The sequence below is a fragment of the Streptomyces pinistramenti genome (assembly GCF_020564935.1).
Lineage (GTDB): Bacteria > Actinomycetota > Actinomycetes > Streptomycetales > Streptomycetaceae > Streptomyces > Streptomyces pinistramenti.
This window is the reverse complement of sequence record NZ_JAJCXB010000012.1, coordinates 1-57,671: the sequence shown is the minus strand read 5'-3', so window position 1 is coordinate 57,671 and position 57,671 is coordinate 1. Positions and strand designations below refer to the sequence as shown.

The 57,671-nt window shown below is 72.0% G+C and carries 45 protein-coding genes and 1 pseudogene (1 of these 46 running past the window's edge); 19 read left to right on the top strand and 27 right to left on the bottom strand.

Annotated features, from left to right (window positions below; genetic code table 11):
* The 4 genes from LIU39_RS11600 to LIU39_RS11585 form a co-directional block, all read right to left on the bottom strand.
* Positions 1-157, bottom strand: partial view of a response regulator transcription factor gene (locus LIU39_RS11600; protein ID WP_227046563.1) — the 5' end (the start) only. 218 nt of this gene lie to the left of the window's left edge; only the first 157 of its 375 coding nucleotides appear in the window; its start codon is at positions 155-157; its stop codon lies beyond the left edge, outside the window.
* Between the two features lie 530 nt (positions 158-687).
* Positions 688-1,365 (bottom strand): acyltransferase, encoded by a 678-nt coding sequence (locus LIU39_RS11595; protein WP_227046562.1) that lies wholly within the window; start codon positions 1,363-1,365, stop codon positions 688-690.
* 31 nt (positions 1,366-1,396) lie between these two features.
* A complete protein-coding gene (locus LIU39_RS11590; protein ID WP_227046561.1) occupies positions 1,397-1,699 on the bottom strand; it encodes a chorismate mutase in 303 nt (100 codons plus the stop codon).
* Complete coding sequence (locus LIU39_RS11585) at positions 1,692-2,450, bottom strand: AfsA-related hotdog domain-containing protein (protein WP_227046560.1); 759 nt, start codon at positions 2,448-2,450, stop codon at positions 1,692-1,694. The genes LIU39_RS11590 and LIU39_RS11585 overlap by 8 nt, the downstream gene beginning before the upstream one ends.
* A 416-nt stretch (positions 2,451-2,866) precedes the next feature.
* Here LIU39_RS11585 and LIU39_RS11580 point away from each other — a divergent pair, with 416 nt between their 5' ends.
* From LIU39_RS11580 to LIU39_RS11550, 7 genes and pseudogenes are all read left to right on the top strand, one after another.
* Complete coding sequence (locus LIU39_RS11580; protein WP_227046559.1) at positions 2,867-3,847, top strand: prephenate dehydratase domain-containing protein; 981 nt, start codon at positions 2,867-2,869, stop codon at positions 3,845-3,847.
* Between the two features lie 113 nt (positions 3,848-3,960).
* Positions 3,961-5,298 (top strand): annotated as a pseudogene (locus LIU39_RS11575) (class II 3-deoxy-7-phosphoheptulonate synthase); the annotation flags it as partial.
* A gap of 750 nt (positions 5,299-6,048) precedes the next feature.
* Complete coding sequence (locus LIU39_RS35245) at positions 6,049-7,488, top strand: cytochrome P450 (protein ID WP_227046557.1); 1,440 nt, start codon at positions 6,049-6,051, stop codon at positions 7,486-7,488.
* A 198-nt stretch (positions 7,489-7,686) separates the two neighbouring features.
* Positions 7,687-8,805 (top strand): selina-4(15),7(11)-diene synthase, encoded by a 1,119-nt coding sequence (locus tag LIU39_RS11565; RefSeq protein WP_227046556.1) that lies wholly within the window; start codon positions 7,687-7,689, stop codon positions 8,803-8,805.
* A 14-nt stretch (positions 8,806-8,819) separates the two neighbouring features.
* A complete protein-coding gene (locus tag LIU39_RS11560) occupies positions 8,820-10,166 on the top strand; it encodes a cytochrome P450 (protein WP_227046555.1) in 1,347 nt (448 codons plus the stop codon).
* A gap of 145 nt (positions 10,167-10,311) precedes the next feature.
* Complete coding sequence (locus LIU39_RS11555) at positions 10,312-12,003, top strand: SPFH domain-containing protein (RefSeq protein WP_372463844.1); 1,692 nt, start codon at positions 10,312-10,314, stop codon at positions 12,001-12,003.
* Positions 12,000-13,298, top strand: coding sequence for an SPFH domain-containing protein (locus tag LIU39_RS11550; protein WP_227046554.1), 1,299 nt, complete (start codon positions 12,000-12,002; stop codon positions 13,296-13,298). The genes LIU39_RS11555 and LIU39_RS11550 overlap by 4 nt, the downstream gene beginning before the upstream one ends.
* 88 nt (positions 13,299-13,386) lie before the next feature.
* Here LIU39_RS11550 and LIU39_RS11545 read toward each other — a convergent pair whose 3' ends face one another.
* Entirely contained in the window at positions 13,387-13,833 is a 447-nt protein-coding gene (locus LIU39_RS11545) for a hypothetical protein (RefSeq protein WP_227046553.1), read from the bottom strand.
* Between the two features lie 304 nt (positions 13,834-14,137).
* Between LIU39_RS11545 and LIU39_RS11540 the strand changes: the two genes are divergently transcribed.
* Positions 14,138-16,084 (top strand): hypothetical protein, encoded by a 1,947-nt coding sequence (locus tag LIU39_RS11540; protein WP_227046552.1) that lies wholly within the window; start codon positions 14,138-14,140, stop codon positions 16,082-16,084.
* A gap of 108 nt (positions 16,085-16,192) precedes the next feature.
* On the opposite strand, the gene LIU39_RS11535 is transcribed toward LIU39_RS11540, so the two are convergent.
* From LIU39_RS11535 to LIU39_RS11510, 6 genes are all read right to left on the bottom strand, one after another.
* Entirely contained in the window at positions 16,193-18,436 is a 2,244-nt protein-coding gene (locus tag LIU39_RS11535) for a tetratricopeptide repeat protein (RefSeq protein ID WP_227046551.1), read from the bottom strand.
* A gap of 262 nt (positions 18,437-18,698) precedes the next feature.
* Entirely contained in the window at positions 18,699-19,322 is a 624-nt protein-coding gene (locus tag LIU39_RS11530) for a GTP-binding protein (RefSeq protein WP_227046550.1), read from the bottom strand.
* Entirely contained in the window at positions 19,303-19,665 is a 363-nt protein-coding gene (locus LIU39_RS11525; RefSeq protein ID WP_227046549.1) for a DUF742 domain-containing protein, read from the bottom strand. Before LIU39_RS11525 ends, LIU39_RS11530 begins: the two co-directional genes overlap by 20 nt.
* Before the next feature lie 58 nt (positions 19,666-19,723).
* A complete protein-coding gene (locus LIU39_RS11520) occupies positions 19,724-20,131 on the bottom strand; it encodes a roadblock/LC7 domain-containing protein (protein WP_227046548.1) in 408 nt (135 codons plus the stop codon).
* A gap of 2 nt (positions 20,132-20,133) precedes the next feature.
* Positions 20,134-21,783, bottom strand: coding sequence for a sensor histidine kinase (locus LIU39_RS11515; RefSeq protein WP_227046604.1), 1,650 nt, complete (start codon positions 21,781-21,783; stop codon positions 20,134-20,136).
* A 155-nt stretch (positions 21,784-21,938) separates the two neighbouring features.
* Positions 21,939-23,339 (bottom strand): Rossmann-fold NAD(P)-binding domain-containing protein, encoded by a 1,401-nt coding sequence (locus LIU39_RS11510; protein ID WP_227046547.1) that lies wholly within the window; start codon positions 23,337-23,339, stop codon positions 21,939-21,941.
* A gap of 82 nt (positions 23,340-23,421) precedes the next feature.
* Here LIU39_RS11510 and LIU39_RS11505 point away from each other — a divergent pair, with 82 nt between their 5' ends.
* Positions 23,422-24,249 (top strand): TetR/AcrR family transcriptional regulator, encoded by an 828-nt coding sequence (locus LIU39_RS11505; RefSeq protein ID WP_372463843.1) that lies wholly within the window; start codon positions 23,422-23,424, stop codon positions 24,247-24,249.
* Positions 24,250-24,299: 50 nt separating this feature from the next.
* Here the strand turns inward: LIU39_RS11505 and LIU39_RS11500 are convergent, their stop codons facing one another.
* Both LIU39_RS11500 and LIU39_RS11495 read right to left on the bottom strand, forming a co-directional pair.
* Positions 24,300-25,379, bottom strand: a complete 1,080-nt coding sequence (locus tag LIU39_RS11500) for a rod shape-determining protein (protein ID WP_227046546.1) — start codon at positions 25,377-25,379, stop codon at positions 24,300-24,302.
* Positions 25,380-25,606: 227 nt separating this feature from the next.
* Complete coding sequence (locus tag LIU39_RS11495; RefSeq protein ID WP_227046545.1) at positions 25,607-27,721, bottom strand: FUSC family protein; 2,115 nt, start codon at positions 27,719-27,721, stop codon at positions 25,607-25,609.
* A gap of 367 nt (positions 27,722-28,088) precedes the next feature.
* Between LIU39_RS11495 and LIU39_RS11490 the strand changes: the two genes are divergently transcribed.
* Complete coding sequence (locus tag LIU39_RS11490) at positions 28,089-29,120, top strand: alpha/beta hydrolase (protein ID WP_227046544.1); 1,032 nt, start codon at positions 28,089-28,091, stop codon at positions 29,118-29,120.
* Positions 29,121-29,190: 70 nt separating this feature from the next.
* Here LIU39_RS11490 and LIU39_RS11485 read toward each other — a convergent pair whose 3' ends face one another.
* The 8 genes from LIU39_RS11485 to iolC form a co-directional block, all read right to left on the bottom strand.
* Positions 29,191-30,105, bottom strand: a complete 915-nt coding sequence (locus LIU39_RS11485; protein WP_227046543.1) for an ABC transporter permease — start codon at positions 30,103-30,105, stop codon at positions 29,191-29,193.
* The gene (locus LIU39_RS11480) at positions 30,102-32,807 is read right to left on the bottom strand and encodes an alpha/beta fold hydrolase (protein WP_227046542.1); all 2,706 of its coding nucleotides are present in this window, start codon (positions 32,805-32,807) and stop codon (positions 30,102-30,104) included. The genes LIU39_RS11485 and LIU39_RS11480 overlap by 4 nt, the downstream gene beginning before the upstream one ends.
* 164 nt (positions 32,808-32,971) lie before the next feature.
* Positions 32,972-34,111 (bottom strand): hypothetical protein, encoded by a 1,140-nt coding sequence (locus LIU39_RS11475; RefSeq protein ID WP_227046541.1) that lies wholly within the window; start codon positions 34,109-34,111, stop codon positions 32,972-32,974.
* Positions 34,112-34,283: 172 nt separating this feature from the next.
* Positions 34,284-35,777, bottom strand: a complete 1,494-nt coding sequence (locus LIU39_RS11470; protein ID WP_227046540.1) for a CoA-acylating methylmalonate-semialdehyde dehydrogenase — start codon at positions 35,775-35,777, stop codon at positions 34,284-34,286.
* A gap of 40 nt (positions 35,778-35,817) precedes the next feature.
* Complete coding sequence (iolD, locus tag LIU39_RS11465; RefSeq protein WP_227046539.1) at positions 35,818-37,692, bottom strand: 3D-(3,5/4)-trihydroxycyclohexane-1,2-dione acylhydrolase (decyclizing); 1,875 nt, start codon at positions 37,690-37,692, stop codon at positions 35,818-35,820.
* Positions 37,689-38,627, bottom strand: coding sequence for a 5-deoxy-glucuronate isomerase (gene iolB, locus LIU39_RS11460; RefSeq protein ID WP_227046538.1), 939 nt, complete (start codon positions 38,625-38,627; stop codon positions 37,689-37,691). Before iolB ends, iolD begins: the two co-directional genes overlap by 4 nt.
* A 30-nt stretch (positions 38,628-38,657) precedes the next feature.
* The gene (locus LIU39_RS11455) at positions 38,658-39,545 is read right to left on the bottom strand and encodes a Cgl0159 family (beta/alpha)8-fold protein (RefSeq protein ID WP_227046537.1); all 888 of its coding nucleotides are present in this window, start codon (positions 39,543-39,545) and stop codon (positions 38,658-38,660) included.
* A gap of 70 nt (positions 39,546-39,615) precedes the next feature.
* The gene (gene iolC / locus LIU39_RS11450; RefSeq protein WP_227046536.1) at positions 39,616-40,608 is read right to left on the bottom strand and encodes a 5-dehydro-2-deoxygluconokinase; all 993 of its coding nucleotides are present in this window, start codon (positions 40,606-40,608) and stop codon (positions 39,616-39,618) included.
* Between the two features lie 285 nt (positions 40,609-40,893).
* On the opposite strand from iolC, the gene LIU39_RS11445 reads away from it, so the two are divergent.
* The 6 genes from LIU39_RS11445 (at position 40,894) to LIU39_RS11420 (ending at position 46,620) form a co-directional block, all read left to right on the top strand.
* Positions 40,894-41,814 carry a sugar phosphate isomerase/epimerase family protein gene (locus tag LIU39_RS11445; RefSeq protein ID WP_227046535.1) on the top strand — a complete coding sequence of 307 codons (921 nt, stop codon included), beginning with the start codon at positions 40,894-40,896 and terminating at the stop codon, positions 41,812-41,814.
* Between the two features lie 66 nt (positions 41,815-41,880).
* On the top strand, positions 41,881-42,900 hold the full coding sequence (locus LIU39_RS11440; RefSeq protein WP_227046534.1) for a Gfo/Idh/MocA family protein: 1,020 nt from the start codon (positions 41,881-41,883) through the stop codon (positions 42,898-42,900).
* 93 nt (positions 42,901-42,993) lie between these two features.
* Complete coding sequence (locus LIU39_RS11435; protein ID WP_227046533.1) at positions 42,994-43,671, top strand: sugar phosphate isomerase/epimerase family protein; 678 nt, start codon at positions 42,994-42,996, stop codon at positions 43,669-43,671.
* 2 nt (positions 43,672-43,673) lie between these two features.
* Positions 43,674-45,077 carry a sugar porter family MFS transporter gene (locus LIU39_RS11430; RefSeq protein WP_227046532.1) on the top strand — a complete coding sequence of 468 codons (1,404 nt, stop codon included), beginning with the start codon at positions 43,674-43,676 and terminating at the stop codon, positions 45,075-45,077.
* Positions 45,078-45,382: 305 nt separating this feature from the next.
* On the top strand, positions 45,383-45,577 hold the full coding sequence (locus tag LIU39_RS11425; protein WP_227046531.1) for a helix-turn-helix transcriptional regulator: 195 nt from the start codon (positions 45,383-45,385) through the stop codon (positions 45,575-45,577).
* A 119-nt stretch (positions 45,578-45,696) separates the two neighbouring features.
* The gene (locus tag LIU39_RS11420) at positions 45,697-46,620 is read left to right on the top strand and encodes a 2-dehydropantoate 2-reductase (RefSeq protein WP_227046530.1); all 924 of its coding nucleotides are present in this window, start codon (positions 45,697-45,699) and stop codon (positions 46,618-46,620) included.
* A 65-nt stretch (positions 46,621-46,685) separates the two neighbouring features.
* On the opposite strand, the gene LIU39_RS11415 is transcribed toward LIU39_RS11420, so the two are convergent.
* The gene (locus tag LIU39_RS11415; RefSeq protein ID WP_227046529.1) at positions 46,686-47,723 is read right to left on the bottom strand and encodes a LacI family DNA-binding transcriptional regulator; all 1,038 of its coding nucleotides are present in this window, start codon (positions 47,721-47,723) and stop codon (positions 46,686-46,688) included.
* A gap of 159 nt (positions 47,724-47,882) precedes the next feature.
* Here LIU39_RS11415 and LIU39_RS11410 point away from each other — a divergent pair, with 159 nt between their 5' ends.
* Entirely contained in the window at positions 47,883-48,899 is a 1,017-nt protein-coding gene (locus LIU39_RS11410) for a Gfo/Idh/MocA family protein (RefSeq protein WP_227046528.1), read from the top strand.
* A gap of 75 nt (positions 48,900-48,974) precedes the next feature.
* Here LIU39_RS11410 and LIU39_RS11405 read toward each other — a convergent pair whose 3' ends face one another.
* Entirely contained in the window at positions 48,975-49,574 is a 600-nt protein-coding gene (locus tag LIU39_RS11405; RefSeq protein WP_227046527.1) for a GNAT family N-acetyltransferase, read from the bottom strand.
* Positions 49,564-50,439, bottom strand: a complete 876-nt coding sequence (locus LIU39_RS11400; protein ID WP_227046526.1) for a DedA family protein — start codon at positions 50,437-50,439, stop codon at positions 49,564-49,566. The genes LIU39_RS11405 and LIU39_RS11400 overlap by 11 nt, the downstream gene beginning before the upstream one ends.
* Positions 50,440-50,657: 218 nt before the next feature.
* Between LIU39_RS11400 and LIU39_RS11395 the strand changes: the two genes are divergently transcribed.
* Complete coding sequence (locus LIU39_RS11395) at positions 50,658-50,951, top strand: heavy-metal-associated domain-containing protein (RefSeq protein ID WP_227046525.1); 294 nt, start codon at positions 50,658-50,660, stop codon at positions 50,949-50,951.
* Between the two features lie 631 nt (positions 50,952-51,582).
* Here the strand turns inward: LIU39_RS11395 and LIU39_RS11390 are convergent.
* From LIU39_RS11390 to LIU39_RS11380, 3 genes are all read right to left on the bottom strand, one after another.
* Positions 51,583-52,872 (bottom strand): citrate synthase, encoded by a 1,290-nt coding sequence (locus LIU39_RS11390; protein ID WP_227046524.1) that lies wholly within the window; start codon positions 52,870-52,872, stop codon positions 51,583-51,585.
* Positions 52,873-53,050: 178 nt separating this feature from the next.
* Positions 53,051-55,270 (bottom strand): SF1B family DNA helicase RecD2, encoded by a 2,220-nt coding sequence (gene recD2, locus LIU39_RS11385; RefSeq protein WP_227046523.1) that lies wholly within the window; start codon positions 55,268-55,270, stop codon positions 53,051-53,053.
* Between the two features lie 78 nt (positions 55,271-55,348).
* Positions 55,349-56,500 (bottom strand): Gfo/Idh/MocA family protein, encoded by a 1,152-nt coding sequence (locus tag LIU39_RS11380; protein ID WP_227046522.1) that lies wholly within the window; start codon positions 56,498-56,500, stop codon positions 55,349-55,351.
* Positions 56,501-56,715: 215 nt separating this feature from the next.
* Here LIU39_RS11380 and LIU39_RS11375 point away from each other — a divergent pair, with 215 nt between their 5' ends.
* Positions 56,716-57,591: a sugar phosphate isomerase/epimerase family protein gene (locus LIU39_RS11375; protein ID WP_227046521.1), complete on the top strand. Its 876-nt coding sequence runs from the start codon at positions 56,716-56,718 to the stop codon at positions 57,589-57,591.
* The last annotated feature ends 80 nt before the right edge of the window (positions 57,592-57,671 follow it).

Here is a 57,671-nt window from a genome sequence, read left to right as displayed (position 1 = left end):
TCTTGGGTATCGGTAAGCTACGCACGACGTTCAATGGTCCCCCTGCCCCGTTGCGGCCCGGGCGACCTCCATCGCCTCCTGCGGTCAATTCGTTTACCGTGGTCTTGACGAAACATTGAAGTTGCACTGTCGGGACAGATGTCTCGTGGGTAGGCATGACGTCCGTCATCTCCTGAGAACTGTTACCGCAAGCCATGCTTGAGACGTAAGACCGACCACGCCATCGGGGCCGGCTCCAACCATGCGCCCGCGAAGGGAACAACGGGATTCGCGGACGGGATCGATCCATCGCGTGAGCACACCTGGACGCTCACTGCACCCACGCGTACTCGGGCTTGGACTCGGATGTGGAATTGAATTCCAGTGCCTCGCAACGAACTGCAATCCTTCCGAGGATTGCTTGCGCAAGGCTCAAATGTACCCCAGCTCAACCGGCCATGGCGGTTCACGCGATAAAAGTTACGCATCCTTGGCGACCGTGAAAAGTGGAGGACGCACGCCGGAATCATCGGCGTAACTTTCCGTTCGCCGGCGCCGAGTGTGCGGAGCTGGCGCCGGCGTGTCATGGGCGCTTCGGAAAACGGCGTCGCAACGCACTCTTGGACCACCCGTCGTCATTCTGACAGGCGGCCCAAGAGGGCGGGTGCCGGGAGGGATTCGGAATGTCCGGAAGTCAGGGGCTTCCGGTCATTTCTTCTCTCCGCTCGTGGCGGGCGGTGTGGTGGACGTCGCCGCGCGGTGCTGCTGGAGGGGCACATGGGCCGGCGTGCCACCGGAGACCACCGCGTCGAATACCCGAAGGTCACCTGGCCCGGAATCCGTCTCGTCCCAGCTCCGTGGCTCCGTCTCGCGGAGGCTCTCGCGTGAGCGGCGGCTGAGTTCCTGGTAGAGGCGCGTCCCATTGGCTTTCCAGGACAGCTCTTCCTCGGTGAGTTCACGCTGGATCCGCGCCGGGCTGCCGACCGCCAGGTGCCGTGCGGTCACCTCGTATCCGGATTTCACGAAGCTGTTCGCGCCGACAAACGCCAGTTCACCGATCGTGGCGCCGTCCATAATCACAGATTTCATGCCGATCAGCGCTCCGCGGCCGATCCGGCAGCCGTGGAGCACCGAGCCGTGCCCGACGTGCCCGTCCTCTTCCACCACGGTGGTGGTGCCCGGGAAGCAGTGCACCACGCAAGCATCCTGGATGTTGGCGCCCGCCTCGATTCTGATCTCCCCGAAATCACCGCGCAGGCTCGCCAGAGGTGCGATGTAGCAGTCGGGGCCCACGGCGACATTGCCGATGAGCACCGCGTCGGGGTGAACGAAAGCGGTCGGGTGCACCCGTGGTGCGATGCCATCGATTTCGTAAATGCGGGCCAACGCACTGTTCCTCTCGTCCCGTTGTCCGATATCAGGCGGCCGAAGGACCGGGCTGCGGCAGCTGGCCCCTGCACAGCGACAGGACCGCCGACGCCACGTGCCGGCCCTCGTCCGCCAGGGCGTCGCCGTAGCGAGCGAGGACGATCTCCTCCCGCGAACGGTCCAGTCCCGCCCCGCCGCTGCCCTTGCGTATCTGCTGGATTTCACTTGAAGTGCGGCGCCGCTCCTCCAGCAAGCCGATGATCCGGCCGTCGAGGTCGTCGATGGCTTCCCGGCGGCGGCGAATCTCCGCCGCCGCGCTCGGCGCGATCACGTCCGCGTCGGCTTCAGGCATCGGTGGTCGCCGTGACGAAGTCGGCCGCCTGCTTGGCACGCCGGATCTCCTTGCCGTCGACCACGCCGGGGGCGAAGGCCGCCAGGTCGACCGTGGTCGTGGCGGCGGGCCGGCCGGCCTGCTCGATCGTCACGGTCACCTGCAGGGGAATCCGGGCGGAATCGGATGCATCGACGCTGTCCACCCGCAGACGGACCTTGGCCGCGACCGGGAACAGGAAGTTCCCGAATTTGGTGTTCATCTCGTTGATCACGATGTAGTAGCGCTGCTGCGGCCACGCGGACAGGAAATGGTCCTCGATGACGGCGAGAAACATCTGCCGGCTCGCCTCGACCGCCACCATTCCCTGGACGTGCACCCGGTCCTGGACGTCAACGAGCAGTTCGTTGTGGTCGTGGAGGCGCAGATCCGCTTCGAACTCATCGGCGCCGAGCCGCACCAGGGTGGATATGAGCACGTTGTCCTGGCGTGCCTTGTGGACGTGCTGGCGTCCGACCAACTCGGCGTCACGGCCGGCCGGTTCCACGTCGATCTTGAGGCCACGGCGCTCGGCGGCGTCGCGCAGATAGGCCACGGCGTAGTCGTCAATCCCCTGACCGGCGTGGACGGTCAGCGTCGCGCTGGGGCTGTCGTGATCCCCGTTGTCCAGAGTATGAACGAGTTCGGAGAATGTCGTGGCGCCCACGGCACGCGCGAAGTCCACGAATCGGTCTCCGACAACAAGCAGTGAGCTGGCTGTCTCGACTGTCATGTTTCCTCCAGGTTGTACCTGATTGCTATCGGACGGCCGTGATACGTCCGGGACCGTGCAGCCATGAGCGGCAGGCACCGGAATGAGTAGCTCCAGCATCTAGGTCAGGCCCAGCGCACGGTAGTTGGCCTTAAGGCGTACAACGGTCCGTCTAATACTTCCGGGCTATGGCTCACCGGGTCCGCACCTGCTCGCCCGCTGCCCGCGGATCGGCGAACCGGCCTAGTTCCCGGGAAGTAGGCGATTGCCTACAGGTCCATCGGTCGACTGTTGGGACCTCTTGTACGTCCGCACTCTGGAAAAGGCCGCCGATTCACCGTAACCGCCGCCGAGGCAGAGCGTCGTCGTGGCGGAACAACCAGGCCACGCACCTTTTTCTCCCTCCCATTTCCGTGTCGAGAGGCGGGGTTTCCCTGATGGCTCCAACGACCGTGGGTACGCACGCTTCGGCGGCCGCCGCCGGAATCCCGTCCCTCGGGGATATGCCGCACGAGGGCCGCGTCCACCGCGATTCCGCCCGCCTGTCCGGCATTTCCTATCTCGGGCCCGAGGGAACGTTCACCGAGATCGCGGCGCGCAGCATCTCGGAATCGGCCGGCGCTCGTCTGCTGCCGAAACCATCGGCGGCCCAGGCCCTGGACGCGGTACGCCGCCAGGAGGCGGACGCGGCCGTGGTGCCGCTGGACAACACCGTCAGCGGTCCGGTCCCCGGCACGGTCGATGCGCTGGCCGCCGGAGAACCACTGACGATCCGTCAGGAAGTTCGGCTGTCCGTGGTCTTCTCGCTCCTGGTACGTGCGGGCACCTCCGCGGAGGACATTCGCACCGTCGCGGGCCATCCCCATGCGCGTCCGCAGGTACGCCGATGGCTGGCGGACCGGCTGCCGTGGGCGCGCTGGGTGCCGGCGGCGTCCAACGCGGCGGGCGCCCAGCAGGTGAGCGAGGGGCGGTACGACGCGGCCGTCGCACCGCACACCGCGGCCCTCACCTACGCGCTGACCGGCCTCGCCCACGGCATCCAGGACCACGAAGGCGCCTCCACCCGCTTCGTCCTCGTCTCCGGCTCGCCCGGCCGGCCGCAGTCCGCCGCTGTCCACCGCACCACCTTGCTGGGCCGCGTCGCGGGCGATCCGGACGCTGTCCGTGCCCGCATCGAGGAGGTCTTCGGCGGCGCGGGCCGCCGTCCGCTCCTCCCCCACCGCACCCACGTCACGGCCGCCGGGCCCGAAGGCTCCGTCACGGTGCTCATCGACTGCGCCGGGCACGCGGCGCAACCCCTGGTGCGTACCGTCACCGAGGAACTGCTCGCGCGGCTGCCCGAGTTGCGTTCTCTGGGCTCCCATCCCGCATCCGACACCGCTCGGACAGCGGGGTCGGCAGCCGCCCTGATCGTCTAGGGCCTCTCGTTCGGATCACGCCTGCTCACGGGGCCGACGTGACCGGAAGCAGAGGCCCTCGCACCCTCACCGCCCGTCCGCGCACCACGTCTGAACGCGGGGTCGAACATTCCATGGACACCTTCACGAACAGCCCTGACGCACACGCGTCTTGGCGGAATCTGCCGGCCGACCAGCAGCCGGAATGGCCCGACCCGGATGCCCTGCGTGACGTTCTCGCGCACCTGTCCGCCCTGCCGCCGCTGGTCAGACCGCGTGAGAGCGACGCCCTCCGATCCCGGCTCGCGGAGGTGGCGAAGGGTGACGCCTTCCTGCTCCAGGGAGGCGACTGCGCCGAAACCTTCGCCGGCGTGGGGGCGCAGGCCGTCAATGACAAGCTGGAGACGCTGGCGCAGATGGCGCTGGTGATCGCGTACGGCTCCTCGTCGCCGGTCGTCACCGTGGGGCGGATCGCCGGTCAGTACGGAAAGCCGCGCAGCAGCCCGACGGAGACCAGGAACGGGATCACGCTCCCCTCCTACCGGGGGGACTGCGTCAACGGCAACGAGTTCACCACCGAGGCCCGCACGCCGGACCCGCGCCGGCTGGGCCTGATGTACCAGTGCTCGGCCGCGACCCTCAATCTGGTGCGCAGCCTCACCGCCGCCGGACACCCCGAGCTGGGCCAGGTCCAGGCCAGGAACCGGGAGTTCGTGCTGCGTTCACCGGTCGGGGAACGGTACGAGCGGCTGGTCGGCGAGGTGGAGACCGCGCTCGCCCTGGCGCGTGCCTACGGACTGGAGCGGCCCGCGCGGCCCGCGCCGCCGTTCTTCGTCAGCCACGAGGCACTGCTCCTCGACTACGAGTCGGCGCTCACCCGGGTGGACCCGGCCACCGGGCACCGGTACGCGGGGTCCGGGCACATGGTGTGGATCGGCGAGCGCACCCGCCGGGCGGACGGCGCCCACATCGAGTACGCCGCCCGGATCCGCAACCCCATCGGCGTCAAGCTGGGTCCTGCCACCCGCCCCGAGGACGCCCTGGCGCTGATCGACCGCCTCGATCCGCACCGCGAGCCGGGCCGGCTCACGTTCATCATCCGCATGGGCAGCGACCGCGTCCGCGACGCCCTGCCCCCGCTCATCGAGGCGGTACGCCGCAGCGGAGCCCTGGTGGCATGGGTGTGCGACCCGATGCACGGCAACACCTACACCGCCCCCGACGGCCACAAGACCCGCCACTTCGACACCATCGCGGACGAGGTGACCGGCTTCTTCGAGGTGCACCGCGGCCTGGGCACGCATCCCGGTGGCGTCCATCTGGAACTCACCGGCGAGCCGGTCACCGAATGCGTGGGCGGCGGCGACGGCATCGGGCACGACGATCTCCGGTCACGGTACGAGACCGCCTGCGACCCGAGGCTGAGCCGTGGCCAGTCCATGGATCTCGCCTTCCTCATCGCCGAGAGGTACGGGCAGGAGGAGAGGGCGGTCGCGGCCGCTGCGAGTGCTTCGGCGTCGAGGGGTTTCACGGGCTCGGTCGAGAGCGTATGAGCGCGGCCTTGCCACAGTCTTCCTGGTCTGGCTGTGCAAGACGTCGCCTGGGCTGCCGGTGAACTGACATGGCGTGAGATGGCGGGTTGAGCTGTCGCGCCGGGGAGGCAGGACGCATCAGCGAGGGGGCGTCGTTTGCCGCCCTCCGCTGACCGGTCGGAGCCGGTCATCTTGACTGCCGTACACAGGGGTTGGCGAGTCGTTGGGAGCGGCGCGCCGGGGCCGTGACCTGATGAAGGTAAGTCGTCGAGGGTGGGCTGAGTGGCTGATAATCTGGGGATCGGATCACAGCCCTGGGGTGTTCCCACAGCTGTGGTGGGATCGATGTGACTGTGACGGAGAAAGGCCGCGTTCGGTGGATCTGACGCCTGAGGCCACGGCCCGCGTACAGCTCCCGGTCCTGCGCGCGGCGGCGGGCCACGCGGTCTCCTTCGCCCCGTTCGGCCCTGCGGTCCCTGATGCCTCTGCCGCCTCCTGTTACTCGGACGTCCGGCGTCCGCCTCCTTACGACGCCTGAGGCGGCCGGGCGGGTGACGCGGGTGAGGGTGTCCCGGTGCACCGCCCGGCCGCCGGTGGCCCGTGCAGGTCGGGGCGGAACCGCGAACGCGGCCCGGCTGGGATCCTGTTGGTTCACACCGCGTCAACCTTCCACGACACAACGGAGAAACCGTGACCACCCCACAGCACGCCGGCAATGCTCCAGGGCTCGTACCGCCTCCGGCCTGCCCCGCCCACGCGGACGGCGGAGCACACCACCTCTTCGGCCCGGACCTGGACGAGGAGCCCTCGGAGCTGTACGCGCGGCTTCGTGCCGAACACGGCCAGGTCGCGCCCGTGCTGCTGCCGGGGAACCTGCCGGCCTGGCTCGTCCTGGGGTACGCGGAGAACCGCGAGGTGATGCACAGCCCGCACCGTTTCTCCCGCGACTCCGGTATCTGGACGATGTTCAAGGACGGGCACGTCGCCAAGGATTCACCGATCCGGCCGCTGATCGAGCCGCAGCCGGTGTGCGTCTTCGTGGACGGTGAACCGCACCAGCGGTTGCGCACCGCCGTCGTCGACAGCCTGGGCAGCCTGGACCGCCGCGGGGTCCGGCGGTACATCACCCGGTACACCCAGCAGTTGGTTGGCGGCTTCGCCGCCGCCGGCCGGGCCGACCTGATCGACGGGTTCGCCGAGCGCCTGCCGATGCTCGTCCTGTCCAAACTGTTCGGCCTGCCGGAAGAAGTCGGCCCCAAGCTCGCCGACGCAGTGCTCGACCTGATGAAGGGCACCGCGAACGCACAGGCGAGCAACCTCTTCATCATGGAGTGCCTCCAGCAGTTGGTGGCCACCAAGCAGGAGACCGGCTACGCCAACGACTTCACCGCCGCGCTCATCGGCCACACATCGGCGCTGACCACCGATGAGGTCGTGGAACACTTGCGGCTGGTGCTGGTCGCCGCGAACGAGGGAACCAGCAACCTCATCGGGAACGTGCTGTCGGTGGTGCTGACCGACCGGCGGTTCCGCGGGCACCTCTCAGGTGGTCAGATGACGCTGCCCGACGCGCTGGAGCAGGTGATGTGGGACATGCCGCCGCTCCCCATCGTCCCCGGCCGGTGGGCGACGACGGACACCGAGCTGGGTGGCCGGCGGATCAAGGCGGGCGACATGCTGCTGCTCGGCCTGGCGGCCGCCAACACCGACCCGGAGATCAGGCCCGACCTGTTCGACCCGGTGCACGGCAACCGCGCACATCTGGCCTTCAGCGGCGGCCCGCACGAGTGTCCGGGCGCTGACCTCGGCCGTGCCATCGCAGACACCGGCGTCGACGTGCTGCTCGGCATGCTGAAAGACCTGCAGCTTCAGGACGGGGCGCAGCCGGTGTGGCGGAACGAGGGCTTCTCGCGCCGGGTGGTGAGTCTGCCGGTGCAGTTCGCGCCGGGGCGCCCCGCTGCTACGAAGGAGCCCGCGCGGTTCACCGCTGCGCGGGCCCGTACGGCAGCCGCGGACACGGCCTCGCAGGCCCCGGCCGGCGCTCCGGCGGCATCCGTCGCGGCCCCGGCCGCGGGCGTCACCGGCCCTTCGGGCAGCGGCGGTTGGTGGCGTTCACTGCTCGGCAAGTAGCGCCGGACTCGTGCCGTGGGCGCCGCCACCGCTCCTTCGGTGGCGGCGCTTTCGCGGGCAGCCGCAGGTGAAGGGCCTATTGGTTCGGCCGTGGGCAGTGCGTACTATGCGCGTTAGTTGATCACTCACGGAGTGCCGTCGGCATTCCTGGTGGCCGACACCGGCGTCGGGCCGGGACTGCCGCACGAGGACTGAGAGGTGATCGCAGTGGAGGCACTGCGCGTTCCGCCGACGTATGCGCCGATCCCGGCCGCCATCCATCCGCGGCACGAGGCCATCGAGGAGCGGACCACGGCCTGGGCGCACCGGCTGGACATCGGCTCCCCCGAACTCCGCAGCCGTCTGGTGACCCACAGCATCGGCACCTTCGCCTCCCGGATACTTCCCGAGGGCCGGGAGGAAGTCGTCGGCCTCCTCGCCGACTTCGTGCTCTGGCTGTTCGCCGTCGACGACGGCTACTGCGAGGAGGGCGATCTCGGCCGGCGGCCCGGCGACCTGATAGCCGCCACGCACCGTCTGCTGCGGGTGGCCCAGCTGCCCGATGCCCCCATGCTCCTCGACGACCCGCTGGCCCACGGGCTGCGCGACCTCCAGTCGCGGATGACGCTCTACGGGACACCGGCGCAGGTGGCGCGCTGGATAGACGCGCTGCGCGAATACGTCTTCAGCGTGTCCTGGGAGGCCCATTACCGCGTCGAGGGCCGCGTCCCCGAGGTGAACGACTACACCCTGATGCGCCTGTACAACGGGGCGACCACCGTCGTGCTGCCCCTCCTGGAGATGGGGTACGGCTACGAACTCCAGCCGCACGAGCGCGATGACGCACTGGTCCGCGCGGCGGCCGACATGGCGTCCTTCATCATCGTGTGGGACAACGACATCTTCTCCCACCACAAGGAAAGCCGCTCCGACGACGACTACTACCTCAACATCCTCCGGGTCCTGCAGGACGAGGACGGGCTGAGCCCGCAGCAGGCGCTGACCTGCGCGATCGGCCAGCGGGACCGCGTCATGACGCTGTTCCTGCGGCTGCGCACCCACCTCGAACAGCACGCGAGCCCACAACTGCGCCAGTACCTGCGCAGCCTCAGCGCCTACATCCGCGGCGCCCAGGACTGGGGAATCACCTCCCTGCGCTACACCACCCCGGACGACCCCGCGGGCCTGCCGACCACCCTCAGCGAATTCCCCAGCGACGACAGCCCCGAGCCCCTGGACATCCCCGTCATCGCGCCCTGGTGGGACCTGCTGCCGGACCCGGCGGCGGCACCACACCGGACCGCCCTCGCCCCCGCGCGCACCGCGCTGCCGGTCTGACGAAAGGACCCGCCGTGACCACCGACCTCCACGCGGTACCGCGTGCGCCCGGCGCTCTGCCCCTGCTCGGGCACACGCTGGCGCTTGCTCGCAACCCCTTCGGTTTCCTGCGGTCCCTGCGCAAGAGTGGCGATCTCGTCCGCGTCGACCTGGGCACCAAGCTCCCTGTCTACTTCGCCACCAGCGCCGAGATGGTGCACGAGGTCACCGTGACCCGGGCCCGCAGCATGGCCAAGGGCCGGCTCTATGAGCGGGTGCGGCCGCTGGTCGGGGACGGTCTGGCGACCGCAAGCGGTCCGGTCCACCGCAAGCACCGCCGCCTGATGCAGCCGATGTTCCATCACGCCCGGATCGAGGACTACACCCGGACAATGAGCAGGCGTGCCAGGGAACTCACCGGCTCCTGGACACACGGGCAGCGGATCGCCGTGGAGCAGGTGATGGCCGACTACGCGATCGAAACGCTGGCCGAGACCATGTTCTCGTCGGACATCGGCCGGCCGGCCGTCGAGGCGGTACGGCACAACCTCCCCGTGATCCTCAAGAACATGCTGCTGCGCGCCGCCTCCCCCAAGGCATTCGACAAGCTGCCGATCCGGCGCAACCGTGACTTCGACGCGGCGGCCCTGAGCCTGCGCCAGGTCATCGACGAGGTGATCGCCACCACCCGCAGCTCCGGCCAGGCCGACCAGGGCGACCTGCTCTCCTTGCTGATGAGCGCGCGCGACGCCGACACCGGCGAGGCGCTGAGCGACGAAGAGGTCCGCGACGAACTCGTCACCATCCTCTTCGCCGGCACGGAGACCACCGCCTCTACGGTGTCCTGGGCGCTCCACGCGATCGGCAATCACCCCGAGGTCGAGCGCCAACTGCTCGCCGAGGTCGACGAGATCGTCGGTGACGGACCCGTGACCATGGAGCAGGTACCCCGGCTCGAAGGCATCAAGCGCGTCCTGGACGAGACAATCCGCCTGCACGGTGTGACGCTGCTGATGCGCCGGACGACCGAGCCGGTGGAACTGGGCGGCTTCACCGTCCCCGCCGACACGGAAGTGGCCTTCTCCCTCTACGCTCTGCACCGCGACCCCGCGCTCTACACCGACCCGGACCGCTTCGACCCGGACCGTTGGCTGCCGGAGCGCAAGGCCGAGGTCCCGCGCGAGGGCTTCGTCCCCTTCGGCTCGGGCAACCGCAAGTGCATCGGCGACGCGTTCTCCTGGGCCGAGGCCACCATCCTCCTCGCGACGATCCTGCGCCGCTACACCCTGCGCCCCATACCGGGCCGCGTGCCCAAGGAAGCCCTCAGCGCGATGGCCCACCCGGACCGGGTCGAGATGGAGATCATCTCCCGGGCCGCCTGAACGAGCGGCTTCGTCCCTGCCCGCCCCTCGCGGGCCGGATGGTGCCTCGCGCCCCACCCGCCCCACGCCTCCCCCGGGCGATGCGATGGGATGGAGGGGGCTGTATGCGCAGCCCGTATGCACAGTGCGAGAACAAGGGGGATTTGTGGCAGGGAGTCAGAGCGCGCGGAGAATCACGCGGGCGGTATCCGGTGGCGCGGACCTGCGCGGGGCCGCGGAGGATGAGCTGCGGCGCCGGAGCGGGCTCGATGCGGGCCGTGCGACGGAGGAGGCGGCCGCGGCCGGTGCGTCCGGAGCGGCGAAGCGTGCCGGGGAGGCCGGGGAGGCGCACAGCGAGGGCATGGACCCCGCCGACTTTCCCGCCGCCCGGGAGCAGGGCGGCAGCATCGACACGGTGATGACGCAGCAGACCGTGCCGCTGGACGAGGCGCGGGAGGTGCTCAACCGCAGCGAGCAGCGGCGCGAGGACGGGCGGCAGGTCCACGCGATCTGCCCGATGGTCATTCCGCGCGGCCGTTCGTTCCTGAGCATGCTGCCGGTGTTGCTGCTGCTGGTGATCGGCGTGGTCGCGAGCGCGATCGTCGCGGCGGCCGGCGGCGACGTGATCACCGATCCGCTCTTCGGCATCCACTACTGGGTGCTGTCGCTCGCGGCCGTCGCCTTCGTGTGGTGGCGGCAGGGCATGGTGATGGTGCCGGACGGCTGCCAGGCGCTGATCACCCGCTTCGGGAAGCTGGAGCAGGTGGTCGGTCCCGGCCGGGTCATCCTGCTGAACCCGTGGAAGCGGGTGTCGTACATCATCAACACGACGCGCGAGTACCCGTTCAACGCCCCGGTGCGCGAGGCGCCGACCAAGGGCGGGGTGAAGGCGTCCATCGACCTGTTCATCCAGTTCCGGATCAGCGACCCGGTGGAGTTCGTCTACACGCTGGGTGCGGTGCGCGGCTTCGAGGAGAAGCTGAGCAACGCGGTCAGCGAGACCATCCGCAGCCTCATCTACGAGCAGGAGGCCGCGGGGATCTACGACATGGTGGGCGAGGACACCGGCCGTCTCCTTGAGCAGCTGAACCAGCAGTTCCGGCCTGCGGTGGAGCTGACCAACGCCAACATCACCCACGCCGAGCCGTCCGACCGCGGTTACCGCATGGACCTGGCGGCGCCGGAGATGGTGCGGGTCGCCAAGGACGCCTACACCCATGAGTACGCACTGCACCTGCGCAAGGAGCAGGACGAGGGCGACCTGACCAAGGAGTTGGCGTCCCGCCAGGAGACGCTCTCCGCGATCATGGCGGACATCGCGCAGTACCAGGCGCAGATGGACACCGCCGAGGAGCGGGAGACCAACCGCGCCGAGGCACTGGCCCGGCAGCGGTATGTGCAGGCCGAGTCGGAGGCGAAGGCCAACGCGGCGCTGCTGGAGGCGCAGGCGCTGGACATCCGCGCGGTGACGGCGGCCGAGGCGCCGGAAATCCTGGAGTACCGCTACCAGCAGCAGGTCCTGGACACGCTGGAGGAGGTCGCGGACCATCTGCCGCGGCTGGTGCGGATCGGCGGCTCGTCCGGAGCCGACGGCGCCGCCGGTGTCGACTTCCTGGCGCTCGCCCGGGAGTTGGTCGGCGAGCGGGGCACCGAGCTGTTCTCGGCCGAGGACATGGCCGCCGTGCGCGCACGGCTCGCCGACGTCTCCGGCCGGATCGCGGGGCGTGAGCAGGAGATCGCCGCGCTCCTGGAGGCGGAACGGCCGACCGTACCCGCCGCCGCGGACGCGGGCACAGAGACCACGTCCGGGCACACCGCGGCCGAGGACACCGACGCAGCCGAGGGGGACGCGCAGTGAGCACGACACGTCAGCACAGGTCGGTCATCTCCGAGGAGGTGGCGCCCTGGAGCGAGATCCGCCAGCTGCTCCGCGGTGGCGAGGCCGGCAAGCTGATCCCGGTGATCATTCCCCGCCATCGGCGCAGGCTGTGGTGGATGCTGCTGCTGTGGCTCGGGGTGTTCGCGCTGCTGACCGGCGTGATGCTGACGCTCCGGGACACCGGCGGCATCAGCGGCATCGCCTACGGCGCCCTCGCCGCGGTCGGCTACGTCTGCGGTGCCCTCCTGATCCTGGCCGGCCTGCTGTGGTGGTGGCGCTCCTCCATCGCCGAGATCGAACAGGGCACCAACGGCGTCCTCACCCGCTACGGCGCGGTGACCCGCACCCTGGACCCCGGCCGGCACTACCTGTGGCACCCGTGGTCGCGGGTGGACTTCGTGGTGGACACCGCCACCGAAATCCCGTACTCGGCACCGGTGGTGGCCTGCCCCACCCGGGAGAACGTGCCGCTCCGCTCGATCGAGTTCTTCCTGAAGTTCCGGATCACCGACGCGGTGCTGTTCGTCCGCGCCATCGGGGCGGGCAACTTCGACCTGGTGCTCTCCAGCGCGGTGCAGGACGCCATCCGCCAGCGCGGCCGGCAGGTGCGGACCGAGAGCGCCTACGACCTGCGCGGCTCGGACGTCGCCGACATGCAGGACCTCCTCAACCGTCAGCTCTCCCGCTACGGCGTGCGCATCACCGGCTCCAACATCCCCGATGTCCAGCTGCCCACCCAGTACCAGCAGCACCTGGCGACCCGTGAGCGGGTGGCCAAGGAGCGGGCCGCGTACGAGCAGGAGTGGGGGCTGACGCGCAAGCGGCGGATCGACAGCCTGCAGATGGACATCGAGCGGGCCAAGAAGGTGCGGGACGCGCGCATCGTCGAGGTGAAGGCCGCGCTGAACAAGGCCCGCGAGGCGGTCGCCCAGCTTCTGGAGGAGCAGGAGACCAACGCGCAGAAGGTCCGCTTCGAGATCGAGACCCGCGGCCGCAGCGGGCTGATCTCCGCCGAGAACGAGGCCCGCGCGCAGCAGCGCCTCGCGCAGGCGTACCGCGACAACCGTGCGGTGCTCCAGTACGAACTGGCCCGCCGGCGCCTGGAGGTCGGCGCGATCCTCGCCGGCAAGGCCCCGCAGCCGGTCGTCGTCCGCACCGACGGCGCGGGCACCGACACCTCGGCGCTCTCCACCCTGCTCACCGCCCAGCTGTTGCCGCGGCTGACGGCCCTGCCGTCGGTGGAAACGCACCGGCAGCCGGGCGGGGCCGAGTAGGCAACCACCCGGCCGACCGTACGAGCCCGGCGGGCGAGGTGCTTCGCACGCGTCCGCCGGGGGCGGTGGGCTTCGTCCGCCCGCCGGTTCAGCGGTGCTCGTTGATGGTCTGATCCCGGAGCGACTGGTAGATCCGGGCGTTCCCCTCGGCGTGCGCTTCGAGACGTACGCCGCCGTGGACGGTCTGCGTTCCGGCGGCCGCGGCCAGCGAATCCAGCAGCGCGGTCAGGCCATCGGCCGCTTCGGGGTGTTCGGCCAGCAGCACGCCGAAGCGCAGCTGCCACGCACTTTCCAGGCGCTGCCTGGCCTGCTCGCCGGCGGGCCCGGGGGCGGCTCCTGCTCCGGGTACGGCTCCGCCGAGCAGGGTCTGCCGCGCCTCCGAGAGCAGGCCGTCGACCTCCTCGGCCGCCTGCGGCCCGAAGCGGCGCCACAGCGCCAGGACACCGCTCTTCGTCTGCTGCCAGGCATCGGTCGCGAGCAGGGTGACGACGGTCGTACCTGCGGTTCCGGCGAGCGCCAGGGCCTGCGGATCCACTCGAACCCCCCGATTCCGGTGCGTGCGTACCGGCCCACCGCACCGGGCGCATCGCGCCGCGACGGCCGATCGCGCGTTCCCTCCCAGCGTAGCCCAACTCCCGTACCCGGCACCGCCGATCGCGACCGCACCCGAGCGGCGGCCGCCGGGCCTGCCCCCTCCCCCGCCGCCCCGAGCGGCGGCCTGTCAGCGCGATGCGCGACTGCCGGGCCTGCGCGGATATCGTGGCGGGCCGTGCGCAGGGCGGCGCAGCGGGACGAGCGAGCGACGGCAGAGGGCAGGGGGCGGCCAGGTGGGCGCGAGCGTGGACGGTTGGATACGGGTGCCCGTGGGAGGCGAGTCGGGCCGGTGGGACACCCGGGGATCCGTGCGGCGGGTGCTGTTCGTGGTGCACAACGTGACCTCGGCGACCCGGCTGCTCGACGTCCTGCCGCTGTTCCGCGGCGACTGGCGGCTGCAGATGCTCGCAACGTGCACCGGATCCTCCCCGTTCCAGGCCGGTGTACGGGAGTTGCTGGCCGATGTGGGGGTTCCGGTACTGCCGTGGGCGCAGGCGCTGCGCACACCGGTGGACCTCGCGATCTCGGCCAGCTTCGGCGGCGAACTGCACGCTCTTGACGGTAAATTGGCTGTTTTGTCGCATGGGGTTGGCTATAATAAGACGCTGGCAAGGCCCGGAGGCCCGGAGGCCCGGAGGCCCGGAGGCCCGGAGGCCCGGAGGCCCGGAGGCCCGGAGCGGTCGGAGCGGTCGGAGGCCCGGAGGCCCGGAGCGGTCGGAGGCCCGGAGCGGTCGGAACTCTCCGGTGGCGGGGCGGATCCGGTGTTCGGGATGTCGGGCGAGTGGCTGCTGGTCGATGGCGCACCGATCGCGGACGCAATGGTGCTCTCGCACCCCGAGCAGGTGGAACGGCTGCGCGCCGCATGCCCGCCGGCTGCCCACACCGCCGCACTCGCCGGAGACCCGTGCTTCGACCGCCTGCTGGCCGCCCGCAGCCACCGCGCACGGTTCCGCCGGGCTCTCGGGGTCCGCAGCGGCCAGCGGCTCGTCGTGCTCAACTCCACCTGGAACCCCGAGTCACTCTTCGGTGACGGCGGCGGGGAAGACCTGCTTCCCTCCCTCCTCCCCCGGCTGACCGGCGAACTGCCCGCCGACGACTTCCGCCTCGCCGCCGTACTCCACCCCAACATCTGGCTCGGGCACGGCCCGGGGCAGGTCAGGGCCTGGCTGGACCGGGCGCGGCGCGGCGGCCTGGCGCTGCTGGATCCACTGGAGGGCTGGCGCCAGGCGCTGCTCGCGGCGGACCTGGTGATCGGCGACCACGGATCGGTCACCTACTACGCCGCCGCCCTCGGCACCCCCGTCATCCTGGGAGCCGCGCCCCTCAACGGCCTTGACCCGGCATCACCGGTGGCGGACTTCGTCCGTACGGCGCCCCGGCTCGACCCGCGCCGCCCGCTGCGCCGCCAACTGGAAGCGGCGATCACCGGACACCGCCCGCTCCCGGGCCCCGCCGAGCTGACCACGTCCGTCCCGGGCAAATCCGCCGACCTGCTGCGCGCACTTTTCTACGACCTGATCGGCATCGCCGAACCCGACCGGCCCGCAGTGCTCGATCCGCTCCCCCTCCCCCCGTACGAGCCCCCGCAACGCACCGCGCCGCTACGAGTGTTGACGCTGCTCACGAGGGAGCGCGAGGTCACGATCCGCCGCTTCGCCGAGCCGCCACACGAGCCGGAGGAGGCGATGGAAGACGCGGTGGAGGACGCGATGAAGGACACGGCGGAAGGTGTGATCGAGGAGGGCAGTGCAACGCAGGGCGGGCGTGCGGGCCGGTGCGGCCGTGGGGTCGAGGAGGCGCATACGGCCGTGCACGAGGACACCGCGGACCGGGAGGCGGTGGCCACCGCGGATGTGATCTTCCGCTACGGGGCGGCCGACGACCCGCGGCTGGGGCCGCCGGAGAGCTGGGGCACGGAGGTGCTGGCCCAGTGGCCCAACTGCACGCTCGCCGCGTACATCAGCGGGCCCGGCGTGTGCACCGTCCGCACCCGCGCGGGCGACGCCCTCCGGCTCAGCGCCGCGCCCTCGGCCACCGATCCCGCCGCCCACGCCTCCGCCCTCCTCGCTGCACTGGCGGCCGGCACACCCCTACCGGACCTGATCGCCCACGGCCTGACGGTACGCACGGCCCGCACCACCCACACCGTGAAGGTCACGGACCTTCGCCCACCACGACGCACACCCCACTGAGCGACGAACGCGTGCGGCCGGAGGCGTACGGCCACGAGCACGTACGGCCAGGCGCGCGTGCGGCCGGAGGCTCATACGGCCGGGGCGGAGCGAGCCGTGCCCGAGCGCTCACTCCGGGTCGGCGGCGAGGCCCTCCCGCAGTTCACGGAGGCGTATGAGGTGGAAGTCCGCGTGCTCGCCCGCCAGCAGGCCGGCCGCTTCCTCGAAGAGGGGCAGCGCCTCGGCCGGGTGGCCCGCTTCGAGACGGGTTTCGGCGAGGTCGGTGAGGGCGCGGGCGGTGTTGTAGTCCTCGCCGGTGTCGCGGAAGTACCGCAGGGCCCGCTCCAGACGGGCGGCAGCGGCGTCCCGGTCCCCGAGACCGCGCAGCGCCCGGCCGCGGTGCCGCTCCAGGAGGGCGCGGGCCCGCGGGACATCTGCGGCTCCCTCGCCACCGTCCGGGATGGCGACGAGCAGCCCGTCGGCCTCGTCGAAGAGGTCGTACGCCTCCTGGTGACGCCACTGCCGCAGGCGCAGCAGGCCCAGCGTCTCCAGCGCGGTGGCACGGCCGAGCAGGTGGCCGGCCCGCTGCGACGCCTCGGCCGCGGACCGCAGCGCGGTTTCGGCCTCGGCGTACCGGTCAGGGCCCAACTCCTGGAGGGCTAGAGCCAGTTGAGTGTGCATCCGGCTGACGACGCGGGCCGCGAGCGGTGAGCCGCCGACGGCGGAGCCGGACTCCCCGCCCGGTGCTGCCGCGCCGGTGGCGGATTCCGTCTCCAGGGCCTGGGCCGCGCGCACCCCCGCCCGCAGGGCCGGCAGGACCTCTTCGTGCCGGCCGGCCTTCAACTGCACGCCCCACAGGGCCTCGCACAGCTGCCAGACGCTGTCGGGATCGCCGTACTCATCGGCGGCCAGCGCCGCTGCCACGATGGTGGGGAGTTCGGCGTCGATGGCGGCCAGCGCCACTCCGGCGTTCGCGTACGGGCCCGGCTCCGGCTGCGTGTACCGGGGGCCCAGTTGCCAGCGCTGCGGCAGCACCGTGCGGTCGGCGCGGACCGCGAACCGCAGGGCCCAGCTCACCACGCGGGCGACGGCGGCCGAGCAGCCGGCGGGGCCGTCCTGGCGAGCGGCGGCCTCCTCGGCGTGCTGCCGGACGAGGGGACGGTAGTGGTGCCGGCCCGAGTCCGCGGTCTCCAGGAGCCCGCAGGCCGCGAGGTCGGCCAGCAGGGGCCCGGCCTCGGCTTCGGTGATGCCGCCTGCGGCCGCCGCCTGCGCGGGCCCGATGGCCGGCCAGGGCCACAGGGCCATGAGGCGGTACAGCCGGGCGGCGTCTGCGGGCAGGGCGCGGTAGAGGTCGTCGGCGGCGGCGCGTACCGGGTTGCCGTCGTCGCGCAGGGCGGGCTCCTGGTGACGTGCGGGGCGGTCGCCGGTTGCGTCGGGGCCGTCCTGCCGCGGGTGGTGGGACGGGTCGGCCAGGAAGGTCGCCGCGCTGCGCAGCGCGAACGGGGAGCCGCCGCACCGGGAGAGCACGTCCTGGAGGACCGCCTCGTCGGCGGACGGACGGCGGGTGCCGGTGAGCCTGCCGAGCAGCGCCAGCGCGTCCTTCCTGGCCAGTGGCCCGACCGGGACCGGGACGGCGTCCAGGCCGCTCAGCGGGCGGCGCGCGACGACGAGCGTGAACACACCGGGCGCCGAGGTCAGCAGCGGACGGATCTGCGCGGCCGACCTGGCGTGGTCGAGGACGACGAGCAGTCGGCGGTCCGCGACGATGCTGCGGTAGAGGTCGGCGCAGTCGTCGGCGGCCGGCGGCACGTCCGTGACCCCGAGTTTCCGCAGGAAGCGGCGGATTACGGCGGGGCCGTCGAGGATGCCGGCACCGGAGCCGCTGCGCAGGTCCAGGTAAAGCTGCCCGTCGGGGAAGCGGTGCCCGTTGACGCTGCCCCAGTGCACTGCCACGGCGCTGGTGCCGATGCCGCTCTGGCCGTACACGAGGGCGACACGCGGCAGGCCGTCGGCCTTGCGGGCCGCTTCCCGGGTGAGCCGCTTGAGCGGCTCCTGCCGGTCGGTGAAGAACCGTACGGTGGTGGGCAGCTGGCGGGGTATCGCGATCTCCCCGGACACCTGTCCGGGGGCGGTGCGGAAGAGCGTGGCGAGGGCGCGGGCGTGCTCCGGGTTCCGCCGAGCGCCGTCGGCGAGGAGCGCCGCCAGCTCACCGCGGGCCTCCGCACCGGCCGGCGCCGGCATCTCGCGGCCCGCGACCCGGCGGGCCAGCACGCCGATCGACTCCCAGGCGCGTTTGCCCGCTTCGGTGGCCATGGACATGGTCACCGTGCCGAGCAGGCCCATGACCGCTGTCGTCGATGTGGGGTCCAGCATGTCGTAACTCCCCCTGTACGCCGCCCCGTAACGCTTCGGACGGTTCCGTCGTCTCCGTCGTCCCGTCCGCCCTGGAGATCAACGGTAGCGGCAGTCCTCGCTCAGCGGGCCGGGAACCACCCCCGAATCAACCCTGAGAATCCCCGGGCCGCCGCCCCGCCCGTCACACCGGACACGGCGGTCCCGCCTCGCACACGAGGCGTGCGGGGCCTCTCCACCGCCTCCGGCGGGCGCTCACCCCGGCTCGCGCCCGCCTGCCGGGTCACGCCTCGGCGAGGGTGTGGAGGTAGCGCATCAGCGTCATCAGAACGTCGCGGCTGGACGTGCGCAGCCGCGCGTCGCAGTCGACGATCGGCACGTTCAGCGGCAGGTCGAGGGCGGCGCGCACCTCATCGACGGGGTGCACCGGCGCGTCCGGGAAGGAGTTGACGGCGACGACGAACGGGACGCCACGCTCCTCCAGCCGTCCGATGACGTCGAAGCTGACCTCCAGGCGCCGGGTGTCGATCAGCACCACGGCGCCCAGGGCACCGTCGAACAGGCCGTTCCACAGGAACCAGAAACGCTGCTGCCCGGGGGTGCCGAAGAGGTAGAGGACCAGTTCGTCGTTGAGGCTGATCCGGCCGAAGTCCATCGCGACGGTCGTCGAGGTCTTGCGCTCGATGCCGACCGTGTCGTCGACGCCGACGCCGGCCTGCGTCATCGTCTCCTCCGTGGTCAGCGGACGGATCTCGCTGACGGAGCCGACCAGGGTCGTCTTGCCGACGCCGAAGCCGCCGACGATCACCACCTTGACCGCGGCTGCGGCGGTCTCGGGAAGTTCGTCCTCGGACCGAGGGCCCTCGGCAGGGTGCTCGGCCGGCGGCTCAGAGCTTTTGAAGTCCATGGATCACCGCCTCAATCAGGGCACGGTCGGGAAGTTGAGCGGGAGGTACGGGCGCACGCGCGATCACATGGGAGTCGGACAGCAGGTCGCCGAGCAGCACGGTGAGCACGCTGATCGGCAGGCGCATGTAGGCCGACAGCTCCGCCACGGACAGCGGTGAATGACACAGCCGCATGATCGTGGCGTGCTCGGGCTGCATTCCCGGCCGGGGTCCGGTCTTGGACACGATCAGCGTGACCAGGTCGAGCGAGGCGGACTTCCCGGAGACGCCACTGCGCCCGCCGGTGATCACATAAAGCCTCTCGGGACTCTCGTCCTCCCAGCCCTGGTCCGCATCGCTCACGTCGGTGCCCCGCTCCGTCGGGCGCACCGCACCGCGTCATCACGCTCGACGAACCCCTTCATACGGCCTGTCCGTCATGGCGCGGTGGGCTGCTGAGGTGCTCACCGATCCGGGCCACCAGGTCCCGCATCCGCTGTCCGATCAAGCCGGCGTCCACGCCCTCATCGGCCAGCACCGCCAGATAAGCCCCGGCGCCCGCGGCCATCAAGTAGAAGAAGCCGCCGTCCAGTTCGATGACGACCATCCGCATCCGTCCATCGCTGTGCGGGAACTCCGCGGAGACCGCACCCGCCAGGCTCTGCAGCCCCGCGCAGGCCGCTGCCAGCCGGTCCGCGGTGTCGGTTTCGGTACCGTACTGGGCCATCCGCAGGCCGTCCGACGACAACACGATGACGTGACGGGTCTGCGGAACGCTCTCCGCGAGGTCCTTGAGCATCCAGTCCATGTTGGGCCGGTGCTGAATCATGGCTACTCACTCTTTTCCGACGACTCGTCACTCTCACGGGCTGCACCGGCCACCCCGGAGGCGCCGGCGGGCGCGGACGTCTGGCTCTCGCCGGACAGCCCGCTCTGGAACGCCGCCAGCCACATACCGGGCTGCACGGGGGGTGCGTCGTCCGGAGCGGGGGCGGGGGAAGCGGTGACCGGTGCCGGGGCGGCCGGAGGAGCCGGGGACGCCACGGGGGCGGTGGCCCGGGTCTTGCGCCGTCGCTGCGGCAGTCCGGTGGCGCTCCGCTCGGTCACGGGCGGGAGGTCGTCCATGAAGTCGTCCCGGATGTCTTCCTCCCGCGGTATGACGGGGGCAGCCGGAGCGGCCGGAGCCGGTACGGGGGCGGACACAGGGCGGACGGCCGCCGGCGGGGCGGCTTGGGCGGGCCCGGCAGTCGCCGGAGCGGGGGTGGTGTGCTCCGTGCGGGCGGTCAGGGGGCCCGAGGAAGCGCCGATGCCGTGGGCACGGCCCGTCGCCGGGGCGGTGGTGATCAGGTCCTGCGGGACGATCAGCACCGCGCGCACGCCGCCGTATGCCGAAGTGCGCAGCGACACCTGGAAGTTGTAGACCTGGGCGAGCCGGCCGACCACGGCGAGGCCCAGCCGGGGGGTCTCCCCCAGGTCGTTGACGTCGATGCCCTGCTGGGCCTGCTCCAGCATCCGCTCGGCGCGCTTGCGCGCCTCCTCGCTCATGCTGACGCCGCCGTCCTCGATCTCGACGGCTATGCCGGACTGCACCTCGACCGCGGTCAGGTGCACCCGGGTCTGCGGCGGGGAATAGCGGGTGGCGTTGTCCAGCAGCTCGGCGAGGGCGTGGATCAGCGGCTCGACGGCCGGGCCGACGACGGCGACCTCCGAGACGGAGTGCAGCTCGACGCGCTGGTAGTCGATGATCCGCGACATGGCACCGCGCAGCACGCTGAACAACGGCACCGCGCGGCTCCACTGGCGGCCGGGACGGGCGCCACCGAGGACGGCGATCGAGTCGGCGAGGCGCCCGATGAGGGCGGTGCCGTGGTCCAGCCGCAGCAAGTCGCCGAAGACGTCCGGCGTGTGGCCGTGCCGGTCCTCCATCTCGCGGAGTTCCTGGGCCTGTTGGTGGACGATCGCCTGCACGCGGCGGGCGATGTTCACGAACGCCCGCTGGGCGGAGTCGCGGAGGTCCTCCTCGGCGACGACCGCGTCCAGCATGGACCGCAGGACGGCCTCGTGGGCGGCGGTGAACTCGGGGGTGAGCCCGGCCTCCTGCGCATGCCGGGTGAGCTGCTCGCCCATGGAGGCCAGGACGTCCTCGGGGAACTCCCCGTGTCCGAGCCGGGCGACCAGCTCGGGCAGCAGCTCGGTGGACAGCCGGACGCTCTCCGACTCCTGCCGGGCCAGCACCTCCTGCTGTGTCACGTCCTGCTCGCGCAACTCGGCGATGACCCGCCCACGACGGGCCAGTTCGCCCGTTACCACCGCCACCGCTGCGGTGGCGACCACGCCGATCCAGACGACCGGTGTACTCGCCTGCGAGGGGACCGTCGCCGTGGCGACACCAGCGACCACGGCGGTCACCGCGGCGGGCACGAACCACGCGAGAACCGAGGCGGGACGCGATCCCCCGGGCGACGATCCTTCTCGAACCATCTGCACCCTCAAAACCCTCAAACCGTTGAAAGACCGGGACGACTTCCGGGCCACGGCGCAATGGACAGCTGCCACAGAGGTCTGCTGTGCCAACACCTCCGGAGGGGCCGGGCCGGAAGTAGCATAACCGTGTTTGATCAAAGACTGATGTCGGGTCACCACTCCCTGGACGTAGGGGAATCGTTAGTTCCTGTCATTCGCGACGTGCCGTCACATCCGCGCCGTCCGCCCGCGAGGCGCTGAGGCCGTGCAGGGACTGGATGCCGACTGCGGACAGTCCGGCAGGCTGATGCCCGCGGACAGCTCCCGACCCGTGTCCAGCACGGCCGCCAGGCGGGTCGGATCGTTGAGCAGGGCGTTCCGTGCCTCGATCGCCTCCTGGCCGGCCGGGGCCAGGAAGGCACCGGCCTCGCGACCGCCCTCCTGACACCGGGTGGCGTGGGGCCGCAACCGCCGTTCGTAGCGCGCGAAGGCGAGGCGGTGGTCACTGCCCGCCGCACCGGCTCGTCGGCGGGGAGGTACGCGCCGACGAGCGCCGTGCCGGTCCCCATCCCGCCCAGTGTCGCGCCGTGCGCCGCGTCACCGATGAGGACCGTCCGCCCGCGGGACCAACTCGGCACATTCACCCGGCTGATGGCATCGAAGTACAGCCCTCGGGCGGCCGACAGCGTCTCCATCAGTTCCGGCGTCCGCCAGCCGGCCCCGGCGATCAGCTTCTTCTGCGCTGCGGTGTCGCCACTGTCGTAGGCCGCTTCTCCGGCGGCGAAGACACAGAACGCCTCGCCCGCGTAGCCGTCCTCCCCGGCACTCCGGGGTATGCGGCCCACGCTCACCATCCGGCCGGGCTCGCTGTACCCGGCCGACGGTCCGGCGAGATCCGGGCGGGCGCTCGCCGGCAGGTCCCAGCCTGCGACGTAGTGGCCGAGGTGGCTGACGTAATCCCACTCCGGGCCGAAGGCGAGCCGTCGCACGGTGGGGTGCATGCCGTCCGCGCCGGCCACCAGGCCGAAGGTGCGGGGCGCGCCCCGTCCGAAGATGACGTGCACACCGCCAGCGGTCTCGTCGAGGGAGGCGAGGGAGGCGAGGGAGTTGCCGAAGACGTACTCGGTGGCGGCGGGTGCCGCGTGCGGGCCGCCCGGACCCGGCACCTTCCCGTGCCGACCGCACAGGCTGTGCCCGTACAGGATGCGCCGCAGCTCCGAGCGCAGTATCTCCACCTCGCCGCCCGCGAACTCCGTTGGCATGGTGGCCAGTTGAGTGCCATGCGCGTCGACGAAGCGGAGCGGGCTGCCGCCTGTGACGTGACCCCGGATCTCATCGAGGAGGCCCATGCGCTCCGGGACTTGACGATGGACCGTGCCGCGGAAGTCGACGGCGAAGCCGCCGCTGCGCAGGGCGGGCGCCACCTCGACCACCGTCGGCCGGCAGCCGTACCGCGCGAGCCAGTACGCCAGCGCCGGGCCGGCCACACCGGCCCCCGAGATCAGCACCCGCAGCCCCGTCAACCCTCCCCGTAAAGCCGCCATCGCCGCCACACCCCCGCCGTCATCGTTCACTCACGGACTCATACACCGACGAGAAAACTGTATCCAATGGACACTGTTCTGTATACCCCGGACACAGTTTTAGGATGCGGAGGTGGCTGGAGACGGATGGAGCGCCGGAGACGGCGGGAGCAGTGTGTTCGGGGACCAGGCGGGCAGCGCCGCCCTGCTGTGGGGTGAGCGCGGGCGGCCGAGCCGCGGGCCCAAGCCGGCGCTGAGCCTGGAGCGGATCACCCGGACCGCCATCGCGCTCGCCGATCTCGGCGGTCTGGGCGCGGTCTCCATGCAACGGGTGGCCGGTGAGCTGGACTTCACCAAAATGTCCCTGTACCGCTACGTGCCGGGCAAGACCGAGCTGGTCGCGTTGATGATCGACACCGCGATGGGCGAGCCGCCGGCCGTCGCCCCGGATGCCGCCTGGCGCCCCGCGCTCCGCACCTGGGCCGGGGAGCTGTCGGCGGTCTTCCGCCGCCACCCCTGGCTCCTGGAGGCGGCCGTCGGCCCGCGCGTCATGGGGCCGCACGAACTCGGCTGGACCGAATGCGCCCTGGCCGCACTCGCGCGTACCGGGCTCAGCGGGAGCGAGCAGCTCGACACCGTGGTTCTGGTGACCGGCCACGTCCGGGGCATCGCCCAGATCACGGCGTCCATGGGGGTCGGCAGCGCCCGGGGCACCCACCCCGAGCAGGTCTTGAGCGCGGCGCTGAACGAACTGCTGGTCGGCCGCTCCGACCGCTTTCCCGCGCTGACATCGGCCGTCGCGGCCGGTGCCGCGGAGTGCGGACGCGATCAGGCCCTGGAATTCGGCCTGGAACGGATCCTGGACGGCTTGGAATCGCTGATCGCCCGCCGCGCGGCCGACGCGTCCCCGGACACCGCGCGAAAGGCCGGGACCGACGGCGGGGACGCCACCACCACGTAACGCCCCCGCCCCGGCTCACGGCTCACGGCTCACGGCTCACGGCTCACGGCTCACAACCGCACCGCCCTGCGCGGCTGTTCCTTCGCGCCGGTCAACAGCCCCTGGAGCGAGGCGAATTCGTCCACGCACTTGCCTGTGCCGTTGACCACGCAGTCCAGCGGCTCGTCCGCGACGAGCACCGGCACCCCCATCTCCTGCCGCAGCCGCAGGTCCAGGCCGCGCAGCAGAGCGCCGCCGCCGGTCAGCGCGATGCCGCGCTCGATGATGTCACCGGACAGTTCCGGCGGGCACTCGTCGAGGGTGCGGTGCACCGCGCGGACGATCGCGTCGACCGGTTCGGCCAGGGCCTCGCGGATCTCTTCCTCGGTGACCTCCTGGACGCGCGGCAGCCCGCCGACGTGGTCGCGGCCGCGGACGGTGTACGTCGTGGGGCGCTCGGGCTCGCCCTCCTCGTCGGCCGGTACCGGGGTCCAGGCCGCCGAGCCGATGGCGATCTTGATGTCCTCGGCGGTGCGCTCCCCGATGGACAGCGAGTGCTTCTTCTTGACGTACGTGGTGATCGCGGCATCCAGGGCGTCTCCGGCGACGCGTACCGACTGGGCGGTGACGATGCCGCCCATGGAGACGACGGCGACCTCGGTCGTGCCGCCGCCGATGTCCACCACCATGCAGCCGACCGGATCGGCGACCGGCAGTCCGGCGCCGATCGCCGCGGCCATCGGCTCCTCGATGAGGTGGACTTCGCGGGCCCCGGCGCCGCGTGCGGAGTCGATGACGGCCCGCCGCTCGACGCCGGTGATGCCGGACGGGACGCAGATGACCACCCGCGGCTTGGAGAAGCGGCGGGTGGGAAGCGCCTTCTTCATGAGGGCCCGCAGCATCTGTTCGGCGGCGTGGAAATCGGCGATGACACCCTCCCGCAGGGGGCGCATGGCGGTGATGCCGGAGGGCGTGCGGCCGATCGTGCGCTTGGCCTCCGCCCCTACGGCGATGACGTCACCCGCGGCGTTGACGGCGACGACGGACGGCTCGTTCAGCACCACTCCCTTGCCGCGGGAGTACACCAGGGTGTTGGCGGTGCCGAGGTCGATGCCTATGTCGTACGTACCGGACGAAGTGCTGGGCGCCATGGTGGGTTCGCTTGCTCTTTCTCACTGGATGACAGGCCCCGGAGTGAGCGGGGTCCTCGGACATCGCGGCCCAGACAGCACCAAGGCTTCACCAAAGGCGTCAATTACGGGCAATTATCAAGACTACTGGGAGCCGCGAATGGTTCCTGCGGGACGGTGCGGAGCGAGAGAATCCCGTGCGGGAAATCCGCCGGAACCGGCCGCCCCGGTGCGCGCCGCGCAGCCCGTCACCGGCTGCTGCTGCCCAGTTTCCCGCGTGCCGCGCGGTTGCGGCCGCCGGGTCCGCGCGACAGGGCCTGGGCGAGGTCGTCAAGGGCGTCCAGAAGCAGGTCGGCGCCGCGCAGCGCGACCCCCTGGCTCTCGTCCTCCGCGTCCCAGCGTTCCCAGACGGCGCGCAGTTCGCTCCAGTCCAGTTCCTCCCGGTTGCGCACGGCGGCCGTGGCCTTCTCCAGGGCGTCGCGGAGTTCGTAGGCGAACGCGGTGGCGCCCGGGTCCTGCTCGGCGTCCTTCCCCGGGAGGTGGGCCTCCAGGATCATCGCGACCCGGCCCATGGTGGCGAGCGCGGTGCTGGCCGCGCCCGCCGCGGTGCGCGAGAGGCCACGGTGACGCACGGGTTCCTTCTCGGCCCGGCTCTCGGTCTCCTCCCAGGCGGCGCGGGCGGCGCGGGAGTCCAGCAGGGCGTCGCGTACCTGGCGGGGGCGGCGTTCGGCGGGCCGCCCGTAGAGGTCGAACACGGCCAGCGCGTAGCGTCCGTTGGCCTCCAGCCACTCGGCGAGGCGGTCGCGCAGCTTGGGGGTTTCCCAGGCCGGGAAGAGGGCGTAGGCGAGCATCGCGAGCAGCCCGCCGCCGAGGGTGAGCACCACCCGTTCCAGGACGGTCTGTTCCCATCCCGCGCCGGCGATGCCGAGCAGGAAGACGACGTACGCCGCCACGCAGGCCGAGGTCACCGAGACGCCGGTGCGCATCAGCAGGTACATCAGCAGTACGCAGACCACCGCGAGGGCCGCGGAGACGTACTGGTGCGGATGGAACAGCGCCATCACGCCGCCGCCGATGGCGACGCCGACGAGGGTGCCGCTGAACCGTGCGACGCCGCGTGAATAGGTCTGGGCGAAGTCGGGGCGCATCACCATGACGGCGGCGAGCGGCGCCCAGTAGCCGTGGCCGAACGGGAGCGCGGTGCCCAGCAGGTAGCCGGCCGCGGCGACCGCGCTGACCCGCAGTGCGTGCCGGAGGAAGCGCGAGGACCAGCGCAGTTCGCGGTGCAGGGAGTGCAGGGCGACCGGCACGAGCCGGGGCATGCTGGGGCGCAGGAGGTGGCCGCGTTCGGCTTCGGTGGTGGGACGGGTGGCCTCGACCGGCTCGTCGGTCCGTTCGACGGCGTCGGCCAGCAGCGAGATCAGGCGGTAGGCGGAGCGGCGGGCCGCGCCCTTGAGCACAGGCCCGGAAGCGGGGACTTCGAGCGTGGCCATCGCCTCGGGGGAGATCCGGACCGGGCGGTCGTGCCGGATGGCGTGCGCGACGGCGTCCAGGACGGTGGCGGCGGCGCCCAGCAGGTCGCGGGCACGGTCGCGTTCGGGCCCTTCCAGGGGAGCGCCGACGACCGGGTCGGCGAGGGAGGCGAGGACCGGCCTGAGCTGTTCGGCGAGCCCGCGGGGACCGTGCAGCTGGACCGGGCGGCGCTTGGCCTGACGTGGTGTCACCGCCGAGGCGAGCCGGGCGTCCATGAGGGGCTGGGGGTCGAACGGGGCGACCGGGTCGTGCCGGAGCCGGCGGGCGTAGTCGGCCTCGGCGGCCAGCGCGTCGGCGAGCGCGTCGCGTTGCACTCCCCAGGGGCGTACGGGGAAGACGAGGATCAGGGTGGCCTGGACGAGGCCGCCGAAGGCGATCAGGGCGGCGTGTTCCAGGGCGCCGAGCACGGAGGTCGGCAGGGTGACGGTGACCAGCATGATGGCCACGGTCTGGGTGCCGACCAGGCCGGAGACCGGGCCGATGGACCAGGCCATCCCGGAGAGGAACGTCCAGCCGGCCAGCAGGAGGAGGAAGGCGGCGATGTGGGCGGCGGCCAGGTAGCCGAGGAAGGTGGAGACGGCCAGGCCGCCGGCGACGGCCAGTGCCAGGACGGGGCGCGGGCGCCAGCTGCGCTGGAAGGTGACGATCCCGGAGGCGAAGGCGCCGAAGGCGGAGGAGACCGCGAGGGTGGGGGTGCCGCGCCACAGGCACAGCCCGATGACGAGGGCGACGCCGACCGAGCCGCGTACCGCGATCAGCGGGGTGAGCTTGGTCCGTTCGATGGTCAGCCCGGAGCGGGCGGTCTGCTTCAGCGCGCGCGACCAGGTCATACCGAGAGAATACGGGCCGGTGCATCGGGAACCGGAACTGCCGGTACCAGGGTTTTCTGTCGTCCGCGACCCGTGCGGCGCCCGGTCGGGCGCGACGCTCCGGGTGGCCCGGCGGACCTCCAGGGCGGCGGGCCACCGGGGGCGCAGCGGCCGTACAGAGGTGGCCTGGCGTCCGCCGCACCGGAAAAATACTGGTAAACCGCTCTTCTGCAGCACGTAAATCCCCCAGGTCACCGCCGACATGCTCAGGGACGGCCCGGCGGGTGCGAGCAATTCGACAGCCGGGAAGGGAAACCCGCGGCCCGTGCGGTCCCCTCTTGCCGGGCGGCCGGGGCTCCTCCCGGCCGCCCGGCAAGGAGAAGGCCCCGTGCGTAAAACCCTGTTCGCCCCTGTGGTGGCATTGCTCACTCTCACCGTTCTCGCCGCGACGGCGGGCTGCGATGAGGGACGGTCCCGGGCGGCCCCGGTGCGGTTCGGGGTGGCACACGCGAAACCCGGAGCCGACGCGGCGCACCAGGGGAAGCGGGCGGGCCACACCTCTCTGGTGCGGATGCCCACGCACCCGATCTCCTTCGAGGAACAGCGCAAGGTCCCCGGCGCGGGACAGAACACTCCCATAGGTGTGACCACCTTCCACGGCCCGAAGTCGGGCTTCACCGGGAAGGTGTGGGTGTGGGCGCCGCCGGAGTACTACGAGAAGCGGAACGCGAACAAGGGCTTCCCGGTGATGGAGGCGCTGCCCGGCGCGTACGGATATCCCGTCAACTACTGGATCGGCGGCGACCTGAAGCTGGAGGAGAACCTCGCTCAGTGGTCGCAGAAGGGCACGAGCCTGCCGTTCATCGTCGTGATGCCGGTGCTCAACCCCAATGACAAGCAGTACTACGACGGCAGCGACATCCCGGGGCAGCCGAAGATCGGCACCTGGCTGAGCCAGGACGTGCCCGACCTCGTGCGGCAGAACTTCCGGACCCTCAACACCCGCAACGGCTGGGCGATCATGGGGTCGTCGTCGGGCGGCTTCGCGGCGCTCAAGAACGTCCTCCAGAACCCCGGCGCCTTCAAGGTGGCCATCCCCAACGGGCCCGACATCGTGCCCGACTCCCCGCTGTGGGCCGGGCACGCCAAGGAGGAGCGGGAGAACAATCCCGAGGTGCTGGCCCGGCGGCTCATGGCGCGCGGCGGCCCGCCGGTGTACCTGGCGTTCCAGGACGGCTCCCGGGAGGCCACCGTGCTGCCCAAGGTGCGGCAGTTCATCCAGCGGTACGGGCACGGCCCGGTCCACACCCGGCTCCAGGTCGTACCGGGCGGCACGCACAGCGCCCAGACCTACATCCAAGGGCTCGGCGAGGGAACGATGCAGTGGGTCAGCTCCCTCATGCAGGGGCCGACGGCCTGAGCCGGTCCGGGCCCCGGCACGGGCGGTGGGGGCGGCACCCGCCGGGGCCGCCCCCACCCTCCGGGGACCGCTACGACACCACGTCCTTACGGGCGAACCCGCGGAACGCGAGCGCGAACAGCACCAGCGCATACGCCACCGAAACCGCCGACCCCTGGATCATCCCCGCCCACTCCATCCGCGGCTGGAGCGCATCCGCCCAGGCGAACTGCCAGTGCGCGGGCAGCACATCGCGCCAGTGGCCGAGCGCGGTGACCTGGTCGAGAACGTTGCCGACGATGGTCAGCCCGACCGCGCCGCCGACCGCCCCCAGCGGGGCGTCGGTCACCGTCGACAGCCAGAACGCCAGCGCCGCCGTCACCAGCTGGCTGACGAAGAGGTACGCCACCACGACCGCCAGCCGCGGCACCGCGGCCCCCGCGGACAGCGTGCCCCCGGTGGGCAGTTCGAGCGGCCCCCAGCCGTACGCGGCGGTGCCCACACCGAGGGCGACCAGCGGGAGCAGCACCATCGCCGCGGCGCTGAAGACCAGCCCCACGGTGAGCTTGCTCAGCAGCAGCCGGGCCCGTGGCACCGGCGCCGCAAGGAGGTAGCGCAGCGAGGACCAGCTCGCCTCCGACGCCACCGTGTCGCCGCAGAACAGCGCCACCGGGACGACGAGCAGGAAACCGGCCGACACGAACAACGCCGTGGCGGCGAAGTTGCCGCCGGACGCGGTGGCGGTGGCCATCAGCGTGATCCGGGCGCCCGTGCGGCTCGCCGGGTCGCCACCGATCGCGAACGCGGCGACCAGCACGAAGGGCAGCAGCGTGAGGATCGCGGCGATCACCAGGGTGCGGCGCCGTTTGAGCTGGCGCCGCGCCTCGACGCGCAGCGGCAGGGTGCGGCGGGCGCGGTAGCCGGGCGCGGCGGGTGCCGCCGCCTCCGCGTGCCGTGGCGCCGGCAGCGGCGTCTGTTCCGGCTCCGGTGACGTGAGCGCGGTCATCGGTCACCTCCGATCAGGGTGAGAAAGGCGTCCTCCAGGCGGCGGTGCGGCCCGATGCGGTGCACCGGGATCTCCAACCGCAGGAGTTCGGCGAGCAGTTGCGGGGTGCCGGCCGGATCGGCGACCCGGACCAGCAGGCCCTCGTCGGCGCGGACGGCGCTCTCGACGCCGGGCAGTGCGCCGACCTTCTCCACCAGCGCGTCCGGCAGCGCGGCGGGCGCCGCGACGCCGACCAGCAGGGTGTCGCCCGAGCCGGTGATCTCGGCGACCCGGCCCGCCCGGACGAGCCGTCCGCGGTCCATGACGACCAGGTGCGTGCAGCTCTGTTCGACCTCGGAGAGGAGGTGGCTGGAGACGATGACGGTGCGTCCTGCGGCCGCGTAGCGGATCATCACGTCGCGCATCTCGCGGATCTGCGGCGGGTCGAGCCCGTTGGTCGGCTCGTCCAGGATGAGCAGGTCGGGCAGGCCCAGCATGGCCTGGGCGAGGGCCAGGCGCTGCCGCATGCCCTGCGAGTAGGTGCGGACGGCCCGTTGGAGCGCGTCGCCGAGGCCCGCGATCTCCAGGGCCTCTTCGATGTGCGCGTCGGCCGCGGGCCGGCCGGTCGCCTGCCAGTACAGGTCGAGGTTGGCGCGCCCGGACAGGTGCGGCAGGAACCCGGCGCCCTCGACGAAGGCGCCGACCCGGGAGAGGACCGGCGCGCCCGGCCGGATCGCGTGCCCGAAGACCCGGACCTCGCCCTCGTCCGGCCGGATAAGGCCCATCAGCATCCGCAACGTGGTGGTCTTGCCCGCGCCGTTGGGCCCGAGCAGCCCCAGCACCTGCCCCTTCTCGACGCGGAACGAGAGGTCCCGTACCGCGTACCGGTCGGCCGACCCGGCGTACTTCTTGCTCAGCCCGACGATCTCCAGCGGGACGCCTGCCAGCTCCGGGTCGGGGGCCGGTGCCGCGGTCCGCCGCCGGGCGGTCAGCAGCAGCAGCGCCGCGACGACCGCGGCCGCCACCGGCAGACCCCAGGTCCAGGCCGGCAGCGGGGCCGCGGCGCTGCGGACGTCCGGCGCGCTGGGCACCTCCAGCACGCCGCCGTTCTCCGGCGTGACGGTGTAGGTGGCGGGCTCGGCGGGTGACGCGTAGGCGAGGTCGGTCGCCGAGAAGACCAGCCGCATCCGGTGCCCGGCCGCGAACTCGTGGTCGACGGCGGGCAATCGGACCTCGACCCGCTTGCCGCCGTCGGCGCCGTCGATGCGGTAGGGCGTGACGAGCTGGGAGGGCAGCACCTGCTTGGTGCCGTCCGGTGCGACGTCGTAGACCTTGGCGAAGAACACCGCGTCGGGGGAGCTGGAGCGGATCCGGACGGTGGTCTTCGGGCTGCCCGTGACGTGCACCGGCGTGGTCAGCGGCGCCGAGTCGAACCGGGCGTACTGGCCGGGGAAGTCCAGCGAGAGTCCGCCGGCGCCCAGGGAGGAGAGGTTGCCCAGGGCGCCCACTCCGGGGACCGCGGAGATGGCGGGCGGCCCGGCGCCCGCCGGATTGCCGAAGCGCTGCTCGCGGCCGGTGAGGCGGATCCGGTGCGGGTCGTTCTCCAGGCCGGTGTAGCGGTCCCCGCTCGCGCCGGTCAGCCGCAGCGCGCCGTTGGTGGAGTCGACTCCCCCGCTGCGGCTGATCCGGAAGGCGGGCCCGGTGTCCGCGCCCTTGTCGCCCTTGAGGTACCGGTCGAACCAGGCCCGGGTCCTGGTGGTGAGGCGGCCCGTCTCCCGGTCGCCGCCGTCGTGCCCGCCCGCGATCCAGTCGACGTCCACCGGGGCGCCGTTGCTGCGGATCTTCTTCTCCATGGCATCGGCCTGGTCGAGCGGGAACAGCGAATCGGTCTGGCCCTGCATGATCAGTGTGGGCACCCTGATGCGGTCGCCGACGGCCGACGGGCTGCGCTCCGCCAGCAGTTCGCGGGCGGCGGCGTCCGGCTTCCCGGCGACGGCCACCCGCTGGTACATCGCGCACAGGTCGGCCTCGAACCTGCCGCAGCCACCGGCCGCGGCCGGGCCGCGTCCCGGCGGGCCACCGGGGGCGCCGGCGGACCCGGTGGTGAAGAAGATCCCGGCCCACAGCTTCTTGAAGACACCGTTCGGGAACAGCGCGTCGGCGAGGTTCCAGTAGGTGATCTGCGGGGCGATGGCGTCCACCCGGGGGTCGTGCCCGGCCGCCAGCAGTGCGATGGCGCCGCCGTACGAGCCGCCGGCCACGCCCACCCGGGGGTCGCCCGCCTTGTCGAGGAGGACGTCGGGCCGCTTCGCCAGCCAGTCGATCAGCCGACTGACGTCGGCGACCTCGCGGTCCGGGTCGTTCAGGCCGATCTTGCCGGTGGACTTCCCGAAGCCGCGCGCCGACCACGTGAGCACGGCGTAGCCGTCCCGCGCCAGCTGTTCGGCCTGCGGGCGTACATCGTCCTTGCTGCCGCCGAATCCGTGGCCGAGCAGGACGGCGGGGCGGCGCTCGCCCGCGGCGCCCGGACCGGTGAAGTAGGAGGTGTCGATCCGCACCGTCTTCTTGCTGCCCGGCGTCTCGGGCATCGCCAGCGCCCGGTCCGCGCGGTGGACGGCGGGCGCGGCGTCCGAGGCGGTGGCCGCCCACGTTCCGCCGCCGATGAGCAGGGCCAGGGCGCCGGCGGCGGCGTACAGCCGCCGTCCGCGCAGTCGGAGATCCATGGCTGAATCCTAGGGACGGCCACTGACAGCCGGACCGCCCCGGGGTCGGAACCCCGCCGCCTCCGTGCGCAGTGGCGGCGCAGCGGCCCGTACCGCGTCCGTGGTGCGGGCCGCTGCCGGGGGCGCACAGCTGTGGTGGCGTGTGCCGCACCGTGCCCAGGGGCTCAGTACTGCGGCGGGCCGAAGCCGCCCTGGACCGGCGGATTGCCGGGCGGCATCGGCGGGACGCCGGCCGGTGGCGCGGGCGGGACGGGGCCCGGCTGCGGCGGGAAGGGCTGCTGCCAGGCGGCCTGCGGCGGGCCCTGGGGGCCGGGTGGCACGAAGCCGGGAACGGCGAACTGGAGGGCGGGCGCGGGCGGTTGCCAGCCGGAGGCGACCGGTTCGCCCTTGCCCATCAGCGCGAAGAGCGCGAGCGAGCCGAGCAGGTCCAGCATCCACTGCACGGTGCTGAGGATGCTCAGGCCCGGCGCGGAGTCGCTGATGCGGAAGAGGGTGCCGTTGTCCGCCAGCGCGATGACCGTCAGCACCGCGTTCGGCAGCAGGACGGTGGCGAGCCCCATCGCCAGGCCGCGGGCCGCCCCGCCGCGCAGCAGGCTGCTGAGGGCTCCGATGCCGGTCAGCGCCAGGATGACCAGCGCGTACCAGCCGGGGGCCAGGGCCGTCAGCGAGGTGAGGACGCCCTTGCCGAGGTAGAGCACGGTGACCGCGTCGGCGCCGCCGCCCTGGACCAGCATGGTGATCTGCCAGATCACCGAGCAGAGCGCCATGCCGCCCAGCACCAGGCCGCACAGCACGCTCGCGGCCTTCGCGGGGCGCAGCGGCGGAGCGCTGGGGGTGGGGCGCGGCCAGGACCGCATCCCGCAGAGCAGCACGATGCCGGCGAGGAAGGACAGCAGGAAGAGCGCCAGGCTGCCGAGGAAGACCGCTTCGAAGGGGCCGGCCGCCATGTCGGCCTTGAGGAACCAGCGGTTGTCGCCGGTGTGGTTGCCGGTGCTGATCATCGTCTGCACGGCGGTGGCGAAGGTGAGGGTGGTGGCGACGGCCAGCAGGCCGCCGGCCGCCCGGCGACCCGCGAAGGCCGCGATCACCGCGCTCAACTGCACGACGGCGAGGCCGCATTGCGTGGAGTTGCTGACCGCGTTGGTCCCGGCGATGCCCCGGCCGGTCCAGGCGTCCCACACCGCCGTCGCGCCGAACTCACTGAAGTCGTGGCCCAGCCAGAAGGCGGTGTAGAGGAAGAGGAGCAGGCAGCACGTTCCGCCGGTGATCCGTGCGCCCTTGGCCAGCGCCGTACTTCGTGGCATTGCGTCCCCCCGTGGTGGTGATGTGTACACGGCGGGAACCGTAGCAATCGCGCCACCGGCCGTCGTCCCGGACGGGCCCCGCCCCCTGCCGACGGGGAGCGGCAGGGGGCGGGCGTGCGGAGCGGACGCCCCGGAGGCGCCGGCGGGGCGCTTCCGGGGTGCGGCGCCGGTGTCAGTGGTTGCTGGGGAAGCCGAGGTTGATGCCGCCGTCGGACGGGTCGGGCCAGCGGGTGGTGACGACCTTGCCGCGGGTGTAGAAGTGCACGCCGTCGTTGCCGTAGATGTGGTGGTCGCCGAAGAGCGAGTCCTTCCAGCCGCCGAAGGAGTGGTAGCCGACCGGGACCGGGATCGGGACGTTCACGCCGACCATGCCGGCCTCGACCTCCAGCTGGAAGCGGCGGGCCGCGCCGCCGTCCCGGGTGAAGATGGCGGTGCCGTTGCCCCACGGCGAGGAGTTCATCAGCGCGATGGCCTCGTCGTAGGTCGCCACCCGCACGACCGACAGCACCGGGCCGAAGATCTCGTCGCGGTAGGCGTCCATCTCCGGGGTGACGTGGTCGAGCAGCGAGACGCCGATCCAGTGGCCGTCCTCGAAGCCCTCGACGGTGAAGCCCGTGCCGTCGATGACGACGTCGGCCCCCTGGGCGGCGGCGCCCTGGACGTACGAGGCGACCTTGTCGCGGTGGACCTTGGTGATCAGCGGGCCCATCTCGGACGCCGGGTCATTGCCGGGGCCGATGCGCAGCTTGCCGGCCCGCTCCTTGATCTTGCCGATCAGCGGGTCGGCGGTGTCGCCGACGGCGACGACGACGGAGATCGCCATGCAGCGCTCGCCCGCCGAACCGTACGCGGCGTTGATGGCGGCGTCCGCGGCCAGTTCGAGGTCGGCGTCCGGCAGCACCAGCATGTGGTTCTTGGCGCCGCCCAGCGCCTGCACCCGCTTGCCGTTGGCGGTGCCCGTGGTGTGGATGTAACGGGCGATGGGGGTGGAGCCGACGAAGGAGACGGCGGCGATGTCCGGGTGCTCCAGGATGCGGTCCACCGCGACCTTGTCGCCGTTGACGACGTTCAGCACGCCGTCGGGCAGGCCCGCTTCGGCCGCCAGCTCGGCGAGCTTGAGCGCCGCGCTCGGCACCTTCTCGCTGGGCTTGAGGACGAAGGTGTTACCGCAGGCCACGGCGAGGGGGAACATCCACATCGGCACCATGGCGGGGAAGTTGAACGGCGTGATGCCGGCGACCACGCCGAGGGACTGGCGGATCGAGGAGACGTCCACGCGGGTGGACACCTGGGTGGACAGCTCGCCCTTGAGCTTCTCGGAGATGCCGCAGGCCAGCTCGATGATCTCCAGGCCGCGGGCGACCTCGCCGAGCGCGTCGGAGTGCACCTTGCCGTGCTCGGCGGTGATCAGCTCGGCGATCTCGTCGCGGTGCGCGTCGATCAGCTCGCGGTAGCGGAACAGCACCGAGGTGCGCGCGGCGAGGGAGCTGGTGCCCCAGGTGCCGAACGCCTCCTTGGCGGCGGCGACGGCGGCGTCGACCTCGTCGACGGACGCGAAGGGGACCTGCTTCTCCTGGGCGCCGGTGGCCGGGTTGTAGACCGGACCGAAGTTGCCGGAGACGCCCTCGACGGGCTTGCCGCCGATCCAGTGGCTGAGGGTCTTCATGCGGGGGGCCTTTCCGGGTGGTGACGACAACGAGCTGAGATCACAGGTGACGGCGGCGGTCCGCGGCGTGCCGGTCGTACGCTGCGCGGGCCGCGACCGCCGCCGGACGCGTCGCGGTCTCGGCAACAGGAACATCCCACCAGGCTTGCGCTTCCGGCGCGCCCGGCACAGTGTCAGCCGTTTCGGTCTCGACATAGACACATGTGGGATGGTTCGCGCCACGCGCCTCGGCGAGCGCGGCGCGCAGCTCCCCGACGGTGCCCGCGCGGATGACGTGCAGGCCGAGGGACGCGGCGTTGGCGGCGAGGTCCACGGGCAGCGGGGCGCCGGTGTACGTGCCGTCGTCGGCGCGGAAGCGGTAGTCCGTGCCGAACCGTTCGCCGCCGGTCTCCTGGGAGAGCCCGCCGATGGAGGCGTAGCCGTGGTTCTGGATGAGGATGAGTTTGAGGGGGATGTCCTCCTGGACGGCGGTGACGATTTCGGTGGGGTTCATCAGATACGTGCCGTCGCCGACCAGGGCCCAGACCGGGCGCCCGGGGGCGGCGATGCCGACGCCGATGGCGGCCGGGATCTCGTAGCCCATGCAGGAGTAGCCGTATTCGACGTGGTACTGCCTGCGGGACCGGGCGCGCCAGAGTTTGTGCAGGTCACCGGGGAGCGAACCGGCGGCGTTGATGAGCACGTCGGTGTCGTCGGCGACCGCGTCGAGGGCGCCGAGCACCTGGGTCTGCGAGGGGCGTGCCGACGCGTCAGCGGCGGCGTAGGCCGCGTCGACCCGGCGTTCCCAGTCGGCCTTCGCGGCGCCGTAGCCGGCCTCGTACGCCGGGTCGACGCGGTGGTCCTTCAGCTCCCGGGTGAGCGCTTCCAGGCCGGTGCGGGCGTCGGCGACGAGGGAGGCGGCGCCGAGCTTGTGGGCGTCGAAGGAGGCGATGTTGAGGTTGACGAAGCGCACGCCGGGGGCGGCGAAGAGGGTCGCGGACGCGGTGGTGAAGTCGGTGTAGCGGGTGCCGACGCCGATGACGAGGTCGGCCTCGCGGGCGAGCCCGTCGGCGGTGGCGGTGCCGGTGTGGCCGATGCCGCCGATGTCCGCGGGGTGGTCGTGGCGCAGCGATCCCTTGCCGGCCTGGGTGGCGGCGACGGGGATGCCGGTGGTGTCGGCGAAGGCCCGCAGGGCGCCCTCGGCCTCGCTGTGGTGGACGCCGCCGCCGGCGATCAGCAGCGGCCTGCGGGCGGCGCGGATCGCCGCCACCGCCGCGGCCAGGGCGTCGGCGTCGGGGGCGGGGCGGGTGACCCGCCAGACCCGGTCGGCGAAGAACTCCTCGGGCCAGTCGTACGCCTCGGCCTGCACGTCCTGCGGCAGGGCGAGGGTGACCGCACCGGTCTCCACCGGGTCGGCGAGCACCCGCATGGCCTGGAGGGCGGCCGGGATCAGCGCTTCGGGGCGGGTGACGCGGTCGAAGTAGCGGGAGACCGGGCGCAGCGCGTCGTTGACGGAGACGTCGCCCGCGCAGGGGACTTCGAGCTGCTGGAGCACCGGTTCGGCGGGCCGGGTGGCGAAGGTGTCGCCGGGCAGCAGCAGTACGGGGATGCGGTTGACGGTGGCGAGCGCGGCGCCGGTGACGAGGTTGGTGGCGCCGGGGCCGATGGAGGTGGTGACGGCCTGGGCGCGGAGCCGGTCGGACTGGCGGGCGTAGCCGACGGCGGCGTGCACCATGGCCTGTTCGTTGCGGCCCTGGAGGTAGGGCAGGTCCTCGTGCGACTCCAGGAGCGCCTGGCCGATGCCGGCGACATTGCCGTGGCCGAAAATACCCCAGCAGGCGGTGATCAGTCGCTGCCGACGGCCGTCCCGCTCGGTGTACTGGTGGGCGAGGAACGCCACCAGGGCCTGCGCGACGGTGAGGCGTCGGGTGGTCATCGGGCTTCTCCTGCGGGCGCGGTGTAGAGGGGGAGGCGTGTGTCGACGGGCTGTTCGGGCCAGGTGGCGCGGATCCAGCCGTGATCGGGGTGGTCGCAGATCAGCCACTCGCGGGTCTCGCCGGGGCCCGCCATGACGTTGAGGTAGTACATGGCGTGGCCGGGGGCGGCGATGGACGGGCCGTGCCAGCCGTCGGGGATGAGGACGGCGTCGCCGCTGCGGACCTCGGCGAGCACGTCGGTGCCGCGGCCGCGGCCGGAGGGGGTGACGCGCTGGTAGCCGACGCCTTCCGTACCGTGCGCCGGCTCGATCTCGAAGTAGTAGATCTCCTCCAGTTCGGACTCCTCACCGGGGCGGCAGGTGTCGTGCTTGTGCGGCGGGTAGGAGGACCAGTTGCCGCCCGGGGTGAGGACCTCGACCGCGATGAGCTTGTCGCAGTCGAAGGTGCCGGCGGCGCCGAAGTTGTTGACCTGGCGGGAGCAGTTGCCGGTGCCGCGCAGTTCCACGGGGACGTCGGAGGCGGGGCCGTAACGGGCCGGCAGGCGGCGCGCGCAGCGGGCGCCGGTGAGCGCGAACCGGCCGCCGGCGTCGCTCGCGATCCGCACCTCGGCGTCGCGCGGGACGTACGCGAAGTCCGTGACGCCGCTGAACACGCTCGCGCGCCCCGCCAGTTGGAATCTTTCGCCGCTGTCGGTGGCGACCGTGCAGCCGCCGGAGAGGGGCAGCACGATCCATTCGCTGTCGCCGGTGGCGAAGGCGTGCCGGCCGCCGGGGGGCAGGTCGAGGACGCGCAGCGAGGAATGGCCCCAACCGGCTTTCTCCGGCGCGATGTCCAGGGCGTACCCGCCGGCGGCGCCCCGACCGGCCCTGACGTGGAAGTCCAGGGCTCCGGGAGCCGCCGCGTGGTACCCGTTTTCCGCAAACTCAGCACTCATGACCACAAGTCTCCTACTCACCACTGACAGTTACAGGAGTCCGACGGCGGTGTCGACGGCCGCCGCGACATCACCGTCCGCCGGATAGAGCAGTGACCGGCCGACGACCAGCCCCTGCACGGTCGGCAGCCGCAGCGCCGCGCGCCACTTCTCGTACGCGGCCTCCTGGTCGGCGACGGTCCGGCCGATGTCGCCGCCGAGCAGCACGGTCGGCAGGGTGGTGGTCTCGCAGACCCGGGCCATCGCGTCGGGGTCGTCGGTGACCGGCAGCTTGAGCCAGGTGTAGGCGGAGGTGCCGCCGAGTCCGGAGGCGATGGCGACGGAGCGGGTGACGGCTTCGGGGCTGAGGTCGTTGCGGACCGCGCCGTCGATCCGGCGGGAGAGGAACGGCTCGACGAAGAGCGGCAGTTGCCGTGCGGCCATCGCGTCGATGGCGCGGGCGGTGGACTCCAGCGTGGTGAGCGATCCGGGGTCGCCGTAGTCGACGCGGAGCAGGAGCTTGCCGGCGTCGAAGCGGAGCCGGGCGATGTCCTCGGGCCGGTACCCGGTGAACCGGTCGTCCATCTCGAAGGAGGCGCCCGCGATGCCGCCACGGTTCATGGAGCCCATGACGACCTTGCCCTCCAGGGCGCCGATGAGGAGCAGGTCCTCCAGGATGTCGGCGGTGGCGAGCACGCCGTCCACGCCGGGGCGCGACAGTGCGAGGACGAGGCGTTCGAGCAGGTCGAGGCGGTTGGCCATGGCGAGTTTCCGGTCGCCGACGGCGAGCGCGCCGCGGGCCGGGTGATCGGCCGCGACGATCATGAGGCGGCCGCTGTCACCGATGAGCGGGCGGCGGGCGCGCCGGGCGGCGGCCTCCGCGACGGCTCCGGGATGCCGGGCCCGTAGCGCCGGGAGGTCACTGATCCGAGGGGTCACGGGTCGACTCACCTTCTTGTAGTGCACAGGTGCGAGGGGGTGGAACGGGATATCCACCGGGCGGGCTGGATCACCGGCCGGCGAGGAAGGCGTCGACCTCGTCGGCGGTCGGCATGGCGGACGAGCAGGCGAGCCGGGAGGCGACGAGCGCGCCGGCCGCGTTGGCGTGCCGCATCATGGGCTCCAGGTCCCAGCCGCCGAGCAGGCCGTGACAGAGCGAGCCGCCGAACGCGTCGCCCGCGCCCAGGCCGTTGACGACCTCCACGGGGGTGGGCGGCACCGCGGCGCTGCGGCCGTCGCGGTGCACGGCGAGTACGCCCTTGGGGCCCTGCTTGATGACGGCCAGTTCGACGCCCATGTCGAGCAGCGCCCGCGCGCAGGCCCGGGGTTCGCGCAGCCCGGTGGCGACCTCGGCCTCGTCGAGGTTGCCGACGGCGACGGTGGCGTGCGCGAGCGCCGCTTCGTAGTACGGACGGGCGCGCGCCATGGCCGCGGCGCCACCCGCGCCGCCGTCACCGGACGCGCCGCCTTCGCCGCCCCAGAACATCGGCCGCCAGTCGAGGTCGAAGACGGTGGGGCCGGCCTTGGCGCGGGCTTCCAGGGCGGCGAGGGTGGCGCTGCGGCTGGGCTCCTCGCACAGGCCGGTGCCGGTGATCCAGAAGATCCGGGCGGCGCGCAGCGCGTCGCGGTCCAGCTCTTCGGGGCGGATGACCAGGTCGGGGGCCTTGGGGCGGCGGTAGAAGTAGAGCGGGAAGTCGTCCGGGGGGAAGATCTCGCAGAACGTCACCGGCGTCGGGTAGGCGTCCACCGGGGTGACCCAGCGGTCGTCCACGCCGAACTCCCGCAGTGCCTGGTGGATGTAGTCGCCGAACGGGTCGCGTCCGGTACGGCTGATGACGGCACAGCGGCGGCCGAGCCGGGCGGCGGCGACCGCGACGTTGGTGGCCGAGCCGCCGAGGAACTTCCCGAAGGTCTCCACCTGCGCGAGCGGCACGCCGGTCTGCAGCGGATAGATGTCCACCCCGATGCGGCCCATCGTGATCAGGTCGTACGGCTCGGTCATACGGGCCCCTTCGGTTCGGCCGGGCGCGGCGGTTCGGCGGGTTCGGTTCTGAGCACAGGTCTAACGGGGCAGTTCAGACGCTGTCAATAGTTTGTCCTTACATTCGGACGTCCAGATTCGACGGAGGTGTACCCCCGCTCCACATGCCGACCGGATGACAAAGTCCTTAAGTCCTTATGTCAGGACGAAGTCTTGACACTCCCCGGGGCGCCATGAAGGCTGTGCCCCATCACCCCACTCCAGCGCCTCCCGGTCACCGCCGACCGGCGAGAGGAGAGCCGCCGCATGTCCGCACCCCGTGCCGCCTCGCCCGTTCTGGACCGCATCCGGGTAGGTTCCGCACCCGATTCCTGGGGAGTCTGGTTCCCCGACGACGCACAGCAGGTCCCCTGGGAGCGCTTCCTCGACGAGGTCTCCGAAGCGGGCTACGACTGGATCGAACTCGGCCCGTACGGCTACCTCCCCACCGACCCCGCCGTGCTCCACCAGGAGATCGCCCGCCGCAGCCTCAAGGTCTCGGCCGGCACGATCTTCACCTCGCTGCACCACGGCCCCGGCGTCTGGGACAAGACCTGGGCGCACGTGTCCGAAGTCGCCACGCTCACCCGGGCGATGGGCGCGGGACACCTCGTCGTCATCCCGTCCTTCTGGCGGGACGACAAGACCGCCGAGGAACTGGAGCCGCGCGAACTGACCGTCGAGCAGTGGAAGAACCTCACCACCGGCATGGAGCGGCTGGGCAAGCGGGTCCGCGACGCATTCGGGCTCGACATCGTCGTCCACCCGCACGCCGACACCCACATCGACACCGAGGCGCACGTCGTCCGCTTCCTCGACGGCACCGACTCCGACCTGGTCAACCTCTGCCTGGACACCGGCCACTACTCCTACTGCGGCGGCGACAACGTCAAGCTGATCCGCACCTACGGCGAGCGGATCGGCTACCTCCACCTCAAGCAGGTCGACCCGGAGATCCTCGCCGACGTCACCGCCAAGGGCACCCCCTTCGGACCCGCCGTCCAGCAGGGCGTGATGTGCGAACCGCCGCTGGGCGTGCCCGCGCTGCCGCCCGTCCTGGAGGCCGCGCAGGAGCTGAACGTCGACCTCTTCGCCATCGTCGAGCAGGACATGTACCCCTGCCCGCCCGACCAGCCGCTGCCGATCGCCCGGCGCACCCGCCGCTTCCTGCACTCCTGCGGCGCCTGAGCCGGAGGCCGCCGGAGAGCCGTCAGCAGCACGTCACCCCGTAGCAGGTAAGGACTTGAGGACGACATGACTTCACACGGAACGCTGGGCGTGGCCGTCATCGGCACCGGCCGGATGGGCTCCGACCACGTACGCCGGATCAACGATGTGATCAGCGGCGCGCGGGTGGCCGCGGTGGCCGACATCGATGCCGCCAGGGCCGAGCATCTCGCCGGCGGCATCGAAGGATGCACCCCGTACACCGACCCGGCCGCGGCCATGGACGACCCCGCCGTGGACGCCGTCCTCATCGCCTCACCGGGCCCCGCGCACGAGGCCGCGCTGCTCACCGCGTTCGCCCGCGACCTGCCGGTGCTGTGCGAGAAGCCGCTCACCCCGGATCCGGCATCCGCGCTGCGCGTCCTGGCCGCCGAGCAGGAGCTGGGCCACCGCCGCGTCCAGGTCGGCTTCATGCGCCGCTACGACGCCGACTACCTTGCGCTCAAGTCCCGTCTACAGCAGGGCGTTCACGGCCGCCCGCTGATGCTGCACAACAAGCACCGGAACGCGGACACGCCGCCCGGCTTCACCAACGCGATGATGATCCACGACTCGGTGGTGCACGAGATCGACGTGACCCGCTGGCTGCTGGACGAGGAGATCACCGCCGTCCGGGTGCTGCGCCCCGCGCCCACCGCGAACGCCCCCGAAGGGCTCAGCGACCCCCAGCTGATCCTCTTCGAGACGGCGGCCGGCCAGGTCGTGGACACCGAACTCTTCGTCAACTGCGGCTTCGGCTACCAGGTCTCCTGCGAGGCGGTCTGCGAGGCGGGCACCGCACGGATCGGCGACGACCGCGGCGTGTTCGTCAACGCCGCGGGCCGCTGGGGCGGCACCCTCACCCCCGGCTTCGTCGAGCGTTTCGAGGAGGCGTACGACCGGCAGGTGCAGCGCTGGGTCGACGCCACCCGGCGCGGCGAGGTCGAGGGCCCCAGCTGCTGGGACGGCTACGCGGCGGCCGCGGTGTGCGAGGCCGGCGTCCGTGCGCAGCAGTCCGGCGAGCGCGTCACCGTCGAACTGGCCGAACGGCCCGCGCTCTACAGCTGACCCCGCGCCGCCCCCTTCCGACGGCCGCCCCTCCCTCGCAGCGGCGGCCGTCGCCGCGACGCCCGGTGCCCCGCCCCGAAAGGCTCCCCCTCCATGCGCATTGCCCTTGACCCGTACATGTTCCGCCATGTCCCGCTGCTCGAACTTCCCTCCCTGGTGGCCGAGTTGGGATACGAGTGGATGGAGCTGTCGCCGCGCGACGACGTCACCCCGTTCTTCCTCCACCCCCGTATCGACGACGCGACCGTCGCCGCCTTCCGTAAGGAGCTGTCCGCGGCCGGCGTCGGCATCTCCTCCGTACTGCCGCTCTTCGCACGCGAGGGCATCAAGCTCGCGCTCGAACCGCATCCGGACGACTTCATCGAGGACGGGCGGGCCGCCGTCGACCTGATCCGGGGCGTCAACTCCCCCCTCGTGTCGTTCCTCTACTGCGCGCCGCACAACTTCCACCAGGGCAACGACGCCCCTGGCATCCTGCGGCACGCCGGGCCACTGACCACCGCGGTGCATCTGGCCGACACCTTCGACCACACCGGCTCGTCCGGCCTGCGGTACATCGTCAACCCGCCCGGTTCCGCCGCCCGCATCCACCAGCATCTGGACATCGGCCAGGGCGAGGTGGACTTCGACGAGCTGTTCCGGGAACTGGCCGCGACGGGATTCGACGGCACCCTGGTGTCCTCCGTCTTCGCCTGGGAGGAGCGGGCGGCAGAGTCGTCCCGCTTCATGCGCGCGGCCATCGACCGCTACGTCAAGGCGAACTGGAGCTGACGGTGGACGCTCCGACCCGCCCGACGGCACCGGCAGGGCCGCGTGAGAGTGCCGCCGCCCGTGCCGCCAAGCGCTTCATCGTCGGCATCGCTGCCATCGCCGCGCTCGGCGGTGCCCTGTTCGGCTACGACACCGGGGTGGTGTCCGGCGCCCTGCCCTTCATGGAGGTCCATTTCGGCCTGTCCTCACTGGGCGAAGGGCTCATCACCAGCGCCCTGTTGATCGGCGCGGCGTTCGGTTCGCTGGCCGGCGGACGGATGGCGGACTCGCTGGGCCGCCGCGACTCCCTGCTGTGGGCGGGCGCGGTGTTCATCGGCGGGGCGCTGGCCGTGGCGCTCGCGCCGACGGTCCCGTTCATGGCGGTGGCGCGTTTCGTGCTGGGCCTGGCCGTCGGCAGCGCGTCGGTCATCACCCCGCTGTACCTCTCCGAGATCGCGCCGCCGCACATCCGCGGCCGGCTGGTGTCCTTCAACTCGCTGATGATCGTGAGCGGTCAGCTGCTCGCGTATCTGATCAATGCCGTGCTGGCGCAGTGGGAGGCGTGGCGCTGGATGCTCGGCATGGCCGCGCTGCCCGCCGTGGCGCTGTTCGCCGGCCTGTTCTTCCTGCCCGACACCCCCCGCTGGTACATCAGCAGGGGCCGTCCGGACGACGCGGCGCGGGTGCTGCGCCGTACGCTGCCCGCCGGGGAGGTCGCCGCGGAGCTGGCGCGCATCGACCGGGCGCGCAACCTGGAGGCGGATGCCCGGCGAAGTGCCTGGCAGGAGCTGCGGACACCGTGGGTGCGGCGGCTGCTGCTGGTCGGGATCGGTCTTGCGGTCGTCCAGCAGATCACCGGCGTCAACGCCGTCATCTACTTCGCGCCCAAGATCCTCGCGTCGACGGGTCTCGGCACCAGTGCGGCGATCACCGCCACCATCGCCGTCGGAGCGGTCTCCGTGGTCGCCACGGCCATCGGGATGTCGCTCATCGACCGGGTGGGCCGCCGTCCGCTGCTGCTCACCGGCCTGGCCGGGATGACGGTGTCGCTGGCCCTGCTGGGCGCGTCCTTCCAGCTTCCGCGCTCCACCGCGGTCAGTGTGCTGGTGCTCGCCCTGATGGTGCTCTACATGGGCTTCATGCAGGGGACGCTGAACACCGGGGTGTGGCTGCTGCTCGCGGAGATGTTCCCGCTCAAGGTCCGGGGGCTGGCCATGGGTGCGGCGGTGTTCGTGATGTGGCTGGTCAACTTCGCGGTGGCGCTGGCCTTTCCGTTGCTGCTCGACGCGATCGGCGCCGGCCTCACGTTCTGGTTCTTCGGCGTGATGTGCGTGCTGTCGCTGCTCTTCTGCAAGCGGTACGCACCGGAGACCAAGGGGCTGGCCCTGGAGGATCTGGAACAGGAACTGCGCAGGGCGGAACCGTAGGAGGCCCGGCGTGCGTGGATACGGGCGCCGACGGCCGTCGAGAAGTTCCCGGAGGCGAAGCATCTGACCGCCGGCAGAGGCCGGCGCGCCGGGCCGTGTCACATCTTCGTCACTGCCGTACCACCCATGTCACAACTGTCACGATTGCGCGGGTTGTGCGTCACAGGCGCTCAACAGCCGCGGCCTGCCGGTCACTCGGTGTCGTTGTGCAGGGACAGGGTGAGTGATCATCCACGTCGTATGCGGCAGTCCGCCGGCTCGCACCGGGCCGGCCCCGCGTACGTTCCCAGGGAGGTGCCGCAGAGATGACCGACCGGAGGCTCTGGTCGTACAAGGAGATCGCCGCACACATCCGGGTGCAGCCGGACACCGTACGTTCGTACCGCAAGAACGGTCTGCTACCCGATCCGGACCTGGTGGAGGGCGGCAGACCCTACTGGCTCGCCGACACGGTCAGAGCCTGGGCGGCCCGCAGACCAGGACATCGCGGAGGACGTTAGCCCCACCCGCCCGTCCGCCGGCCCCGCGTCCCACCTGCGCGGGGCCTTCACCGTGCCTGCGGGCGGCGGGAGTTCGCGGGGCTGCTGCCGCGAGCGGGCGGGCCGCCTACGCTCTTGGCATGGCGAAGACACCTCACCCCTCAGGCCGGACAGCGGTCATCGGCGCCGGCGGCATCGGCGGCTACGTCGCCGCGCTCGCGCACCGGTCCGGGCTCGATGTCACGCTGTGCGTGCGGACGCCGGTCGACGGCATCAGCGTCACCAGCGGCGGCAGCACCTGGCACGCCGCGGTCCCCGCCCGCACCGACCCCGGCCTGGCGACACCCGCCGACTGGGTGCTGCTGACCACCAAGGCGCAGGACACCGCGGGCGCCGAGCCCTGGCTGCGGCGGCTGTGCGGGCCCGGCACCACCGTCGTCGTCCTGCAGAACGGCGTCGGCCACCGGGAGCGCGTCGCCCCGTACGTCCCCGAGGGCACAGGCGTACTGCCGGCCCTCTGCTACCTCTCGGCGGAACGGACCGCTCCGGGGCGGATCACCCACCACATCGCCAGCGAACTCCACGTACCGGAAGGCCCGTTGGGGCAGCGATTCGCACAGTTGCTGGCGGACAGCGACCTCAACGTCACCCAGGTCGCCGACTTCACCACGGCCGCCTGGCGGAAGCTGCTCACCAACCTGGCGGCCAACCCGATCACGGCACTGCTCCAGCAGCGGATGGGAGTCTTCCGCGATCCGGACATGGCAGCGCTCACCCGTGACCTGCTGACCGAGGCGGCGACGGTGGCCCGCGCCGAGGGCGCTCAGCTCGGCCGGTCCGATGTGGAAGGGACGCTGGAGATCTACGCGATGGTGCCGCCGGACGGCGGTTCGTCGATGCTCTACGACCGGCTGGCGGGACGCCCGCTGGAGCACGAGTACCTGACGGGCCCGGTGGTCGCGGGCGGCGAACGGCACGGCATCGCCACGCCGTTGAACCGGATGCTGCTGACCCTGCTCCGGGCGGTCGACCGGGAACTGCGGGGAGAACGGGCCGATGGCTGACGGGTCTTGACGGACCGGGTGGTCGGGGTGGCGGCCGGACATACGCCGGCCGCCTCCCCTGACGCTCACCGCGGCGGTGCGGTGGTACCGCGGATCTCCAGGGACGGGGCGACGAGTTGGCGCTCGGCGGCCCGCTCGGGGTGCGCCATCCGCTCCAGCAGGCAGCGCCCGGCGCGGCGGCCCATGTCGCCGCTCGTGTTGTTGACGCTGCTCAGCCAGAGGTGCCGGATGCGGGCGAGGTAGGTGTTGTCGCAGCCGATGAGGGAGAGGTCGCGGGGCACGTCCAGGCCCAGCTCCTGCGCGGCCGACAGGGCACCCACCGCACAGATGTCGTTGAACGCGAAGACGGCGGTGGGGCGTGGCCCGTCGGCCGGTCCGCCGAGCAGGCGCACGGCGGCGCGGTAGCCGCCTTCCTCGGTGGGTTCGCCCGGCTCGACCACCGCGCCGTCCACGAGACCGGCCTCGGCCATCGCCGCCTCGAAGCCGCGCCGCCGCAGCGCGCCGACGCTGCCACGGCCCGCGATGTGGGCGATGCGGCGGTGACCGAGACCGATGAGGTGCGCGGTGGCGAGGCGAGCGCCCCGTTCGTCGTCGTTCGCGATGGTGTCCACCCGCGGCAGCCGCGGCTCGTGGGTGCCGGCGACGACGACCGGCAGGCGGGCCGCGGCCGTGGCGAGCGCGTCGGGGTCCGGCAGCGTGCCGACCGCGACCAGGCCGTCGACCCGCAGCTCCAGGAAGGCGCGGGTGAAGTCCTCGCCGGTGCGCTGCCCCAGCCGCCCGTCGGCCATCAGCATCCGCAGGCCATGCGCGTGCAGTACGGAGTTCAGGCCGTCCAGGACCTCGGCGAACCACGGGTTGCGCAGGTCGTTGACGATCACGCCGACGGTGTGCGTGCGGCGGGCGACCAGGCTGCGGGCGGCAGCGTTCGGGCGGTAGCCCAACTCGTCGATGGCCGCCAGGACGGCCTGCCGTTTGGCGTCGCTGACCCGGGGCGACCCCTGAATCACCAGCGAGACCAGCGACTTGGAGACACCCGCGCGCTCCGCGACACCGCGGATCGTCGGGGGCCGCTCCCCGCCCGCCCCTTCTTTGGACCGTTCCATGCGCGAAATCCTGCCATTCACCCCGAACGGCGTCAACGCGCCTGCTTCGCAAGGGTTGACATGCGGACATCCAAACCTGGAGGGTGCGGGCAACCGGGAGTTGGACCGTTCCAATATCCCGTTTCCCCTCCCCGTCCCGCCCCTGGAAAGGACCGAGGCATGAAGATCGGACTGATCGGCACCGGCCGCATCGGCGCGTTCCACGCCGAGACCCTCCGCAGCGTCCCCGGCGTCACCGATCTCGTCGTCGCCGACGCGGACACCGCCCGCGCCGCGTCACTCGCCGCCGCCCTCGGCATCCGGGCGGCCGGCAGCATCGACGACCTCTACGCCGACGGGCTCGACGGCGTGGTGATCACCGCGGCCACCAGCGCCCACGCCCCGCTGATCCACCAGGCTCTGGACGCCGGGGTGCCGGTGTTCTGCGAGAAGCCGGTGGCCCTGGACGTCGCGGGCACCCGCGGCGTGGTAGAGCGCGCACGGGACGGTGCGGTGCCGGTGCAGATCGGCTTCCAGCGCCGCTTCGACGCCGGATACCGCGCCGCCCGCGAGGCGTTGCGCTCCGGCGAACTGGGCTGGCTGCACACCCTGCGCGCCTGCACCAGCGACCGGACACCGCCGCCGGCCGGCTACATCCCCACGTCGGGCGGCCTGTTCCGCGACTGCAGCATCCACGACTTCGACATCCTGCGCTGGCTCACCGGCCGCGAGGTGGTCTCGGTCTACGCCCAAGGCGCCAACCGCGGCGCGGACTTCTTCGCCGCGGGCGGCGACGTCGACACCTGCGCGGCACTGCTGCGCTTCGACGACGACACCCTGGCCACCGTCACCGCGACCCGCTACAACGGCGCGGGCCACGACGTCCGGCTGGAGGTCTGCGGCTCCGAGGGGGCGCGGTTCGTTGGCCTCGACGACCGGGCGCCGCTGTCGTCGGCCGAACCACGGCTCTCCTGGCAGCGGGCGGACACCCCGTACGCCACCTTCATGGAGCGCTTCCACGACGCGTACGTGACCGAGCTGGGGGTCTTCGCCGAGGTGGCGGCGGGCCGGGCGCCCAGCCCCTGTTCACCCGCCGAGGCACTGGAGGCGCTGTACGTGGCGGAGGCGTGCGAGCGGTCACGCAGGACGGGCGAGCCGGTCGCCCTGGCGGACGTCCGCGGCGCGGCGGGCGCGTGAGCAGTACCGGACCGTGACGGGTGAGGGCGCCGGTGCGCCGTACTGCCGGTGGGGTCTCCGGCGTGCGCCGCGGGCTCATCCCGGCCCGGCTTCCCTGGCGGGCAGTGCCGGCGGCGCGGCACCGAGGTCGAACCGCCAGTCGTGCGCGCGCAGGGCGTGGCCCTTGGGGTATTCGACGGTGCACTCCCCGCGGAGGGTGAAGCCGGCCCTGCGGCAGACGGCGTTGGACGCCGCGTGGCACACCGCGGGGAAGGCGTGCAGCGCGCGGTGGCGGCCCTCGGCACGGGCCGCGTCGATGACGGCCCGCGCCGCGGCCACCGCAATGCCCCGGCCCTGGAATTCCGGCAGCACGCCCCAGCCCGTTTCGTAGACCGGCCCATTCTGCCCGGCCTGCTCCCAGAACCCGATCGAACCGGCCACGTCGCCCGTCGGCAGCAGCACGATCGCGTACATCCGGCCGGGGCCCGACAGGTCGCGGTAGCGACGGTGCCGGTCGACGAGTCGCTGTGCGGATTCGGGACCGCCCAGGTAGGCCGTCATCCGCGGGGAGTTGAGGCGGCGCAGCAGGGCCGCGCCGTCCGCCGGCCATGGCGCGAGGCGCACCCGTGGCGCTGCGGGTGCGCCCGTGGGGGCCGTGGCGCCGTGGTCCCTGCCGCTGCTCGGCTCAGAGGTCATAACGGCACGGTAGAGGCGGGCACTGACAGTCGGGCCACGGCCGCCGCGCGGGCCCGGTGACGGCAGGTGCGGGCGTGATGTCCGGCGCCATGGTGGCGGCCGGTGCGGAAGTCGGGTTCGGGGCCGCGGGGGTTGCAGGTGCGGTGGTGGCCGGTGCGGCTGCCCGTCCGTGGCCTTCCGGTCCTGACCCGCCGCCGGTGCCGTCGTCGCCGGTCGCGCCGCCGGTCCTCCGGCCGCTGCCGCGCCGGTTCCCGGGCGCGCCTTTGGTGGGGCCGTCCGTCCGGCGGCCGCCGGACGGGCCGTCGTCGGGGAGCCGGGCGGCGCGGCGGCGGGCCGTCCACTGAACGGCGGTGGCGAGGGCGGCGACGGCGCAGGAGACGCCGATGCCGATGCCGGCCGAGTGGAGCCGGTTGTCCGCCACGGCGCTGCCGAGGTAGCCGAGGCCGACGGAGTAGGTCGCCCACACCGCCTCGGCGATGCCGGTGCCGAGCGCGTACTTGCGCAGCGGGTAGTGCAGCACGCCGGAGGCCACGGCGCCGATGATGCGGCCGCTGGGCAGAAAGCGCACCGCGATGACGAACGGGATTCCGTAGCGCTCGATCCGTCGGGACGTCCATTCCATGAGGGCGCGGCGGCGGGCGCGGCGCCGCATCCAGGCGCGTGCCGGGCCGCCGAACCGCCGCGCGATGAGGTACATCAGGACGTCGCCCAGGGCGGCGCTGCCTGCCACGATCAACAGGACGAGCGGAAGGCAGAGGTCTCCGTGGGAGGCGAGCACTCCGGCGGCGACGAGCAGGGCCGAGTTGGGGACCAGTGGCGGCAGCGTGGTGAGCACGAGCAGGCCGTAGAGGGCCAGTACGTTCATCCGGCCGCCTCCTCGGATCCGCCGCGGGCCGTACTCACCAGGCTGACGGGTGGTGCTGCGGGCGGCAACGCGTACGAGGTGCCACGGGGCGCGCCGAAGCTTGGATTGATACCCCCTAGGGGTATAACGTGAGGCCCGTCGGCCGTACCCGCCACCTCCGGCGCCCGTGCGGCACTTCGGCATCCCACGGAACGCATCGGCACCACGAGGAGATTCCCATGACCGCCGCATCGACGAACGGCTCCTGCTGCACCCCCGAAGGCTCCTGCCGGTCCGGCTCCGTCGCGACGGAACCGGCCGGGGTCACGGCGACCTACCGGGTCACCGGCATGACCTGCGGCCACTGCGAAGGCGCGGTGAAGTCCGAGATCGCGGAGATCGCCGGCGTCAGCTCGGTCGAGGCGGTGGCCGCCACCGGCCTGGTGACCGTGGCGTCCCAGGCCCCGCTCGACGACGCCGCCGTGCGCGAGGCCGTCGACGAGGCGGGCTACGAACTCGTGGGCCGGGCCTGACAGTCACACCCGGCCCGGCGCGCGGACACGGGACGGGACGACGGAGCGGAAGGGCGGCCCGGCGCGAGGGCGAGAGGCCGCCCGGTCCGCCCGGCACCGGCGCCCGGCGGCGCGGCCGGATCTCGATCCCCGGCATTCACAAATCTCTCACAACCGGCACAACACCCATACGCGAGGCCCGTGATCTTCAACTCGCGCCCCTTGACCACATTCGCCCCTATATGGCAAGAGACCCAGATCACAGAGTTCTGAACGTAACCATTGAGGGGGGTCGAGAGTCTAACCGGGCGTGCAGGCACCCCGGCGGGGCCTGCACGGCAACAGCCGTGCTGATCTTGGGGGATCATGCCCGGCTACGCGTGGCCGGGGCGACGCGCCCGGGGAGCTTTGAGCGGCCCTCCCGAATGTGCGCGTCCCGGCAGATCGCGGTGCACCCTGAACGCCCGGACGGATCCCGTGGGGGGAATCCGAACCGGGACATGGGAAGCGCCCCGTGCTCTGGACCCGTGGGGGGATCTGGAGGCGGGGCGCTTTCGTTTTCCCTGCCGCGGCACCACCCGCGAACGCCTCCGGCCCCCGCCCGGTGGGGGCGGGGGCCGGAGCCGGTGTCACAGCGCGTGGCGCGAGGCCGTCAGCGCTCCTCGACCGGGATGAAGTCGCGCTCGACGGTGCCGGTGTAGATCTGCCGCGGGCGGCCGATGCGGGAACCGGGCTCCTTGATCATCTCGTGCCACTGGGCGATCCAGCCGGGAAGCCGGCCGAGCGCGAAGAGCACGGTGAACATCTCGGTGGGGAAGCCCATGGCCCGGTAGATCAGGCCGGTGTAGAAGTCGACGTTCGGGTAGAGCTTGCGCTCGACGAAGTAGTCGTCGGAGAGCGCGTGCTCCTCCAGCTTGAGGGCGATGTCCAGCAGCTCGTCGGACTTGCCGAGCGCCGAGAGGACGTCGTGCGCCGCCGCCTTGATGATCTTCGCCCGGGGGTCGAAGTTCTTGTAGACGCGGTGCCCGAAGCCCATGAGCTTCACGCCGTCTTCCTTGTTCTTCACCTTGCGGATGAAGGAGTCGACGTCGCCGCCGTCCCGCTGGATGCCTTCCAGCATCTCCAGCACGGACTGGTTGGCGCCGCCGTGCAGCGGGCCCCACAGGGCGTTGATGCCGGCCGAGATCGAGGCGAAGAGGTTCGCCTGCGAGGAGCCGACCAGACGCACGGTGGAGGTCGAACAGTTCTGCTCGTGGTCCGCGTGCAGGATCAGCAGCTTGTCCAGGGCGCCCACGACGACCGGGTCGAGGTCGTACTCGGCGGCCGGCACGGAGAAGGTCATCCGCAGGAAGTTCTCGACGTACCCGAGGTCGTTGCTCGGGTAGACGACGGGGTGGCCGACCGACTTCTTGAAGGCGTACGCCGCGATCGTCGGCAGCTTGGCCAGCAGCCGGATCGTGGAGATGTGCCGCTGCTGCTCGTCGAACGGGTTGTGGCTGTCCTGGTAGAACGTCGACAGCGCGCTGACGACCGACGACAGCATGGCCATCGGGTGGGCGTCCCGGGGGAAGCCGTCGTAGAAGCGCTTGACGTCCTCGTGCAGCAGGGTGTGGTACGTGATGTCCTGCTGGAAGTTCGAAAGCTGGTCGACGGTGGGCAGCTCACCGTTGATCAGCAGATAGGCGGTCTCGACGAACGTGCTGCGCTCTGCAAGCTGCTCGATCGGGTAGCCGCGGTAGCGCAGAATCCCCTGCTCACCGTCCAGATAGGTGATCGCGGATTTATACGCAGCGGTGTTGCCGTAACCGGAATCCAGGGTCACCAGACCGGTCTGGGCGCGCAGCTTCGAGATGTCGAAGCCCTTGTCGCCGACGCTGCTGTCGACGATCGGGTAGCTGTATTCGCCGTCCCCGTAACGCAGTACTACAGAGTTGTCGCTCACGTCATCCCTCACCGACGTTGTGCCTCTTCTTCGAGGTGCCCTGACTGCCTATACCTTCCCCCATTTGGACCTTGGATGTGCACTCGGGGTCGGCCATAGGGCCTCTAGGCGGCACTCAGTGCCGCCTACCTGCCCATCCTGCTCCCCTTCGCCCCGATAAGGGAAGTCGGGCGCACCCTCATATCGCTCCCGCGAGCCGGTGATCCAGCGCAGTGCACCGCCGACCGGCGGATACGGTGCGAACGGCCTGCCCCAGGGCCCTGCGGGAGCCCACCAGCACCACCAATCGTTTTGCCCGGGTCACAGCGGTATACAACAGGTTGCGCTGCAACATCATCCAGGCGCCCGTGGTGACCGGAATCACCACCGCCGGGTACTCGCTGCCCTGCGATCGATGGATCGTCACCGCGTAGGCGTGCGCCAGTTCGTCCAGCTCGTCGAAGTCGTAGGGGACCTCTTCGTCCTCATCGGTGCGCACCGTCAGCGTCTGGTCGTCGCCGTTCAGCGCGGTGACCACCCCGACCGTGCCGTTGAACACGCCGTTGGCGCCCTTTTCGTAGTTGTTTCTGATCTGGGTGACCTTGTCGCCGACGCGGAAGACCCGGCCGCCGAAGCGGCGCTCGGGCAGGTCGGGCCGGGCGGGGGTGATCGCCTGCTGGAGCAGGCCGTTCAGCGCGCCCGCGCCGGCCGGTCCGCGGTGCATCGGGGCCAGCACCTGGACGTCCCGCCGCGGATCCAGGCCGAACTTCGCCGGGATCCTGCGGGCCGCCACCTCGACGGTCAGCCGCCCGGCCTCCTCGGTGTCCTCCTCGGCGAACAGGAAGAAGTCCGGCAGACCCTGGGTCAGCGGCGGCACCCCGGAGTTGATGCGGTGCGCGTTCGTCACCACTCCGGACTGCTGGGCCTGTCGGAAGATCCTGGTCAGCCGGACGGCGGGCACCGGCCCTGCCTCGGCGAGCAGATCCCGCAGCACCTCGCCCGCGCCGACCGAAGGCAGCTGGTCGACGTCCCCCACCAGCAGCAGATGGGCTCCCGGCGGCACCGCCTTGACCAGCTTGTTGGCGAGCAGCAGATCCAGCATCGACGCCTCGTCGACCACCACCAGGTCCGCGTCCAGCGGCCGCTCGGCGTCGTACGCGGCGTCCCCGCCGGGCTTCAGCTCCAGCAGCCGGTGGACCGTGGAAGCCTCCGCGCCGGTCAGCTCCGACAGCCGCTTCGCGGCCCGCCCGGTGGGAGCCGCGAGCACCACCTTGGCCTTCTTGGCGCGGGCCAGCTCGACCACCGAGCGGACCGTGAAGGACTTGCCGCAGCCAGGACCTCCGGTGAGCACCGCCACCTTTCTTGTCAGCGCCAGCCGCACCGCGTCCTGCTGCTCGGGCGCCAGCTCGGCGCCCGTACGCCGCGCAAGCCAGGCCAGCGCCCGGTCCCAGGCGACGTCCCGGAACGCGGGCATCCGGTCCTCGTCCGTCCGCAGCAGCCGGGCCAGCCGGCCGGCCAGGGAGATCTCGGCGCGGTGGAAGGGCACCAGGTAGACGGCGGTGACCGGCTCCCCGCCGTCGCCGCCCGGCACCTTCTCGCGCACCACCCCTTCCGGATCCGCCGCCAGCTCGGCCAGGCAGTCGATGACCAGGCCGGTGTCGACCTGGAGCAACTTCACGGCGTCCGCGATCAGTTGCTCCTCGGGGAGGAAGCAGTGCCCCTGGTCGGCCGACTGCGACAGGGCGTACTGGAGGCCGGCCTTGACCCGCTCGGGGCTGTCGTGCGGAATCCCGACCGACTGGGCGATGCGGTCCGCCGTCAGGAAGCCGATGCCCCACACGTCGGCCGCCAGGCGGTAGGGCTCCTTGCGGACCACGGAGAGGGAGGCGTCGCCGTACTTCTTGTAGATGCGCACCGCGATGGAGGTCGAGACACCGATGCCCTGGAGGAAGATCATGACCTCCTTGATGGCTTTCTGCTCCTCCCATGCGGCGCCGATCAGCCGCGTCCGCTTCGGGCCGAGGCCCGGCACCTCGACCAGGCGCCCCGGCTGCTGCTCGATGACGTCGAGGGTCTCCAGGCCGAAGTGCTCGGTGATCCGGTCGGCGATGCGCGGGCCGATGCCCTTGATCAGGCCGGAGCCGAGATAGCGGCGGATGCCCTGGATCGTGGCGGGCAGGACGGTGGTGTAGTTCTCGACCGTGAACTGCTTGCCGTACTGCGGGTGGGAACCCCAGCGGCCCTCCAGGCGCAGCGACTCGCCCGGCTGCGCACCGAGCAGCGCTCCGACGACGGTCAGCAGGTCTCCGGCGCCGCGTCCCATGTCGACGCGCGCGACCGTGTAGCCGCTCTCCTCATTGGCGTAGGTGATCCGCTCCAGGACCCCTTCGACCACTGCCGGTTTGACCGTGCTGTCCATGCTCCGAAGGTACCGCCGGGGTACGACAACGCCGCCGGGACCGGGCGCGCGACGGATCCTGGCGCCGGTTGCGGGCCGTCACCTGTCGTCCTCCGGCACCTCCAGCCTGCGGCCCAACCGGGCGGAACGCACGCCCAGTTCGGCGAGCCGGACGCCGCGTGCGCCGGCCGCCAGGTCCCAGTGCCAGGGCTCGTCGCAGACCACGTGGCGCAGGAAGAGTTCCCACTGCATCTTGAAGGCGTTGCCGGAATCGGCGTCGTCGGGCATCTCCTGCCACTGTGCGCGGAAGTGGTCGCCGGAGGGCACGTCGGGGTTCCAGACCGGCCGGGGGCTGGTGGCGCGGTGCTGGATCCGGCAGCCGCGCAGGCCGGCGACGGCCGATCCCTCGGTGCCGTCCACCTGGAACTCCACCAGTTCGTCGCGGTGCACCCGTACCGCCCAGGAGGAGTTGATCTGCGCGACGATGCCGCCGGCCAGTTCGAAGATCGCGTAGGCGGCGTCGTCGGCCGTCGCCTCGTAGGGCGCGCCGCTCTCGTCCCAGCGGCGCGGGATGTGCGTGCTCAGGTGCGCCTGGACGCTGGTGACGGGGCCGAACAGCTCGCGCAGGACGTACTCCCAGTGCGGGAACATGTCGGCCGCGATGCCACCGCCGTCCTCGGCCCGGTAGTTCCAGGAGGGTCGCTGGGACGGCCGGCTGCCGCCGTCGAAGACCCAGTAGCCGAACTCGCCCCGTACGGACAGGATGCGGCCGAAGAAGCCGTCCGCCACCAGGCGGCGGAGTTTGCGCAGTCCCGGCAGGAAGAGCTTGTCCTGGACGACGCCGTTCTTGACCCCCGCCGCCGCTGCCAGCCGGGCCAGTTCCTGCGCGGCGGCGGCGTCGCCCGCGGTGGGCTTCTCCACGTAGACGTGCTTTCCGGCGGCGACGGCCTTGCGCACCGCCGCCTCGCGGGCGGCGGTGACCTGCGCGTCGAAGTAGATCCCCACGGAGTCGTCGCCGAGCACGGTGTCCAGGTCGCAGCTCCAGCGGTCGATGCCGTAGCGGTCGGCCAGGATCCGCAGCTTGTCGGCGGACCGGCCGACGAGGACCGGTTCGGGCCTGATCACCGTCCCGTCGGCGGCGGTCAGGCCGCCCTCGTCGCGCAGGGCGAGGACGGAGCGCGCCAGGTGCTGGGTGTGCCCCATGCGCCCGGTCACGCCGTTCATGGCGATGCGTACGGTCGTGTGTGTCACGGTCCTGCCCCTTACGCGTGCGGTGGCAACGGCGGTGGTGCGGCAGCGCTGGTGGACGACGGTAGCGGTGCGCCGCCGGGACGGAAACAGCCCGCGCGGCGGCGCGCCGACACCCGGTGCGGCGGGCCCGTCCGGCTTACGGTGGCCCGGCTCCGGGCACGCTCCCCCGCGCGCCCCGGAGCGCGCCTGTGTGACCTTGCGGACGGGAGGAACCCATGAACCGGACGAGCCGGGATGCCGGTGCGGTGCGTTACGCGTTCTCGACCCTGGGGGTGCCCGGCATGCCGGTGCCCGAGGTGCTGCGGCTGGCGGTGGACGCCGGCTACCAGGGCGTGGAACTGCGGGCCCATCCGGAGGAGCCGGTGCACCCGGGGACGAGCACCGCCGAACGGGCCGCGGTGCGCGGGCAGTTCGCCGACGCCGGGATCACGGCGCTGGCCGTCGCCGGGTACGCGCGGGTCGCCGAGCAGCAGGACGCGGCGGGCGAACGGGAGCTGGCGGACCGGCTGCGGGAGCTGGTGGAACTCGCGGCCGACCTGGGCGCGCCGTTCGTACGGGTCTTCCCCGGTGGCGGCGAACGGCCGGCCGCCGATGCCGACGCGGACGCCGCCCGCCGGCTCGCCGCGCTGGCCCCGTTCGCCGCCGGGCGGGGCGTGCGCGTCCTGTTGGAGACGCACGATTCGCACCGCACCGGGGCGGCCGCCGCCCGGGTGCTCGGCCTGGTGGGGCACCGGTCCGTCGGCGCGCTCTGGGACGTGCTGCACACCCGGCTCGGCGGCGAGGAACCGGCCGCGAGCCACGCGGCGCTCGCCCCGTACCTGGGCTATGTGCAGGTCAAGGACGTGGTGTCGGCCGAGGATCCGACGCCCGTTCCGCTCGGCGCCGGGACGCTGCCGCTGGCCGACTGCCTGGCCGCACTCGGCAGCGGTACGGGCACGGTGGACGCGACGGTCGAGGAGGCCGGCGCCGGGCGCTGGCTGTGCTGGGAGTACGAGAAGCGGTGGTATCCGCAGGCGGCGCCGCTGCCGGGGCTGCTGGCCGCGGGCCGCCGCCATCTCCAGGAACTGCCGGCCGCCCGGCCCGCCCCGTGACCCGCCGCTGAACCGGCGTCGGGGCCCTCTCCTCGCCGCCGCTGAACCGGCGGCGGGGCCCGGCCCGCCCATCCGCCGGT

Excerpts from the sequence above, each read along its gene's own strand:
- LIU39_RS11590 (WP_227046561.1), bottom strand. The coding sequence starts at position 1,699 with ATGCCTGAAGCCGACGCGGACGTGATCGCGCCGAGCGCGGCGGCGGAG.
- LIU39_RS11585 (WP_227046560.1), bottom strand. The coding sequence starts at position 2,450 with ATGACAGTCGAGACAGCCAGCTCACTGCTTGTTGTCGGAGACCGATTC.
- LIU39_RS11580 (WP_227046559.1), top strand. The coding sequence starts at position 2,867 with ATGGCTCCAACGACCGTGGGTACGCACGCTTCGGCGGCCGCCGCCGGA.
- LIU39_RS11535 (WP_227046551.1), bottom strand. The coding sequence starts at position 18,436 with ATGCTGGACCCCACATCGACGACAGCGGTCATGGGCCTGCTCGGCACG.
- LIU39_RS11530 (WP_227046550.1), bottom strand. The coding sequence starts at position 19,322 with ATGGACTTCAAAAGCTCTGAGCCGCCGGCCGAGCACCCTGCCGAGGGC.
- LIU39_RS11520 (WP_227046548.1), bottom strand. The coding sequence starts at position 20,131 with ATGATTCAGCACCGGCCCAACATGGACTGGATGCTCAAGGACCTCGCG.
- LIU39_RS11515 (WP_227046604.1), bottom strand. The coding sequence starts at position 21,783 with ATGGTTCGAGAAGGATCGTCGCCCGGGGGATCGCGTCCCGCCTCGGTT.
- LIU39_RS11500 (WP_227046546.1), bottom strand. The coding sequence starts at position 25,379 with ATGGCGCCCAGCACTTCGTCCGGTACGTACGACATAGGCATCGACCTC.
- LIU39_RS11495 (WP_227046545.1), bottom strand. The coding sequence starts at position 27,721 with ATGACCTGGTCGCGCGCGCTGAAGCAGACCGCCCGCTCCGGGCTGACC.
- LIU39_RS11485 (WP_227046543.1), bottom strand. The coding sequence starts at position 30,105 with ATGACCGCGCTCACGTCACCGGAGCCGGAACAGACGCCGCTGCCGGCG.
- LIU39_RS11480 (WP_227046542.1), bottom strand. The coding sequence starts at position 32,807 with ATGGATCTCCGACTGCGCGGACGGCGGCTGTACGCCGCCGCCGGCGCC.
- LIU39_RS11475 (WP_227046541.1), bottom strand. The coding sequence starts at position 34,111 with ATGCCACGAAGTACGGCGCTGGCCAAGGGCGCACGGATCACCGGCGGA.
- LIU39_RS11470 (WP_227046540.1), bottom strand. The coding sequence starts at position 35,777 with ATGAAGACCCTCAGCCACTGGATCGGCGGCAAGCCCGTCGAGGGCGTC.
- iolD (WP_227046539.1), bottom strand. The coding sequence starts at position 37,692 with ATGACCACCCGACGCCTCACCGTCGCGCAGGCCCTGGTGGCGTTCCTC.
- iolB (WP_227046538.1), bottom strand. The coding sequence starts at position 38,627 with ATGAGTGCTGAGTTTGCGGAAAACGGGTACCACGCGGCGGCTCCCGGA.
- iolC (WP_227046536.1), bottom strand. The coding sequence starts at position 40,608 with ATGACCGAGCCGTACGACCTGATCACGATGGGCCGCATCGGGGTGGAC.
- LIU39_RS11445 (WP_227046535.1), top strand. The coding sequence starts at position 40,894 with ATGTCCGCACCCCGTGCCGCCTCGCCCGTTCTGGACCGCATCCGGGTA.
- LIU39_RS11440 (WP_227046534.1), top strand. The coding sequence starts at position 41,881 with ATGACTTCACACGGAACGCTGGGCGTGGCCGTCATCGGCACCGGCCGG.
- LIU39_RS11435 (WP_227046533.1), top strand. The coding sequence starts at position 42,994 with ATGCGCATTGCCCTTGACCCGTACATGTTCCGCCATGTCCCGCTGCTC.
- LIU39_RS11425 (WP_227046531.1), top strand. The coding sequence starts at position 45,383 with ATGACCGACCGGAGGCTCTGGTCGTACAAGGAGATCGCCGCACACATC.
- LIU39_RS11420 (WP_227046530.1), top strand. The coding sequence starts at position 45,697 with ATGGCGAAGACACCTCACCCCTCAGGCCGGACAGCGGTCATCGGCGCC.
- LIU39_RS11415 (WP_227046529.1), bottom strand. The coding sequence starts at position 47,723 with ATGGAACGGTCCAAAGAAGGGGCGGGCGGGGAGCGGCCCCCGACGATC.
- LIU39_RS11410 (WP_227046528.1), top strand. The coding sequence starts at position 47,883 with ATGAAGATCGGACTGATCGGCACCGGCCGCATCGGCGCGTTCCACGCC.
- LIU39_RS11405 (WP_227046527.1), bottom strand. The coding sequence starts at position 49,574 with ATGACCTCTGAGCCGAGCAGCGGCAGGGACCACGGCGCCACGGCCCCC.
- LIU39_RS11400 (WP_227046526.1), bottom strand. The coding sequence starts at position 50,439 with ATGAACGTACTGGCCCTCTACGGCCTGCTCGTGCTCACCACGCTGCCG.
- LIU39_RS11395 (WP_227046525.1), top strand. The coding sequence starts at position 50,658 with ATGACCGCCGCATCGACGAACGGCTCCTGCTGCACCCCCGAAGGCTCC.
- recD2 (WP_227046523.1), bottom strand. The coding sequence starts at position 55,270 with ATGGACAGCACGGTCAAACCGGCAGTGGTCGAAGGGGTCCTGGAGCGG.
- LIU39_RS11375 (WP_227046521.1), top strand. The coding sequence starts at position 56,716 with ATGAACCGGACGAGCCGGGATGCCGGTGCGGTGCGTTACGCGTTCTCG.